The organism is Halohasta litorea, assembly GCF_024494645.1.
Taxonomy (GTDB): Archaea; Halobacteriota; Halobacteria; order Halobacteriales; family Haloferacaceae; genus Halohasta; species Halohasta litorea.
In genome coordinates, this window is sequence record NZ_JANHDJ010000011.1 from 1 (window position 1) to 52,546 (window position 52,546).

At 57.2% G+C, this 52,546-nt stretch carries 46 protein-coding genes and 4 pseudogenes; 18 read left to right on the forward strand and 32 right to left on the reverse strand.

What is annotated here, in order from left to right; genetic code table 11:
• Nucleotides 1-537: 537 nt before the first annotated feature.
• The 4 genes and pseudogenes from NO877_RS18065 to NO877_RS18080 form a co-directional block, all read right to left on the reverse strand.
• The gene (locus NO877_RS18065; protein WP_256397704.1) at nucleotides 538-1,704 is read right to left on the reverse strand and encodes an MFS transporter; all 1,167 of its coding nucleotides are present in this window, start codon (nucleotides 1,702-1,704) and stop codon (nucleotides 538-540) included.
• Between the two features lie 400 nt (nucleotides 1,705-2,104).
• Nucleotides 2,105-3,043: pseudogene (locus NO877_RS18070) on the reverse strand (dihydrodipicolinate synthase family protein).
• 372 nt (nucleotides 3,044-3,415) lie between these two features.
• Nucleotides 3,416-3,646 (reverse strand): hypothetical protein, encoded by a 231-nt coding sequence (locus NO877_RS18075; RefSeq protein WP_256397705.1) that lies wholly within the window; start codon nucleotides 3,644-3,646, stop codon nucleotides 3,416-3,418.
• 1,237 nt (nucleotides 3,647-4,883) lie between these two features.
• Nucleotides 4,884-6,011: an aspartate aminotransferase family protein gene (locus NO877_RS18080; protein ID WP_256397706.1), complete on the reverse strand. Its 1,128-nt coding sequence runs from the start codon at nucleotides 6,009-6,011 to the stop codon at nucleotides 4,884-4,886.
• Nucleotides 6,012-6,185: 174 nt separating this feature from the next.
• Here NO877_RS18080 and NO877_RS18085 point away from each other — a divergent pair, with 174 nt between their 5' ends.
• Entirely contained in the window at nucleotides 6,186-6,359 is a 174-nt protein-coding gene (locus NO877_RS18085; RefSeq protein WP_256397707.1) for a DUF5786 family protein, read from the forward strand.
• Between the two features lie 88 nt (nucleotides 6,360-6,447).
• Nucleotides 6,448-7,428, forward strand: coding sequence for an ornithine cyclodeaminase family protein (locus NO877_RS18090; protein ID WP_256397708.1), 981 nt, complete (start codon nucleotides 6,448-6,450; stop codon nucleotides 7,426-7,428).
• A 69-nt stretch (nucleotides 7,429-7,497) separates the two neighbouring features.
• On the opposite strand, the pseudogene NO877_RS19970 reads toward NO877_RS18090, so the two are convergent.
• The 3 genes and pseudogenes from NO877_RS19970 to NO877_RS18110 all read right to left on the reverse strand — a co-directional run.
• Nucleotides 7,498-8,138 (reverse strand): annotated as a pseudogene (locus tag NO877_RS19970) (RNA-guided endonuclease InsQ/TnpB family protein); the annotation flags it as partial.
• A 124-nt stretch (nucleotides 8,139-8,262) separates the two neighbouring features.
• A complete protein-coding gene (locus NO877_RS18105) occupies nucleotides 8,263-8,796 on the reverse strand; it encodes an Rrf2 family transcriptional regulator (protein ID WP_256397709.1) in 534 nt (177 codons plus the stop codon).
• A 361-nt stretch (nucleotides 8,797-9,157) separates the two neighbouring features.
• Nucleotides 9,158-9,439 (reverse strand): DUF8072 family protein, encoded by a 282-nt coding sequence (locus NO877_RS18110; protein ID WP_256397710.1) that lies wholly within the window; start codon nucleotides 9,437-9,439, stop codon nucleotides 9,158-9,160.
• A gap of 290 nt (nucleotides 9,440-9,729) precedes the next feature.
• On the opposite strand from NO877_RS18110, the gene NO877_RS18115 reads away from it, so the two are divergent.
• The 3 genes from NO877_RS18115 to sod all read left to right on the forward strand — a co-directional run bounded on the left by NO877_RS18115 (nucleotide 9,730) and on the right by sod (nucleotide 13,067).
• The gene (locus tag NO877_RS18115) at nucleotides 9,730-10,689 is read left to right on the forward strand and encodes a transcription initiation factor IIB (RefSeq protein ID WP_256397711.1); all 960 of its coding nucleotides are present in this window, start codon (nucleotides 9,730-9,732) and stop codon (nucleotides 10,687-10,689) included.
• Nucleotides 10,690-10,717: 28 nt separating this feature from the next.
• Nucleotides 10,718-12,163 (forward strand): amidase, encoded by a 1,446-nt coding sequence (locus NO877_RS18120; RefSeq protein WP_256397712.1) that lies wholly within the window; start codon nucleotides 10,718-10,720, stop codon nucleotides 12,161-12,163.
• Nucleotides 12,164-12,455: 292 nt separating this feature from the next.
• Nucleotides 12,456-13,067, forward strand: coding sequence for a superoxide dismutase (gene sod, locus NO877_RS18125; RefSeq protein WP_256397713.1), 612 nt, complete (start codon nucleotides 12,456-12,458; stop codon nucleotides 13,065-13,067).
• Nucleotides 13,068-13,185: 118 nt separating this feature from the next.
• Here sod and NO877_RS18130 read toward each other — a convergent pair whose 3' ends face one another.
• The 3 genes from NO877_RS18130 to NO877_RS19975 all read right to left on the reverse strand — a co-directional run bounded on the left by NO877_RS18130 (nucleotide 13,186) and on the right by NO877_RS19975 (nucleotide 14,975).
• Complete coding sequence (locus tag NO877_RS18130) at nucleotides 13,186-13,452, reverse strand: hypothetical protein (RefSeq protein WP_256397714.1); 267 nt, start codon at nucleotides 13,450-13,452, stop codon at nucleotides 13,186-13,188.
• Nucleotides 13,453-13,602: 150 nt separating this feature from the next.
• A complete protein-coding gene (gdhB, locus tag NO877_RS18135) occupies nucleotides 13,603-14,910 on the reverse strand; it encodes a glutamate dehydrogenase GdhB (protein ID WP_303647030.1) in 1,308 nt (435 codons plus the stop codon).
• Nucleotides 14,907-14,975 carry a rubrerythrin-like domain-containing protein gene (locus tag NO877_RS19975; protein WP_379827655.1) on the reverse strand — a complete coding sequence of 23 codons (69 nt, stop codon included), beginning with the start codon at nucleotides 14,973-14,975 and terminating at the stop codon, nucleotides 14,907-14,909. The genes gdhB and NO877_RS19975 overlap by 4 nt, the downstream gene beginning before the upstream one ends.
• A gap of 271 nt (nucleotides 14,976-15,246) precedes the next feature.
• On the opposite strand from NO877_RS19975, the gene NO877_RS18140 reads away from it, so the two are divergent.
• The 4 genes and pseudogenes from NO877_RS18140 to fni all read left to right on the forward strand — a co-directional run bounded on the left by NO877_RS18140 (nucleotide 15,247) and on the right by fni (nucleotide 20,016).
• A complete protein-coding gene (locus tag NO877_RS18140; protein WP_256397716.1) occupies nucleotides 15,247-16,164 on the forward strand; it encodes a DUF1152 domain-containing protein in 918 nt (305 codons plus the stop codon).
• Nucleotides 16,165-16,217: 53 nt separating this feature from the next.
• A pseudogene (locus NO877_RS18145) lies at nucleotides 16,218-16,943 on the forward strand (transposase); the annotation flags it as partial.
• Nucleotides 16,944-17,356: 413 nt separating this feature from the next.
• Nucleotides 17,357-18,802, forward strand: a complete 1,446-nt coding sequence (locus tag NO877_RS18150; protein WP_256397717.1) for an amidase — start codon at nucleotides 17,357-17,359, stop codon at nucleotides 18,800-18,802.
• Nucleotides 18,803-18,939: 137 nt separating this feature from the next.
• Nucleotides 18,940-20,016, forward strand: a complete 1,077-nt coding sequence (gene fni / locus NO877_RS18155; protein WP_256397718.1) for a type 2 isopentenyl-diphosphate Delta-isomerase — start codon at nucleotides 18,940-18,942, stop codon at nucleotides 20,014-20,016.
• A gap of 47 nt (nucleotides 20,017-20,063) precedes the next feature.
• Here fni and NO877_RS18160 read toward each other — a convergent pair whose 3' ends face one another.
• The 4 genes from NO877_RS18160 to NO877_RS19980 form a co-directional block, all read right to left on the reverse strand.
• Nucleotides 20,064-20,729, reverse strand: coding sequence for a cytochrome c biogenesis CcdA family protein (locus tag NO877_RS18160; protein ID WP_256397719.1), 666 nt, complete (start codon nucleotides 20,727-20,729; stop codon nucleotides 20,064-20,066).
• Entirely contained in the window at nucleotides 20,726-21,274 is a 549-nt protein-coding gene (locus NO877_RS18165; RefSeq protein ID WP_256397720.1) for a TlpA family protein disulfide reductase, read from the reverse strand. The genes NO877_RS18160 and NO877_RS18165 overlap by 4 nt, the downstream gene beginning before the upstream one ends.
• Complete coding sequence (locus NO877_RS18170; RefSeq protein WP_256397721.1) at nucleotides 21,271-21,957, reverse strand: SCO family protein; 687 nt, start codon at nucleotides 21,955-21,957, stop codon at nucleotides 21,271-21,273. The genes NO877_RS18165 and NO877_RS18170 overlap by 4 nt, the downstream gene beginning before the upstream one ends.
• A gap of 347 nt (nucleotides 21,958-22,304) precedes the next feature.
• Nucleotides 22,305-22,745 (reverse strand): hypothetical protein, encoded by a 441-nt coding sequence (locus tag NO877_RS19980; protein WP_349253452.1) that lies wholly within the window; start codon nucleotides 22,743-22,745, stop codon nucleotides 22,305-22,307.
• 167 nt (nucleotides 22,746-22,912) lie between these two features.
• Here NO877_RS19980 and NO877_RS18175 point away from each other — a divergent pair, with 167 nt between their 5' ends.
• The 4 genes from NO877_RS18175 (at nucleotide 22,913) to dpsA (ending at nucleotide 26,895) form a co-directional block, all read left to right on the forward strand.
• Nucleotides 22,913-23,272 (forward strand): ArsR/SmtB family transcription factor, encoded by a 360-nt coding sequence (locus NO877_RS18175; protein WP_256397722.1) that lies wholly within the window; start codon nucleotides 22,913-22,915, stop codon nucleotides 23,270-23,272.
• On the forward strand, nucleotides 23,269-23,556 hold the full coding sequence (locus NO877_RS18180; RefSeq protein WP_123619687.1) for a DUF7521 family protein: 288 nt from the start codon (nucleotides 23,269-23,271) through the stop codon (nucleotides 23,554-23,556). The genes NO877_RS18175 and NO877_RS18180 overlap by 4 nt, the downstream gene beginning before the upstream one ends.
• 94 nt (nucleotides 23,557-23,650) lie before the next feature.
• The gene (locus NO877_RS18185) at nucleotides 23,651-25,327 is read left to right on the forward strand and encodes a transposase (RefSeq protein ID WP_379827645.1); all 1,677 of its coding nucleotides are present in this window, start codon (nucleotides 23,651-23,653) and stop codon (nucleotides 25,325-25,327) included.
• A gap of 1,022 nt (nucleotides 25,328-26,349) precedes the next feature.
• Nucleotides 26,350-26,895, forward strand: coding sequence for a DNA starvation/stationary phase protection protein DpsA (gene dpsA, locus NO877_RS18190; RefSeq protein ID WP_256397723.1), 546 nt, complete (start codon nucleotides 26,350-26,352; stop codon nucleotides 26,893-26,895).
• A 41-nt stretch (nucleotides 26,896-26,936) separates the two neighbouring features.
• On the opposite strand, the pseudogene NO877_RS18195 reads toward dpsA, so the two are convergent.
• The 16 genes and pseudogenes from NO877_RS18195 to NO877_RS18270 form a co-directional block, all read right to left on the reverse strand.
• Nucleotides 26,937-27,227 (reverse strand): annotated as a pseudogene (locus NO877_RS18195) (amphi-Trp domain-containing protein).
• Between the two features lie 44 nt (nucleotides 27,228-27,271).
• A complete protein-coding gene (locus NO877_RS18200; RefSeq protein ID WP_256397724.1) occupies nucleotides 27,272-27,679 on the reverse strand; it encodes a metal-dependent transcriptional regulator in 408 nt (135 codons plus the stop codon).
• An 85-nt stretch (nucleotides 27,680-27,764) separates the two neighbouring features.
• Nucleotides 27,765-28,610: a DUF7260 family protein gene (locus NO877_RS18205; protein WP_256397725.1), complete on the reverse strand. Its 846-nt coding sequence runs from the start codon at nucleotides 28,608-28,610 to the stop codon at nucleotides 27,765-27,767.
• Nucleotides 28,607-29,488, reverse strand: a complete 882-nt coding sequence (locus NO877_RS18210) for a DUF7551 domain-containing protein (RefSeq protein ID WP_256397726.1) — start codon at nucleotides 29,486-29,488, stop codon at nucleotides 28,607-28,609. The genes NO877_RS18205 and NO877_RS18210 overlap by 4 nt, the downstream gene beginning before the upstream one ends.
• A gap of 34 nt (nucleotides 29,489-29,522) precedes the next feature.
• On the reverse strand, nucleotides 29,523-30,686 hold the full coding sequence (locus NO877_RS18215) for an ABC transporter substrate-binding protein (RefSeq protein ID WP_256397727.1): 1,164 nt from the start codon (nucleotides 30,684-30,686) through the stop codon (nucleotides 29,523-29,525).
• A complete protein-coding gene (locus NO877_RS18220) occupies nucleotides 30,687-31,886 on the reverse strand; it encodes an ABC transporter substrate-binding protein (protein ID WP_256397728.1) in 1,200 nt (399 codons plus the stop codon). It abuts the gene before it with no gap.
• Nucleotides 31,887-33,095 (reverse strand): ABC transporter substrate-binding protein, encoded by a 1,209-nt coding sequence (locus NO877_RS18225; protein WP_256397729.1) that lies wholly within the window; start codon nucleotides 33,093-33,095, stop codon nucleotides 31,887-31,889. It lies immediately after the preceding gene.
• Nucleotide 33,096: 1 nt separating this feature from the next.
• Nucleotides 33,097-34,308, reverse strand: a complete 1,212-nt coding sequence (locus NO877_RS18230) for an ABC transporter substrate-binding protein (RefSeq protein WP_256397730.1) — start codon at nucleotides 34,306-34,308, stop codon at nucleotides 33,097-33,099.
• A gap of 2 nt (nucleotides 34,309-34,310) precedes the next feature.
• On the reverse strand, nucleotides 34,311-35,513 hold the full coding sequence (locus tag NO877_RS18235) for an ABC transporter substrate-binding protein (RefSeq protein WP_256397731.1): 1,203 nt from the start codon (nucleotides 35,511-35,513) through the stop codon (nucleotides 34,311-34,313).
• Entirely contained in the window at nucleotides 35,514-36,692 is a 1,179-nt protein-coding gene (locus NO877_RS18240) for an ABC transporter substrate-binding protein (RefSeq protein ID WP_256397732.1), read from the reverse strand.
• A 63-nt stretch (nucleotides 36,693-36,755) separates the two neighbouring features.
• A complete protein-coding gene (locus NO877_RS18245) occupies nucleotides 36,756-38,675 on the reverse strand; it encodes an ABC transporter ATP-binding protein (protein ID WP_256397733.1) in 1,920 nt (639 codons plus the stop codon).
• Nucleotides 38,675-39,637: an ABC transporter ATP-binding protein gene (locus NO877_RS18250; protein ID WP_256397734.1), complete on the reverse strand. Its 963-nt coding sequence runs from the start codon at nucleotides 39,635-39,637 to the stop codon at nucleotides 38,675-38,677. Before NO877_RS18250 ends, NO877_RS18245 begins: the two co-directional genes overlap by 1 nt.
• Nucleotides 39,637-40,767 (reverse strand): FecCD family ABC transporter permease, encoded by a 1,131-nt coding sequence (locus NO877_RS18255; RefSeq protein WP_256397735.1) that lies wholly within the window; start codon nucleotides 40,765-40,767, stop codon nucleotides 39,637-39,639. The genes NO877_RS18250 and NO877_RS18255 overlap by 1 nt, the downstream gene beginning before the upstream one ends.
• On the reverse strand, nucleotides 40,764-41,747 hold the full coding sequence (locus NO877_RS18260; protein ID WP_256397736.1) for an NAD(P)/FAD-dependent oxidoreductase: 984 nt from the start codon (nucleotides 41,745-41,747) through the stop codon (nucleotides 40,764-40,766). Before NO877_RS18260 ends, NO877_RS18255 begins: the two co-directional genes overlap by 4 nt.
• Nucleotides 41,748-41,749: 2 nt before the next feature.
• A complete protein-coding gene (locus tag NO877_RS18265) occupies nucleotides 41,750-42,946 on the reverse strand; it encodes an ABC transporter substrate-binding protein (RefSeq protein ID WP_256397737.1) in 1,197 nt (398 codons plus the stop codon).
• A 2-nt stretch (nucleotides 42,947-42,948) separates the two neighbouring features.
• A complete protein-coding gene (locus NO877_RS18270) occupies nucleotides 42,949-44,103 on the reverse strand; it encodes an ABC transporter substrate-binding protein (protein ID WP_256397738.1) in 1,155 nt (384 codons plus the stop codon).
• Nucleotides 44,104-44,286: 183 nt separating this feature from the next.
• Between NO877_RS18270 and NO877_RS18275 the strand changes: the two genes are divergently transcribed.
• Entirely contained in the window at nucleotides 44,287-44,667 is a 381-nt protein-coding gene (locus NO877_RS18275; RefSeq protein WP_256397739.1) for a hypothetical protein, read from the forward strand.
• Between the two features lie 11 nt (nucleotides 44,668-44,678).
• Here NO877_RS18275 and NO877_RS18280 read toward each other — a convergent pair whose 3' ends face one another.
• Entirely contained in the window at nucleotides 44,679-45,671 is a 993-nt protein-coding gene (locus NO877_RS18280; RefSeq protein ID WP_256397740.1) for a HEAT repeat domain-containing protein, read from the reverse strand.
• A 142-nt stretch (nucleotides 45,672-45,813) separates the two neighbouring features.
• Here NO877_RS18280 and NO877_RS18285 point away from each other — a divergent pair, with 142 nt between their 5' ends.
• Nucleotides 45,814-47,424, forward strand: a complete 1,611-nt coding sequence (locus NO877_RS18285) for a transposase (protein WP_256397741.1) — start codon at nucleotides 45,814-45,816, stop codon at nucleotides 47,422-47,424.
• A gap of 386 nt (nucleotides 47,425-47,810) precedes the next feature.
• Nucleotides 47,811-49,055 carry a tyrosine-type recombinase/integrase gene (locus tag NO877_RS18290; RefSeq protein WP_256397742.1) on the forward strand — a complete coding sequence of 415 codons (1,245 nt, stop codon included), beginning with the start codon at nucleotides 47,811-47,813 and terminating at the stop codon, nucleotides 49,053-49,055.
• Between the two features lie 94 nt (nucleotides 49,056-49,149).
• Here NO877_RS18290 and NO877_RS18295 read toward each other — a convergent pair whose 3' ends face one another.
• Nucleotides 49,150-50,415, reverse strand: a complete 1,266-nt coding sequence (locus NO877_RS18295; RefSeq protein ID WP_256397743.1) for a recombinase family protein — start codon at nucleotides 50,413-50,415, stop codon at nucleotides 49,150-49,152.
• Nucleotides 50,416-51,257: 842 nt separating this feature from the next.
• Between NO877_RS18295 and NO877_RS18300 the strand changes: the two genes are divergently transcribed.
• Nucleotides 51,258-51,680, forward strand: coding sequence for a MarR family winged helix-turn-helix transcriptional regulator (locus NO877_RS18300; RefSeq protein ID WP_256397744.1), 423 nt, complete (start codon nucleotides 51,258-51,260; stop codon nucleotides 51,678-51,680).
• Between the two features lie 473 nt (nucleotides 51,681-52,153).
• Nucleotides 52,154-52,441, forward strand: a complete 288-nt coding sequence (locus NO877_RS18305; protein WP_256397745.1) for a hypothetical protein — start codon at nucleotides 52,154-52,156, stop codon at nucleotides 52,439-52,441.
• Nucleotides 52,442-52,546 lie beyond the last annotated feature (105 nt).

Sequence of the window (52,546 nt, forward strand, 5' to 3'; positions counted from 1 at the left end):
CCGCCGACAGCGACTGGTTAGCAGTAGAACTCACGGTCACCGTCTTGTTGAAGGCTAGCCAGCCACCGCAGACACAGATTCAGCACCTACTGGAGGAGGTCGTGAGGTTCTCGATGTGATCGACTGATCCTCGACCATATACGGCAACCCAGTGTTGTTTTTGCCACGGGGACGCCAGCAGGCATCAGCAGAGTCGGGGGTATCATAGCGCGTGCTTTGAGCAGTCGACACGTCGACACACCCTTCGAGAATGTGGCATTCACCGACTTCCCTTTCGGATACTGTCGTCCGAGAGACTCCGTCTCTCGTGATCACGGAAATCGGAGATTTCCGAACGACCTCGTTACGTGGGCGGACAGGCCGCCTCCGAAGGACGGTTCGGAATCCTCTCCGTTCCGACCGATTCCTACCTCAGTATAGGGTGGTTTGCCACTTGAACGTTAGTGGAGAATCCGGGCAGACGTTCGGCTGGTGGATTGTTTCCCACCATGTCGGCTTCATCACCCGCTAAAGGCAGGCGTATTCGCCTTGTAGTCTTTATAAACTCCTGACGGTGAACCAAGTCATTCCAATGATGAAAGCACCGGTGCCAGAAACCAACAGTGTTCGTCGATAGCCGAACATCGCTGCGGCTCCGACACTAAGCGGCGGGCCGATCGTCGTCCCAAGTCTGAGTACGCTCGTCCGAATACTCATAATACTCCCGCGAAACTCGTCCGGCGCTCGTTCGTTGAGTGCGGTATCTGTGATCGGTTCTGCGAGGCCTTGACCGAGACCGAAGAGAAAGAGTGCGCCGGCGACGACATAGATGGAGTCCGCAATGGCGACAACGACGAGACCGATTCCGTAGCTTACGAATCCGAGCGCGATCGATTGGAAGCTCGTGAGCGACCGAAGCACGCGATCACCCTGCATCGCAGTCACTCCCATTGTCACTGCGGGTAATCCCACGAGAAGGCCGATACCCGCTGAAGAGAGGTGATATTCGTTGGCGAGCAAGAACGGAACAGCGGTTAGCTGAGCGCCATAGAGGATGACGAATATGCCGAAGATTGCGAGATAGAGCACGACGAAGGGGATCATCGGTGTGGGCCCAGTGAGGAACTCACGGATACTTGAACTTGAGTTGTTCTCGTTCCGATGTGGCTCCTCGAGCAGGAGAACCCCAGGTACAGCGACGAGCAACGCAAGGAGAAAACACGCGAAGGGGGCTGACCATGCGAGTGTTGCGAGCGCACCGCCAAGTAATGGATATCCGGCAGCGCCAACCGCAAGAATCGCCGCGTTGGTACCGATCAACACCCGTCGCTGTTCACCGGTGAAGAGGTCCCCCAAGAGTGTGACCGTGAGCATCATGATCGCACTACTCGCTGCACCCTGGATCGCTCGCAGTGCGAGAATTATGGTGAAATCGGAAATGAATATGATGCCACCCCCACTGAGTCCGAAGACAATGAGGGCCGGGATCAAAGCCGGTTTCCGGCCGATTCGATCTGTCAGCAGCCCAATCGGGAGTGTGAGAAAGATCCCAGGCAGTGTAAACGCCGATAGCAAGAGACTGGCTTGTGACTCCGAAATGTTCCAGGCCTCCTGCACCGCTGGAAGTGCAGGACTGATGAGTGAGACGCCCATTACAGCGACGAGTGTACTCGCAAAGATCACCGCTGCTGCCGGAGATTCTCGGAGGAGTCGTGTCTTTCCCATTCGTTCTACCAGTATCTCCACAATTGGGGCCTGTAAATCATCCGCTATTGGGTAGTCTTTGCCCTGTGTCGGGACTGGGAGGACAGTTCAATTAGCGCCGACGAGCGAAGTCTTCCGACCGGAGAGTAGGGAGGTCGCGACCGCCGGGAGCGACCTCCGACCAGCCGAACGGTGACCGCGGGGAGCCGTGAGGACTACCTCGCACGTAGCGCAGTTTCATCTGCGTGTAGCGAATCAACTCCGATTCACGACGAATAGGTAACTAGTCGCGTTTCATCGCAATGAGCGAGTTCGGCCGCACTGACCTCCCGCCGTTCTGCACTGCCTTCGACCCGCCAGCGCCGCCATTTGCGCGGCAATCGCTCACCAAGTGGAGACAGACAACAAAATAGAGGACCGCTTACTCGACGAGGCGAGCGATGTCATCGTCGAGTTGGCTGTAGATCTCCTCGGCGCGTTTCTCGTCCTCGGGGGAAAGCTACCGGATGGGCTCGCGGACCTCGCCGGCGTGGAGGCCGGCCAGTTCAAGGCCCTTCTTGACGGCGGAGACGCTGATGGCGCCGGGCATGGTGTTCTCGACGCCGGTCTCGTCGCGGAAGTTCTGGTAGGGTATGCAGATGTTACGCAGTTCCCGAGCGCGCTTCCAGTTTTCGTTCTGGAGGGCCTCGAATAGCGCGAGGCCGACCTCGGGACGGAAGTTGCTGACGCCGGCGGAGAAACCATCGATGCCCTCGACCCAGTAGGAGACCGCGTACGGCTCGGCCAGGCCGTTTACCCAGACGACGTCGTCGGCGCCGGCGGTGACGGCCTCGCCCAGCTTGACGGGGTCTTTCAGCGTGTACTTGATGCCGACGACACCCTCGACGCGAGTGAGATCGGCGAGGAATTCAACGGAGGGGTCGAAGTCGCGGGCGTAAGGCACCAGCGGGGCCTCGGCGGCGGCGTCCAGTTCGTGGTAGTAGTCGATGGCCGCCTTCTCGTGGATGTAGGTGTGGTCCATCGGCATGATCATGTGGGCGTCCACGCCGACGTCGTCGTACGCACGGATCAGTTCCTGGGCGTCCTTGGTGGAGCCGCCGACGCCGGCAAGCACGCAGACGTCGTCAGGCAGGGCCTCGACGGCGGTCTGTGCGCCGTCGATGCGCTCCTGTTGGGACAGGGAATGGTACTCGCTGATGTTGGCCGTCGCGAGGAACGTCCGGATGCCCTCGTCGTACAAGTCTTGGGCATTCTCCGCGAGCTTCTCGTGATCGATTTCGAGATCCTGGTCGAATGGTGTGAGGAGACCGACGGCAACGCCGCGCAGACACTCCTGGACCTGGTCGGCTGACAATGGCATAATTCGTGAGTGCGCCGGTTGTAACATATACCCATCGCCTACGGGAGAAATGGGGCCGAACCAGGGCGACGGCGGGGGTCCCACCAGCGGCTCGCGGCCCGGACCGCCGTTGAGCCCCGCCAGTTCCAAGCCGCGCTTGATCACGAGAGCGTTGTTGCCCGCCGATAGAGTGCTCCCGGCGCCCGGCTCCTCGCGGAGGTACTCCAACGGCCGCAGGGCGCGCTGAAACTTCCGGGCCCGGTCCCAGTCCCCGGCGTCGAGCGCGTCGAACAGGGCCAGGGCTGCCTCCGGCAGGAAGTTCCCGATGCTGTCGTGTAGCCGGTCGCCCCCTCGACGGCGTACGAGCGGACGTACCACTCGGCGATCATTGACCTAGGTCAACTCGTCGAAGGCGTTCTCGACGGGTCGGGAGAACTCGACAACGTTGTCGACAGTGACCTTCACGGCGACCTCCTCCTTGCGCTCGCTGAGGTCGACGAGTACGGAGCGGGGAACCGTCAGATCGCGCTTGTAGATGACGATCAGAATATCGATCTCGTCGCAGATCCGGTGGTAGTAGTCGGCCAGCCCCCGCTCGTGGTTGTAGGTGTGGTCCAGGTGCATGGCTCTCAGCCTGTCCGGGACGACGACTTCGTAGGCCTTAGCCAGGTTCTGGATCTCGGGAACGTTCCCGGCGGCGCCAGCGACGACGGTAGCGTCATCGGCCGTCGTCTCGACGTGAGTCTCGAAAATAGCTTTCTACTCGGCGTCAGTCAGCGAGTAGTACTCGCCGGTGTGCCGCAGGGGATGAACAGGTCCGCCCCCGTCGCCTCCATCGCGGCGAGGTTCTCGTCCAGCACGTCGTGATCGACCGACTGCGCGTCGTCGGTGAAGGGGACGGCGGGGTGAACCCGATGGTTTAGAAGTAAATGAGCAAGTGACTGCTGCCCACAATTCGTAAAAGTCCACTTTTATTGGACTAATATAAAGGCCCTTATAAATTGAGGCTCTTTGAATTTCACTCGTGTGAGCGGCGTATGCTTGATACCAGGGCTGATTTATGACCTGGCATCAGCTGAGGCCGAATTATGCACAGAGGCTTTGAGATTCCACTAATAACGGCGATCCGTCAAAAGGAGCATGTGCCAGATTAGTTAATCAGACTGGCGGACACGCCCTCTTTCTATCTAATAATCTCATACCAGAGATTCGAGTTGCATCAACTCAGAGCTCTTCGGAGCACCCAGTTCAACCCCGATTTAGCAGTGCCACATATTCTGTGACGATCGGTATTGTTTGACTGAAATCATAATAGAACTGTTGGAATTACAAGCGTAGGTCTGTAATTCTGATTCTATTATTGAATCGGATCCGCCCTGAGCCGTAAATAACAACAGTACATTTGTTATAGTGTCTACGTAGCGTATACCAGATTGGGGCCCTAGTCCAAATATACGGGACTTTTATAAGTAGATAGCCTGCTGCATCTATCATCATTTCCTAAGCTAGAATCAGCACTCTGGCTCTGTTTCCACTCTCATTTATTAATGCTCAATTGAGTTTTTCTACCATCCACTCACGACCGATACAAGGAAAGAAACCGCTATACAAAATCGCACGACGGCAAGAGAATTACAACAAGACCAGTATTCCAGAGTTCAAACTGTGAATTCACCAGTTAAGCGCTCTCCCACTACACCGTGGAGACACGTACTTGAATCCGTGAGTTGGCCGGGAAAGTGCCTCGTACCTTATCTCTCGTAGGGCGCGAGTTAGGGTCTCATCGCCTGCTCTCCATCTCTAGATATCGGTCTGAAGCAGCGTCGTCAGCTATCTAAACGTCTGGACAACAGAGCATCATTCAGTCAATTATTTTCCCGAGTGCATCTACAACATGGTCAGCGTGGTTTTTATCGATGATTAGTGGAGGTAGAAGTCGTACGACAGTCCTGCCTGCAGGTAGTGCAAGGACACGATGATTCATCGCCAGCTCCTGTAGGATACGGTTTGCTCCGCGTTTAACCTCGATACCCACCATCAACCCCTCGCCGCGGATATCCCGGACTCGATCACCGAGTTCCGCCTCTAACTGCTTCTGCAGGTATGTTCCGATCTCGGCAGCATGGATAGGCAGGTCTTCATCGGTAATCGTCGATATTGTCGCTTCAGCTGCCGCTGAGATAAGAGGGTTCCCGCTGAATGTCGACGCATGGTCGCCATATTCTTCTGCAATCCAGTCGCGACACAGCGTCGCACCAATGGGTAATCCGTTTCCGAGTCCCTTTGCACTTGTGAGTATGTCTGGCACAACGTCTATACGCTCACAGGCCCAAAGTTTGCCTGTCCGACCCAACCCCGTTTGAACCTCATCCAGAATTAGCGCTGCTCCAGCTTCTGTGGTCGCCTCACGGATAGCCTTCATAAAATTGGGAGAGGCAGGGTTGATGCCTCCCTCGCCTTGGACGGGTTCGACTATGACAGCCGCTGTATTGCCATCGATTGCCGTCGTTATCGCGTCAACATCGCCATATTGGACGAACTCTACGTTCTCAAGAAGTGGCTCATAAGGATCTTTGTATTTGTCCTTCCACGTAGTGGAAAGCGCGCCCATTGTACGACCATGAAATCCCCGTACTGTGGCAATGATTTTCGTGTTACCGGTGGCTGCACGAGCAAACTTCAGTGCTGCCTCATTAGCCTCGGTTCCGGAATTACAGAGCCACACCTTCTCGATACCACCGGGCGCTACATTTCCCAGTGTCTCGTAGAGCTGACTCCGCACTGCAACGGGATACGACCCTTGCACATAGGTCAGATCCGAAAGCTGTGTTGTGATGGCATCCGTAACACTATCGTGGCCATGCCCCAACGGGACACATGCGTAGCTCGCGCCCATATCGAGGTATTCGTCCCCGTTGTCATCGTAAAGATACGGACCATCCCCTTCAACGATCTCGATAGGTTTCTCAGAATACACGAATCCACTCATGTTCAGGTATCACAGATACTACTCTGAAACGTGCTGGGAAATATCTGTCCCACTCCTCTACAGTAGCAGTTCCGACAGACCTCTATCGAACGGTCTAACCATACCCTGTGACCTGTTGTCACTTCTCCGCTACGTTTATTGGTAATCCGTTCCAACATTTAGATTCCTATGGGTATGGGTAACTTCGACGAACAAGAGCACGAACGCCGTGAGAAGAAACTCTCCGAAATTGAATCAGACTCCGAAGAGCAACCGACGGAATATCAGGGTCAAATAACGTTTGACACGGAGGACACTACGGAAGCGTTGCTAGATCGTCTAAAAGAGATGAAGTCCAAGGACGAATGACAAATAATCAAGAAATAAAGCAATTGTCCCAACTCGATTGGATTGATACTGGGCTAGGATTAAGTTCGATACAAGGTTAGTTGCCCATATGGAATCCCTCCTGCTTAATTCAGAAGTAACACAATCAGTTCCGATAGAGGCAATAAAAGATGCCGTAGAAGAAGCATTCCAAGCCTACGAGCGAGGGACTGTGGTTATGCCACCGAAGTCATATATTGATCTGCCCCAGTATAATGGTGATTTTCGGTCAATGCCTGCATATGTGGGGACTGATTCGTGGGAGGGTGCTGCAATTAAATGGGTTAACGTCCATCCGGATAATCCATCAAACAATAACCTGCCAACGGTAATGGGGATAATTATCTACTCTGATCCAGAGACGCTTAGTCCGTTAGCTATCATGGACGCCACCGTTCTTACTCGGAAGCGGACTGCGGCAGCTACGGCCGTCGCTACAGATCATCTCGCGGTTGACGATGCTCACAGTTTAGGCCTTATCGGTGCTGGAACGCAATCGTATACTCAATTTGAAGCCCTCACTCAAGTCAGGCCAATCAACAAGGTCATCGTGAATGATGTGGACGATGACGCGGTGGACACATTCATTGACACATATCCCGATTTCGAGATTCAGGCTGGTACCGTTCATGAAGCGGCCGCATGTGATATTGTCTCAACTGTGACCCCTGCTGAAGAACCAATTGTTCCACTTAGCGCGGTCAATCCTCAAACGCATATTAATGCGATCGGTGCCGATGCCGAAGGTAAACAGGAACTCAATACGAATATTCTCACAGAAGGGTGCGTTTTCGTCGATAGTTTTGACCAAGCAATTCACGCAGGTGAGATCAACGTACCGTGGAGTCGAGGAGATCTTGATGAAGATGATATCTATGGCGAACTTGGTGAGTTAGTAAGTGCAGGCGATGGATTGGCAATACCACAAAATGAACTGACGATATTCGACAGCACCGGTCTCGCGATTCAAGATGTCGCTGCCGCGCATGTCGCATACGAATATGCAACCGGACTAGAGGATATTCCATCTACAAGCTTGTTCTCTAAATGATATCCTTCGCGCCGTTCACGTCGCAGTTTCCCGTGTGTTGAGATATTATGGTTCATGGGTCATCCGTTCTTATGGGACTACTAGCCCCGTAGATTTGTCGAACAGGCGCACCACAGGCGGTGCCATCCAGCCGGTATCCCTATCCTCTCGTCACAGGTGAGATTCGGGAGCACCTCCTGTCAGATATTCTCGGCTCCATTCACGTCAGCATTGGCGACCAGTCCACAATCTTCGCAGACGTACAATCACGCTCGCCACGCTGGCTATCGTCCGTGGTCCCTTACGAGGCGCACGGTTTCGATGTGTCATGTTCGTCCACGCGCCCGACGCTGATGCCGTGTTCGGCGGCTTTGTATTCCAGCATCTCGCTGAATCGATCGAACGCCCACCCGTGCAAATCGAGCTTGCCGTGGTCGCCCCAATCAGCACTGTCACGGATACCACTCAGGTCGCCCACAGCAATCGTCCCAGCATTCCAGGCGGCACATTCGGTCACCACATCCTTCGAGGCAGCGTTGAAGAAGTGGTGGCGGCGCTCGCGGCGTTTCCGGTCCAGCCATCGCGCTTGCGGGAATCGCTGTCTTCGCACGTCGCTCGCTCCTTCTGGAAGTAATCATCGTCCTCCTTGAGTGAACTACCAGGATACAGCAGGAGTCGTCACCGACTGCAACCGCTGCGAAATTGCAGATACCGAGGCCGATACCCGCCACCCGGTGGATTGCCAGCATCTCGTCGACAATGCAAACTGTTCACTCGTGGACCGACATATGAACGGCAAAGCGGAAGATCGACTTGGTGACGACTGTGGTTTTCTCAGGTACCGACAGTGATCGATTAGTGCTCAGGTTGTTCGGCCGGCGCTTCCATACTCTTGATCCGGAGAATGAGGATGTTGTTGGTATCATCCTTCCCGTCGAGAACTCCGTTGATGACCAGTTTCGATAGCGGCGTCGGGCCGACGATGACTTCGTCGCCCTCAGAGAAGCTACGGATGGAGCCCTGGAGATGGATTTCCGCGCGACAGAGTTCAGGGTGGTGGACGCTTGAGAGGTCAATTTCCTCGACGTTGGCGTCCTCGACGGCCTCGCCGTCGTGGAAAAGTGGGACTGACGCCGGTTCTTCCATCTGTTCGACATCTAGCGCCTCGTAGGCATTCGCAGTGGGTTTGTATCCGCCCTTCGGCCCGGGGACGCCCTCGACCAATTGGAGCGCTTTGAGGCTCTGCATCTGGTTTCTAATTGTACCAGGGTTGCGGTCGACTTCAGCGGCAATATCCTCGCCCTTGACGGCGTCCTCCGTCTCAGGATAGAGATTAATCAACGCCGTGAGAATAGTTTTCTGACTCGACGTAAGCTCAATCGACGACATACGATAGACTTGGGTAGGCACCCGATTAAAGCTGTTTAAATAAAGAACCCTTCGGAGGCGTCCCTAACGTCGACGACTGAAACGACTAAGCGACGCTCACTCTTGGACTACATTATCGAAGACAACCGACGTCGACGTCTGCTTTCACCTCGGCGCTATTTCTCGAAAAGGCACGAGGAGAACCCCTGGCAAGACTGTTGGGTCACGCCAAGGGATGTTAACACCGTCGAAGAGAGCCGCCACGGAGGCTGTGAGACCGTGGTGTAAACTTCTACGTCCCTCGATTTACGGGAACCGGACTTGAAGATTCCCCATATCCAAAATTATTTTACAAATGAGTTGTTTCGATGTTGGGATATTATCATTTATCAACGCTATCAACTTCTTGAACACACCCAACCATCGTCCAAGTATCCTCATCTGGCCCCTTTCGCCCAACCAGAACGGATTCATTATCTTCACTCGATACAAATCGATATAGATTTTGTTCATTTTCACGGGTCCCCTCTGCCTGAAATTCTTGCTGAAAAAACTCCGCCTTGGATATCTGGGGTATTATTTGCGATCCATCGTCAAGTATTATTTTGACAGAACCGGGACTAAGGTTATGAATTTGTTTAGCAATGGGGTTGAGATCTGCCATAAGCCACCTACGAGAGGGTATAGGTAAATCGTGTCGATTTGCGATATCCGGTACCTTTGTCACTCGTCTACCCCCCAACAGAATGTCTGGATTGGGTTCGTCTGCTTCGAAGGTCCTCGCCAAACCTGTTGTAGTGAACCGAAGGATGGTGAGATAGTCCGGATTCACTGTGTTATTCCCGATGGGAAGGCACATTCTGAAATCAAGAGTCGATCATCTCAATCCTCCGATATAGGTGACAGATCTATTATTCAAACTTTATGCTGAAGCGGTTCCACTGTTAAAAACCAATGGTTTGGTCTGTCCGGCTCGATGACGAAGAGCACGAAACAGAGCAATCTGACGACGAAATTGAGGGGACTACCTGCTCAGGATGTGGTTCAGACAAAATTATCCAACAGTCTAGCCGAGGGGAGCGGATCTGTGAAGAGTGCGGGCTCGTCATAGCAGAGGACTTGGTAGATTCTGGCCCAGAGTGGCGGGCATTCAATCATCAAGAACGACAGGAAAAGTCCCGTGTCGGGGCCCCGACCACCAGCACAATGCATGATAAGGGTCTGACCACCCAGATCGACTGGAAAGACAAAGACGCGTATGGGCGAGCAATCTCGTCAAAGAAGCGGTCGCAAATGCACCGCCTTCGGAAATGGCAGGAGCGAATCCGGACGAAGGATGCTGGGGAACGGAACCTCCAATTTGCGCTCAGCGAGATTGACCGGATGGCGAGTGCACTCGGTGTCCCGCGAGACGTTCGTGAGGTAACGAGTGTCATCTACCGCCGGGCATTAGATGAGGATCTGATTCGCGGACGGTCGATCGAAGGCGTGGCGACGGCTGCGCTCTATGCGGGCTGTCGGCAGGAAGGTATCCCGCGGTCACTGGAGGAGATAGCGGAGGTTTCGCGTGTTGAACGCATTGAAATCAGTCGTACCTATCGATATATTTCAAATGAACTTGACCTCGAACTGTTGCCGATAGACCCAAAACAGTACGTCCCGCGATTCAGTTCGAAGCTTGATCTTCCCCAAGAGGTTGAAGCAAAGGCCAACGAAATTATCGAAGAGACTGCTGATCCGTTACTGTCGGGCCGCGGACCATCCGGATTCGCTGCGGCTGCGATTTATGCCGCCGCAATGCTCTGTAACGAGAAACGCACACAGCACGAGGTGGCGGATGTGGCGCAGGTAACCGAGGTGACTATTCGCAACCGATACCAAGAACAGATCGAGATGTTAGATATACATCAGTAGAACTGGCTACGAAATTCATCCAAGAGACATGACCAAACCCACAGCCGTCTCGGTACGCGACCTTGCGTGTGAGATTAGGACTGGAAGGCAGTCTTCTCTGAATCTCCTTGAGTCAGTTCTTGACCGTATTGAGGCGATCGATGAGTTGAACGCGTTTATTACGGTAACCGAAGAATCGGCACGGAACCGTGCTCGAATGGCTGACGATGCAGCCGCACGTGGTGACGATCTCGGCCCACTCCATGGCGTGCCGGTCGCAATCAAGGACCTCCGGACCCGAAAAGCGGGAATCCGGCATACGATGGGGCTCGCACCGTTGACTGATAATGTGGCCGACGACGATTCCATCACGGTTGAGCGGCTGGAAGCTGCAGGAGCAGTGATCGTCGGGACGACCAATACGCCAGCCCTTGGTCACACCATCAAGACGGAGAACAAGCTTGTCGGAGCGACTCCGACACCGTTCGACCATGACCGGTCAGCTGGTGGGTCTTCCGGTGGGTCTGCAGCGGCGCTTGCGGCCGGTGTGGTACCGCTCGCGACCGGATCAGACATCGGTGGCTCACTCCGAGTGCCCGCCTCCTGCTGTAACGTCGTCGGGCTGAAGCCGACGTTCGGACTCATCCCCGAGCGCGTCCCCCGTGATGGCTTTAATACGCACTCCCCGTTTTTTGTTGGTGGACCAATGGCACGGACCGTCGAAGATACGGCGGTTTTGCTTGATGTCCTTGCGGGCCAAGATGACCGGGATCCATTCAGCGTTCCTCAACCAGAGACAGACTACACGGGAGCGACTGATCGACCAACTAATGAGCTCTCAGTTGCGTATAGCCCGAATCTGGACTTGCAGCCGGTCTCACAAGTGGTGCGTGAGACGGTCAACGACGCTGTTACAGAGTTGGCGGCTGCTGGCGCTACTGTTGATACTGTCGACCTCTCACTGCCATCTTATGAGGACCTGTCGATGGCGTATGTCACACAGGTCGGCGTCTTTTTCAGTGCGTTCGCCCAACATCTCGGAGACCGATACGACATCGACTTTGCGGCCGCCGACGTCGAAGACACAGTACATTCGACGATCACATTAGGAACGGAAACAGACGCTGCCACCGACCGATTACAGAACGTACCTCGCACTGCTGCATACGAGGAAATTCAGGACACATTGGCTGGCTACGATGTCCTCGTGACACCAACTCTTACTGTTCCACCATATAGTAAGCGTCTCGCTGACGGCTATCCAACGGAGATTGACGGACACTCAGTGATGGGTGTCCCGACAGACGTTATGTTGACGTGGGTGTTTAACATGACCGGCCACCCTGTGGCATCAATTCCGGCCGGATTTACCGACGAAGGCCTCCCTGTTGGATTGCAGATTGTTGGCCGACGATTCGCCGAGGAAGACATTCTGAGCGTCGCTGCTGCGATAGAGCGAGTCCGGCCGTGGACCGATCAGTACCCTGGAGTGTGAATATCGTGGTCACCGTTGGGTAGCCCAGTGTACTGGCTCGCTCGAGAACCTCTCGAATGCCAAGATAGCACCCATATAGGCTTTCACACGAAATACACGGAGGGTCAGTCGAGCATCAAACAATTCCCCGATATTCTGGGAAGATAACATCGAGAAGATAACTGCACAGATCGCCCAGTTGATCGGGACTTCTAGCGGAGTCATGGTGAGATATTCACTAAGTATAACAATTGCACTAATATTTGATTTCAGCAAATGGTTATAATGAACGGGGTACAACGTCTCAAGTGCAATGTCCGAGCAATCCGATCCCGAACTGCCACCGCTCCCGTACGACTATGATGCACTCGAACCGCACATTTCCGAGCAAGTGTTGACGTGGCACCACGATACCCACCATCAGGGCTATGTGAATGGCCTAGATAGCGCCGAAAAAACGCTGGCGGAGAACCGCGAATCAGGCGACTTCGGTTCATCCGGAAGCGCGATGCGCAGCGTCACTCACAACGGCTGTGGCCATTATCTCCACACGTTGTTCTGGAACAATATGTCGCCCAACGGCGGCGGCGAACCGTCTGGCGATCTCCGCGAGCGTATCGAAGACGATTTCGGCACCTACGAGGGCTGGAAAGGGGAGTTCGAAGCCGCCGCGAGCTCCGCTGGTGGCTGGGCTCTCCTAGTGTACGATCCGGTCGCCAAGCAGCTGCGCAACGTTGTGGTCGACAAGCACGACCAGGGCGCGCTCTGGGGCGCTCATCCCGTCCTTGCGCTGGACGTCTGGGAGCATTCCTACTACTACGACTACGGCCCGGATCGGGGAAGCTTCATCGATGCCTTCTTCGAGGTCGTCGACTGGGAACACGCGACCGAGCAGTACGAGAAATCCGTCGATCACTTCGAATAAGATTATCCAGATCACCAGGCTGAGTAGGCGGCGTGCTTGGAGTCGTCCGAGATGGCAAAAAAGCCGTCTCGTGATGACGAGGGAGTAAATCTCTCGAACCACTTGCCCTCGAGCCGGTTCACACTATAGCGCTCCACACATCGATGAGCCACGCTTGCACAGGATTGGATGTAACTCGCATCGTGGCTGCACCAAAGCCAAAGGCGATCAAACTCATCAGTATAACAAATTCCGCGTTTGCATTCTTCGTATCAAGAAGGAGTGTGAGTAGCGTGAGTGTCCCGGACATCGCACACATGAAAACTCCCGCCAGGAAGCTCGACACAATAAAGAAGGGATCGGTAAAGCTCATCACGCCGAATTCAGGATCGTAGATGCCAATCACGCTGAGTGTAAACGCGATGCATAGATACCCGAATAACCAAACAACTACAGCAGTGGTACCGAGCGAAGACAGACGGAATATCCGAAATAGTCCTCGCTCAAGCGGAGTGGATGGCTGCCGAGTTCGCCTGAGTGGAGGTTGACCCATCTATTACGGCCACAACCCCCGGGCCTCGTGAGCCTCAGCAATTCGAGAAAGCGCGACGATGTAGGCTGCATCACGCCAGGTGACATCACGGCTTTCGAACTCTGCTTGGACGTCACGCCAGGCAGCCTGCATCTCTGTTTCGAGTTCATCATTCACTCGTTCGAGAGACCAGGCTCGACGATTAATGTCTTGGAGCCACTCGAAGTAGCTCACCGTAACACCACCGGCGTTGGCGAGAATGTCGGGGATCACTGCAACATCTCGATCGGCGAGCATCGAATCTGCTGTCGAGGTGGTCGGACCGTTTGCTCCTTCGACGACGAGATCCGCAGCAATCGCCTCTGCGTTCTCTTCCGTAATAACGTTCCCCAGAGCTGCGGGAATGAGCACGTCGACGTCGAGCGTGAGTAGCTCTTCGTTCGAGATCAGGGTATCCGCGTAGTCGGTGACGGCTTCCGGCTCCTCGTCGTGCGAGGGGACCGAAGCCGTATCGATCCCCTCTGGGTCGTACATCGCTCCGTTGACGTCGCTAATCCCGACGACCGTCGCTCCCCAATCGTCAAGCAGTCGGGCAGCATTTGCGCCGACACTTCCATATCCCTGTACTGCTACCGTCGTCTCCTCGAGTTGACGGTCGTAGTACTCGCAGACGAGTTGTGTGATAATCGCCACGCTCCGTCCGGGGGCTTCTTCACGGCCTTTACTGCCTCCGACGACCGGCGGCTTGCCGGTGACGACTCCCGGTGTCGTCTCGCCTTCTTGCATCGAGTACGCGTCCATCAGCCACGCCATCGTCTGTGGATCCGTCCCCATGTCTGGGGCGGGAATGTCCTTGTTGGGACCGATGACGTTGCGAATCTCTTGTGCAAACCGACGGGTGAGCCGCTCTTTTTCCGCCGAGCTCAGCTCTTTCGGATTGACGGCGACGCCACCTTTGGCACCGCCGAACGGGAGGTCCATGACCGCACACTTCCAGGTCATCCACATGCCGAGTCCGACGCATTCATCTCTGGTCACCTCGGGGTGGTACCGGAGCCCTCCCTTATACGGACCTCTGACGCTATCATGTTGGGCTCGGTATCCCGTGAAGACCTCGACTGTGCCGTCATCCCGTTCGACAGGGACGGTAACCTCATGGACTTTCTTCGGGTGTTTGAGCCGTTCGACGACATGCTGATCAATACTGAGATGGTCTGCGGCATGGTGGAGCTGCCGGCGTGCCGTTTCGAGGGCTGATTTCGGTTTCGTAGATTGTACTGTCGAATCCTCTGTCTTGTCGCGGTCTTTATCGGAATTGGGTGCCATGGTCATTCTAGCGACATTCGACGATTTCGCATCGGTCCGCCACAGTCAGGACAGCAGCTAGTGCTGTCCACAGCGATGACTTTTTTTTTACTCGAAGCTCACGTACGGGCCCTTATTCGTTAGGCCAGCTTCGACATTTCGTATGTTAGGTTCTTTCGTTTATAATCGCACCGAACTATCTGACCCGCTCTCAATGGGCGCTGCCGTTCAGTCCGGACAACCCGCCCGGTTCGGTTTAGTATCTCTTCTATCATCTGTTCGATAGATTCAGGTTACGGCCAGTTGGCACGTCACCGCCGCAGAGGACCAAATCTACATACATCTATGGTGATTGGACTCCATATGAATACGCTGGAAGACTCCTTCGACGTCGATCGTGCGCTCGTTTTCGGTATCGGCGGGAGTGGCGACGTAGTCGGTAGTATCCCGACCGCCCGTTTTCTCGAATCGATGGGCGTCGACGTCATCCTAGGCGGGACAACCTGGGAACCGGTGCCTCGCGACTCCCGGCCTGGTCCTCGCAGCCTCTCGGAAGTGGTCGACTACGAGCGGATCAGCGAGACAGTCGGTATGGCAAACGGCGACACGAGAACCGAGGATGGGCTGGTGTTCTGCGAATCCCTCGTCGCCGACCACTTCGAACGACGGGTCGCGCTCATCGACATTAGCCGAGGTGTTCGGGAAATGACCAGTGGACTTCGGGATGCTTGCGAGACGCTAGAAGTCGATCTCGTCGTCGGTGTTGACGCCGGCGGTGACATTCTCGCCCGAGGGGACGAACCGGGACTCCGTAGTCCGGTCACCGATGGGCTCGGCCTCGTTTCCTTGGAGAAACTCGACATCGACACGTGCATCGGGGTCATTGGATTTGGAAGCGACGGCGAATTGACCCTCGATGAACTCAATCGAGCCTTCGAGTCGCTCTCCGAGGACGCGCTCCTCGGCTCATGGGGGATCACGCGTCAAGTCCGGTCGGAACTTGAAGCAGTGCTCGACATCGTTGATACGGAGGCGAGTCGGCTTCCCGTCGAAGCCGCGCGAGGTGAACTCGGGGAGCGAACGATCCGCCGCGGAGAGCTGTCCCTTGAGGTTACCGTCCCTAGCTCGGTAACGTTCTACTTCGAGACGGGCCCCGTGGCTGATCGTTCGGACGTCGCTACTCTCGTTCGCGATACGACCACCCTTGACGAAGCGGTCTCCGCCCTCCGCACCGGTGGTTACAGCATCGAATTTGACAAGGAAAAGAATCGGATCGATTGAAAGTGATAATATGACACTGCGCCATCGCTCGCAAATGGTCCCCGCTGAATTTGAGTAGAGATGATGGGGGTCGCGCGTTCAAGTTCGCGACACTCTCGATTGTTGGATGGAATATCACGCTCGTCCTGGCTGTCGAGCCGGTGCGTGAGAGTTCAGCGTGGGACGAGAACCTGTCGAACCGGATTCACCGGGTCGTCCGTCGGCTTGTCCAGCGGGCGAAAGAACACGTCCCCATCGAGACGGTCCTGTGTGACCGGAAGTTCGACTCGATGCGGGTGTTTCAGACGCTCTCGAATCTCGACGTCAACTATCTCATTCCAAAGCGGATCACCAGCTCCGAACGCGAGGTGATAGAGCAGATGGACGAGGACGATCAGGAAGTCGCTGTTGAATCGGCGTCCGTCCACGTGGAGGCAGGGTCACACCCGATGCGGTTCCTGTACGTCCCGCCGACGAGCGGTGACGGGACGACGGTGTTCGCGACGAACCTCCGAGTAGGACCGGATGAAGCCGAGACATTCTGTCGCCGGTACAGTCGTCGCTGGCAGATCGAAAACGAGTACAAGTCGATTAAAGGCGATTTTCTGGCGAAGACGTCCTCGAAGGACTACCGCGTGCGGTTGTTCTACTTCGTGTTCGCGGTGTTGTTGTACAATATTTGGCGGCCCACGTACTTCCTGCTGAAAGCGGGTGTCGACGGCGAGATGAACTACGCACCTGTGTTGACCGCGGGTGAGTGTGTCGGGATCATCGTCTCGGCGCTGATCCCACCTGACTGAGCGACTGATTCCCCATCGGGATCACCGCTTGGGAGTGGCGACGCTCTGTAGGAGCACCAAAATCCGAGCAATTTCCCAAGCTCGCTCGATTATCTCGTTCAAGGTGGGCAGGAATCGAGCGCTTCGTTGGGGGATGGACGCCAAACCGGCGGAGATTCAACCCAAAACTGGCCTATCCTCCGAAACTGCGAACTTCCAAGCCCGACCAGTAGTTGAGACTGGCTGTCTTAATGCACACAGTTCCGATTGGCTCTTCCGGTATCTTATTTATCAGATATGGATTAAGATGGAACCGCTGTCAGATAGAGATGCGTATTGCTCGGACGAATTGTCCGAACCGCTGCGTACCCTACCAGCTAGGCTGGCGGGCACTGACCAAGCCTTTATTTCCCAATACGTGGTCTTGAGGAGGTGTGTCTGATTTCAGAGGACAGTTGACCCGCGAACTCGCAGAAGCGGTTCGTCACGAAACGGTGTCCTCTTTGGAACTCGTCGAGGCGGCGCTGGAACGCATCGAGGCGACCGCAGAGTTGAACGCATTCATTACGGTCGTCGCGGACTCGGCTCGTGAGTGCGCTCGTCAGGCCGATCAGGCAGCCAGTCGTGACGAGAATCTCGGTCCGCTTCACGGTGTCCCGGTTGCTATCAAGGATCTTCGGAGCCGGAAGGCTGGCGTTCGGAATACGATGGGACTTGCACCGCTCGCGGACAACGTTGCTGGTGAGGATTCTATTATAGTCGAACGGTTGGAGGCTGCTGGCGCAGTCATCGTTGGTACCACCAATACACCAGCACTCGGCCATACCATCAAGACGGAGAATCGCCTCGTCGGAGCAACACCCACCCCGTTCGACCACAACCGGTCTGCCGGGGGGTCCTCCGGTGGATCGGCAGCCGCACTTGCGGCAGGCACAGTACAATTAGCGACCGGGTCGGATATTGGCGGGTCGCTTCGAGTTCCGGCCTCCTGCTGCAACGTTATCGGCTTGAAGCCGACATTCGGACTCGTTCCAGAGCGAGTCCCGAATGACGGATTCAGCCCCCATTCTCCGTTTTTTGTCGACGGTCCGATGGCCCGAACTACGGAGGACATCGCCGTGTTCCTTGACGTTCTCGCGGGGCACGACAGCCGAGACCCGTATAGCGTCCCTGCCCCTAATGTGGACTACGTGGGCGCGATTGACCGGCCAACAGACGATCTATCGGTAGCATACAGTCTGAATCTGGGCCTCCAACCAATCGCACCAGCGGTGCGAGAGACAGTCACCGCCGCCGTTGATGATCTTGCGGCTGCTGGCGCAACCGTCGATACCACGGACGTGTCGCTTCCGCCCTACGGGGAACTTTCGAAGGCGTATATCCAGCAGGTTGGTGTCTTTTTCCGTACGTTCGCTCGGCAAATCGCCGCGGAGTATCAGATCGACTTCGAAGCGGCGGACGTCGAGGAGACAGTCCGGGCGACTATCGAACTAGGAGCAGAGATCGATGCGACTGCTGAGCGACTGCAAAACGGCCCCCGGACTGCCGCGTACGACGGCATCGAAGACGCCCTCGAAGGCTCTGATGTCCTTGTAACTCCAACTCTCACTGTCCCACCGTATAGCAAACACCTTGCTGACGGCTATCCGACAGAGATTGACGGCCAGTCAGTGCGGGGCGTCCCGACCGATATGATGCTGACGTGGATATTCAACCTTACTGGGCATCCTGCGGCGTCAGTACCTGCTGGACTCACCGATGACGGCCTCCCCGTTGGGCTACAGATTGTCGGGAAACGGTTTGCTGAGGCTGATATACTGAGTGTCGCCGCAGCGCTTGAACGAGCGCGACCTTGGATGGACCACTATCCTGACGGCTAATTTTGGCGGTACGTGTCGTGCTGTACTTAGTTTGTTCCTCAACAGCGGTGTCGTAGGATTGCGTATGATTCGACCTTCTAATGCCAGAAACGCCCGATAACAGTACCCTTTTGCCGCTCCTTTTGCGAGTTCAACTAATGACAGAGCAGGGCTCGTCGGAGACTGAAGACCGAAAAGACGACCATATCCAGATTGTTCAGGAGCGGGACGTTGAAACGACAGGAACGGGCTTTGAAGACGTACAGCTCGTTCACGAAGCACTTCCGGAACTCGATTATAATGCTATTGATCCGTCCATCGAGTTCTTGGGACACGAGTTATCTGCCCCAATCTTCATCGAGAGCATGACCGGTGGTCACCCCAACACCACGGAACTCAATCGAGCACTGGCCCGCGCTGCCGGCGAGACGGGCATCGCTATGGGGCTCGGAAGCCAGCGGGCCGGCCTTGAACTCGATGATGACAGCGTCCTCAAATCGTATACTGTCGTCCGTGATGCTGCGCCCGATGCGTTCATCTATGGAAATCTCGGTGCGGCGCAACTCCGGGAGTACGACATCGAAATGGTCGAGCAGGCAGTCGAGATGATCGACGCCGACGCGCTCGCGGTCCACCTGAACTTCCTCCAGGAAGCCACCCAACCAGAAGGCGACGTCGATGGCCGGAACTGTGTAGCTGCGATCGGACACGTATCTGAGGACCTCTCAGTACCGATCATCGTCAAAGAAACGGGTAACGGAATCTCCGGGGAGACTGCCCGAAAGCTAACTGCGGCAGGGGTTGACGCGATCGATGTCGCTGGAAAAGGCGGTACGACGTGGTCTGGGATCGAAGCCTACCGTGCAGCGGCCGCGAATGCACCACGACAGCAACGGATCGGCACCCTGTTTCGAGAGTGGGGGATCCCGACCGCTGCGAGCACGATCGAGTGTGTTGCCGAACACGAGTGCGTAATCGCGAGTGGTGGTGTCCGGACAGGATTAGACGTGGCAAAAGTGATTGCATTAGGTGCCCTCGCCGGCGGGCTGGCGAAACCGTTCTTGAAACCGGCTACAGAGGGGCCTGAAGCCGTTATCGAACGAGTCGAGGATCTGATCGCTGAACTGCAGACCGCTATGTTCATCACTGGTTCGAGGACGATCGAAGACCTCCAACAGACCGAATACGTGTTGCAGGGAAAAACACGCGAATACGTTGAACAACGTCCTCTCTGAAGGGAGAAGCCATATCCTTCGACGGTCGATCATCATTAGATGATTGTTCAGTATACAATGAGCGAGAGATAGAGTTGGCCGACCCCAGCAACGATCATCACAACGCCGGCGAGCCGTTTGAGCCATCTGGAATGGGCCATTACGCGATTTGCGTTACTGATGATACCGACTCCAGTTGCGACGGTTGTTGCAGCCATTAGTACAGCAACGATGCCAGCGTAGACTCCTAATACGAGCATCGCTGCTTCGGTCGGGAGGGTGATGGCCCGAGCTACGACTGCGAGGAAGACTGGGGCGACGCATCCGGCCCCCGCTAGTGCGTATCCCGCGCCAAAAAGACCGAAGCCGAGAATGCTTGATCGGCGCTTTGGAAGTGGTAATGACAGTGATGGAGCGCGGTCGAATGCGACAAGTAATCCGAAGACGATGAGCAATCCACCGACTAGCGTCTCGAAAATGGTGATATCTGACAGTGCCTCGTGACCGACCCACGCCGTTGCCCCGCCCAGAAACGCAAACGTCGCAAGTACGCCCAACGCGGCTGCCACTCCCCGAATCCCCGCGCCTGTGACGGAGGCACTTTCGGTGTCAGTAGAGTTCACGTAGAAGCCAACGTAGCCCGGTAGCAGAGGGTAGGCACACGGTGAAAAGAACGTTGCTACACCCGCTGTGAGCGCGAACGAGACATTTGTTAGAAGCGTCTCGCTGATCATGCGTTGAGAGCGGTTTCGATACCCGAGACGATCTCGTCAGCGGTATGAATACCCTTTTCAGACCACTGGATTCGCCCAGTCGCATCGAGCGCCACAGCAGTCGGGTAATATCCGACATTGAGCTTCGCTGCAAGTTCGGCGGTCACGTCAGCAGCGACCAACCAGTCGCCGTCGTTCTCGCGCCACCACTCGACGACTGTTTCCTCGCTTAGTGAACCACCGACGTCTTCGGTCGTTACCGAGAGGAATAGCACCTCATCACCAATCCGGTCCTCGGCCTCACCGAGTGCTGGCATCTGCTCAACACAGGGCGCACACCAAGTCCCGAAGAAGTCGACGAATGTGGCTTGATTATCCGGGGGGATCGTCACCTCACCACCGCGGCTTCCTGGTGCTTCGATCGTGTCGAGTGTCGTCGGTTCGACTGGCTCCGGTGTCTGACTCCCGGTGCTGAAGGTATCAGGAATTGTCCCGGTGGCGACGACCCCAGCGCCGCCGATTGCTCCAACACTAGCGAGTCCAGCAAGGAGGTTCCGACGCTTCATCCTGTAACCACCTGCTCGAAATCATTTTCGACGGTCTCGACATCGACCGACGCACCGTTCGGGTACGCCCGTTCGACGATGCCACGCTCGTTCACGAGAAGGATCAGCCCGTAGTGCGGGAACTGATACTCCAGATTCTCGAGATCCTCAGCAGGCTGCTTCTCGATGACAAGCCCGAACTGTTCTTCTAGCAGTTCCTGCCCTGCTTCGTAGCTCTCCGGCCGAAGGAAGTGCCAGTTGCCAGCGTCGAGATTGACCCCCTGCTGGCGGGCGTACTCGCGGAGGACATCAGCCGTGTCGCGCTCGGGGTCGAAGGTGTGTGCGAGAAAGGCGGCGGCGTCGCCGTACCCACCCTCGGCAGCGACTTCCTGTGCCCGCCGCAGTCGGAGAATGAGGGCGGGACAAACGCCGTCCGGACAATTCGTGTAGAACGATGTCCAGAGGATGGTTCGCTCCCCCTCAAAATCAGTCGTTGAAATATCTTCACCCGTAATCGGGTCGGGGACGGTGAACTCGGGCATCTCGTCGCCGTAGCTCGGATGAGCGGCTTCACTTAGATCCTGTTCAGGCGGGCCAAGGACTGTTCCCTCAGCGCCAGATTCAGTAAGTACGCCGAGGCAACCAGCGACGCTTGCAGTGGTCCCAGCTGCGGCGACCGACTGTAAATACCTTCGTCGATCCATATCCGTGGCTTACCATCATCCGAACAAGTATTGTCTGGCGTTTTGCACCGCCAGCAAAGAAGGTATGTCTGTGTTTATCGTTCGCAGGACGACGAAGAGGGCCACAGTTGGATGGCAATGCCGACAATCCCAACTGCTATGGCTGAGACAAGGATTCGAAGAAGGCCGCCCCCGAATGCCGCTGTGGCCCCTCCAGCAACGGTGGCCCCGGCTGCACCTGTCGCTGCTGGTGCCGCAAAGAGACAGCAGAGACTTACGGCACCGCCGAGCCCGATTAGAGGCCATCTGTTCTTTGAGTCCGTATCTTCAGCTTCGCCTGTTGTAGTGTCTGTCATTCTGTATACTTACTAGTGAGTTTGACTTCCTTGTTCATCCATACCACAGGCGTCACATGAACTCTGTGAACGGCTGTAGAGAAGTCCTGCAAAGAACACGACGCTTACGACACCTAAAAGGGGTCGTAACGGGTCGAAATACGTCATCAGTGCGGAGCTGCTAAACAAGGCGAGCAGAAACGCATTGCAGATTGGACAGCCGAATGCCAGAAAGCCCACCACTGTTCCTACAGTAGCTGTCTTCTCGTCATTGCGCTGGTTGTTAGTTCGTTGGAGGGTATATACTCCCAAGAAGGCCGCAGTAGTGGTGAGGAATAGATAATCCAGCGGCGTTCGTGGTACCTGCCGAATGTAGAGAGGATTCGGAATCAAGCCCGTGACAATTCCAAAGAGCACGAACGCACCGGCACTGATAGTTACTGCTTTCAGGTAACGTCTTGATGACGATCGCATTCCTATTCCCGTTTAGATCTCTGGTAAATAAAGCAGGCCGGCTCTTTGCTCGTTCGTAGAAAAGCGGATTCGATTTCGTGGGAGTTCCGTTTTGTTGTGCATAGCAACGATACGTTTGGTGTGGCCAAATCGTCGCTTCTTTGCGGATGAACTCGTAATATGGGCATATGACGACAGGGGAAAACAGCCAGTCTGCGGCCCTCTTGGAGCTTTTCGCGGACGACTATTCTCGAGAAATCTTGCTAGCTGCTGATGAATCCCCCAGAACGGCGAAAGAACTCAGCCAGCGATGTGATGCATCGTTGGCGACGATCTACCGTCGTATCTCCACCCTACAGGAACACGGTCTCATCAGAGTTCATTCGACGATCGGTTCCGGTGGCGAACACAAACAATTATTTGAAACGACAATTGAAACGCTTCAGCTCGTCATTTCCGACGGTGAGCTCGAACTGTCCATCGAGACTCGGGACGAGCTCGCCGACAACTTCACCACGCTCTGGAACAATTTTCGCGAGAATATATGATTAGCATCCCGACCATCGCCATAAAGCTGATCGCGCTCTCGCTGAGTCTCTCTGTTGCGTATCTTGCGTTCTATGCGTATCGCCGGAGTGAAAGCAGTCCGATGTTCTACGTTTCGATCGGATTCGTCTTTATTGGAATCGGCGCAGTTTGTGAAGGACTTATTCTCAATACGTTCAACACCTCGCTGTTTTCAGCTGCGCTCGTTCAAGCGGTACTCGTCTCTATTGGGATGTTGCTGATTTTACGATCTGTTATGCTTGATCCTGAACAACAGAACATCTAGCAGAACGCTCACAGTATGAGGCTATTATATGAGAACAGGAGGTGAATTTACCAACCAGACGAGTACTTGAGCGTGCCGTGATCAGCCTCTTGTTGTGCCCCTACCCCGTGAGTCTCGCCGCACTGTCTTCCGCCAGATCGCCCAACAATCCTACGTCGATTGGCCCACGTACGAGTCTAGCCCGCTGGCCGATCGCTCGTTCCTCCCAGCGTTGGAGTCGGATATCCACACCGTCGCAAAAGTATGGTTCAACCAGGATGAACACGAGACAGTCGAACCGTTCGTCCACGCAGTGCCGCTCGCATACGTTCAGTTCGATACCCACGACCGGTACACAGGTTCAACAAGCTACGAGATGGAGACGTTGTTTCGCCTGTTCCTGCTGAAAGAGTGCCATGGCTGGGACCACGAGACTGCCCTCGCCGAATACCTCACCAACCACCCCGCTCTCTGTAATCAACTCGGCCTGGAGTCGGTGCCGAGCCAATCCACGCTGTGGCGCAGTTGGCACCATCGGTTCACTGCTGAACTCCAAGCTACCGTCGAGACAGCAGCGCGAACGATTCTGATTAAAGCGCAGAATGCGGGCGTTACAATCCCGCGTGAACCAAACCGACAGAACCGCAGACATAATGACGAGAGTCCAGAATCGGACCCATCTGACCAAACCGTATTAGAGCAGGCTGAGATAGTCACTGAGCAGGTGAGTCGCGTTGCGTTACCAGCGTTCTCACTGGACCGTGGCGAGGGGTGTGAGATCCACGAGAATGCCTACTGGGACTTACAGACGTATCTGGGCCTCCGTGAGAATCTGGCCGTCAACGAAGGCGCTCGGAGCTTCATCCACGAGTCCAATCGAGAGCGGACACCGCTCGGCCACGCCCATCGCGAGCATGTACGGAACCTCTCTATCGAACAGATTCGGGAGATGTACCGCCAAGCCGTGGGTCGCCTCTTGGATCGAGTCGCAGAGACGGAGGAGTTCTTCCGAGCTGGTATCGTCGCCATCGATATTACCGAGGATGATCCTTTCACAGGCGATAGGACGGATCACGAAGACGAGATCATCGGGACGAAGGAGAACACCGACGAGTACGCCTACCAGTGGGCGACGGTTCAGCTGGTTGGGAACGCTGTTCCAATAGTCCTCGATGCGCGCCCAGTCCGGAAAGGAGATACGCGTAAGGAAATCGTCGAAGACCTCCTGGACTCGGCAGAGGCCCTCGTTCACGTCGACAATGTGCTGATGGACCGAGAGTTCGATAGCCAGCACATCCTGGAGATGCTCAGCCAGCGCGGACTCTCATATATCGTCCCGAAACGGATGCAAACCAGCGAGAAAGCACAGGCGAAACGACTTCTACAGCGCGATAAGGATCGGTATGAGACCGATCGGAAGTTACATCTCGGCGATAACGAGTGGCACTCGACGACGCTCATCTACCGACGCAAAGAGAACTCCGAACACACCGATCATCAGCAGTATTCGGTGTTCATGACGAATCGGAATAGCGGGCTCCTTACTGAGTACGGATACAGATGGGAGATTGAGAGCGGCTACAAATCGATCAAACGATTCATGGGCGCGACGACCTCGAAGCACTTTGGCCTCCGATTCTTCTACTTCGCCTTCGCCTGTCTCCTGTACTCGATCTGGCGAGCGGTTGATTTGCTCGTGCAGGTACAGTTGACCGGTGAGTACGAACACTCGCCGATCGTGACTGCCGACAACACGCTGACGCTGGTGAAGAAGGAAACGGGAATCGGATAGTAACGGAATTCTCCCCGCGATAGCGGGACGTCTGAGTGGCGACACTATCCAGAGTCTCGGAAATCCGTTAGAATAGTTGCCTGCGGAACAAGAGCAGCCGTTCAGAAAGCTATCTGACGCGGATTCCACTCTCCGATTCGGCCGATACCACGCATTACAGGCCCGCCATACCCGCTGTAGTCTCAACTTCCACAACTTCGGAGGATAGGTTTTGATGCGTGCCTTCTATTCTCTCCGATCATTGTCGTGTAGAAATAGTATTAAGAAACCTTCTTGACCTGTTGTTCATCGATTGGCAGCACAGACATCAGTCGATTGGCCCCACTCGGGTTAACCAGCTACCTGCCCAGAAATTACTGGGAAAATTATGTTTTCGATTCGATGTATCTCGTTGGGAGGTACTGGTCTGTCCCGCTCATTTTATCTCAGAGTCCTCTGACATCTCGTCTGCTGATTCATCGGCATTACCAGTCGATTTGGTCCTCGTATTGACATCCTCGTCATCGGACCCAAAGAGCGCAATATACACCCATATCCACGCATTCGCTCGCTGTCGACGAGGCCCGACGTTCATTTGTCAGGCCCTCCGAATCAAATGGCTTCGCACGATTCGTTGACACTCGTGACAAGTCGTATCGAATGCGCCGGGGGAGTTGGTTGTGTTTGTCGAATAGAGACTCATCGCTACTGAATTTAGGTTAGGCTAAAATATATTAGTTTTTGCCCGGCGCGGTTGCGTCGGTGCTGCCGGGGATTTCGATTTTGATTTCGAGTTCCGGCTCGTGCATTTCCTTAGAATTGACTTCTAACTAGATGGGTTCGCCGACCTCGACAGAACGCGTACGGATGTGGTAGAACTCTTCATTAGCCGAGACTGTTGCAAGCGGGCCAACGAGACTGTCGAAGACAAATGACAGGTACAAAGAGACATCGAATCCATCCATCCGATGGTTTAGGGTATACGAAAAATTATACTAAATTTGATAAGTTATAAGGAAGAGAAGATCTAAGAAGGATATGTAATGAACACTGAAAAGCGGACCAATCAGAAAGCGGGCACTGTCGAATCGAACGCACTCAGACTCGACGAAAAGAAGGCCGAGCAGATCATTGACGCGCTCAATACAGATTTGGCTGACGCCTATGTGCTCTACCACCAGCTCCACAAACACCACTGGAACGTCGAGGGCGCGGAGTTCCATGACATCCACGTTTTCTTGCAGGAGGTCTACGAGGACGTCGAGGCCGCCGCCGACGAGATCGCCGAACGCCTCCAGGCACTCGGTGGCGTCCCGCATGCGAGTATGACTACGCTTGCCGAGAACGCCACCGTCGAGGCCGAAGACGAGGACGTCTACGACATCCGAACCTCGCTATCGAACGATCTGGAGATGATGGGAAACATGATCGAGAGCATCCGCCAGCATATCGAACTCGTCGAGAATCTCGGCGACTACGCTACCGGGCACATGCTCCGCGAGCAGCTCGAAACGCTCGAAGAACACACTCACCACATCGAACACTACCTCGAAGACGACACGCTCGTTGTGAGCGAGTCGACGAATTAAAAACCGCAAGACGGCTGGTTGCGGTTGGCCCCTTGTTCGACTCACTCGACGTGCGGCGCGGTCGCGTCGGTGCTGCCGGGAATTTCGATCTCGATTTCAAGTTCCGGCTCGTCCATCCCCTCGTAGTCGACTTCTAACTCGATAGGTTCGCCGAAGGTGAATGGGAGTTCCCGCTGGTCGTCGTCGGTAAGCTCCTCGCCGTCCGGTAGCTGTTCGCCCAGTGAGATCAGAAAGTCGCCGAGCTCGCTGGCTTCGAGACGGTACTCCTGTTCGAAGTTGCGGCCCTAGCGGATCACCGTACGCTCGTTTTCAGGTGTGTCGGTATCTGACATGGGACACTAGTCTGTTGGGCCACGAGCAGCAAATTAGTCGCGGTTCACTCATTCAATCGGTTGCTCAGTGCTGTGGTCGACGCCCGCTCGGAGGGGTCGATGCCGAGAACGGTTGTCGCCAGCCGGTCAGCCACCAGCGGGCTCACTGACCCCGCTAGTTCGAACGCCTCGGCGTCGGGATCGGCGAGATCGAGTACGTCGTCGAAAAAGCGACGCAACACCAGATACGACTCTTGGAGTTCGACCGCGCGCTCGCGGCCCGCGTCGGTGAGCTGTGTGCCTTTATACGGCTCGTAGTCGACCAGCCCTTTGTCGGCCAGTCGCTGGAGCATCTCGGTGGCCGACGACGGCGAGCGGCCGAGTTCGTCGGCGACCCGTCCCGAGGCGACCGGCTCGCCGCTCGGTCCGGCGAGTTGGTGGACGACCAACAGGTACTGTGCGGCGTCGCTCATCAGTTCACCGTCCGCCAACGGGCGTTCGACGACTGGTGATGGGATGCAGCGGTCGACGACTGCTGGTAGTGGGGTGGAATGAAATTCATCCGCGTCGTGTAAGATGGCGGCGAACGGTTCGCTGGCAGGTCTCGCAGTAGTCGGTCAGGTGGGCGATCGCCGAGAGGACGGGGTAGCCGACTGTAAGCGGCTGATAGAGGTACTCGACGAGCGTACTGTGTGAGAGGCTCGCGGTGGCCGTGTGGTTCGTCGTCCCGTGAAGCGTCGACTGGCGGTCGGCGGCGAGGGTCTCACACTGCTGGCGAAAGCTGGCCAGTAGCTCGTGTCGACGACTGAGTACCTCGAATCCGAGTTCCGAACACGGCTGGCGATCGCCGTCGATACAGTCGGTGATTTCCCCGCAGAGGTCGTCGGCTGCCCGCAGCTCGTCGGCCTCGGTGTCGAGTCCCTGTCGCATGGCCCGGAGTTCGGCCTGCGACTGGTCGACCGCCGAGCAGATCGCTGCCCGGAGGTCGGGGGTGAACGCCCGGTCGGTCGAGGAAGCCACCGCGAGGGCGATTTCAGGGCTGAGTTCCTCGCGGATCGTCACCAGCAGGGGTTCGGGCTCGTCGACGTCCTCGATGCTGTGGGGGCGGACCGTCTCGGCGAACAGCGACCGAACCCGGCGGGTGGTGTCATCGTTGGAGGACTGGCCGCCGACGGCCGCCGAGATCGATCCCGGAGGGCCGGTACTAGGTGGCATCGACCGCGTCGGCGAGGATGGCGAAGTCGTCGGCTGCCCCGAGGATTGTGAGTCCGTGGGGAGCCGACAGAGCCCGTCGGCAAACCGGTCGAACGCCGCCAGCTTCTCGTCGACGTGATCCCGCTCGTCGCTGACCAGCCGACGAGCAGCGTCGAGCGAGAGTTCGGTCACCGGCTCCGGGTCGGTCATGATGCCCCCGCATCGACGACACTCAGCGGACCGCCCGATCCGTCAGCCGTCGCCGTGAGCGTGAGCCGCCACGATGGCGGGGTGGTGGCCGTGCGTTCGACACCGTAGATCCGGAGGTCGACCGCCGAGAGCCGCCGGAAGCATTCGACGACCAGCGGCAGGGTGACGACGTGGTCATCGCTTCCGAGTGGGTAATCCTTGAGGGTGAGCTCCCAGCGGGTCGACGCACAGCGAACCGACTGGCAGTCGACGGTGTAGGCCCCGAGCATCGACGCCGACTGGAGGCTCTCGAGGGCGGCGTCGAGCGGGTCGGCACGAGCAGTTGGCGTGGTCGACGGAGGGGTCGGCACCGAAAGCCGATCGGCTGCCGCCCGGAGGACATCGGCCTGCTCGGCGGGCGTCAGCCGGGCGTCAAGTTCGGTGGCGATGGCTTCGATGAGCCGGAGACAGAGCTCGTCGGGGTGGGCGATCGTCTCGGCGAGCGCAAGATAGCGATCCATGATCGCACCTTGGGGGTTCGCGTGTGAGGAGTCGGCGATCGTCTCGAAGACGACGCCAGCGACGGTGTGACAGAAGTCGACGGTCGACCCCTCGGCGGAAAGTCGACACTCCGGGTCCTCGGGCGACCGGACGGCCGCCGACCGCTGGCAGACGATGACGTCGTGACAGGGAAGCTGTGGATCGTAGCGGCGGAGCGCCGTGCGGTACTGCTCGGTCGCCGTGGCAGCCGCCCGCGCAGTCGGTCGACAGTCGAAGGCAAGCCCGTCTGCGGGGACCGGTTGGTCGCCGGTGCGGCCACAGACGAGGTAGTAGCTCCCTTGTGGGCTGGCGAGCGATTCGATGTGGCGGCGGATGTCGGAGAGTGTCGTGCCGATCATAGTGGAAGCGGGGACGGGGGTTGTCTCGTGGGGATCAGGTGTCTCCGGTGACGATGTCGGCGACGTGCTGGCGGTCGAACAGCTCTCGGTCGCCGGTCACGTCGCCGAACTCATCGGGGTAGAGCTGTTTGGCTGCCCGTTCGGTCAGAAACAGGTTGTGGATCGGCCCCTGATTGAGATAGCCGCCGCGGTAGACTCGGCCATTCCGGACGGCCCGAAGCTGGCTCCCGACGGGGTGGTCTTCCATGTAGGCCAACACCGTGTCGCGGAACTCGGCGGCGGATTTGCGTTCGTGACCCCGAACGAGGATGATCTCGGGGTCGACCTCTAGGAGGTTTTCGTAGTCGAGTTCGCCGCGCTCGGTCGTACTGAGTTGGTTGATGTCGGTGTCGGCCAGCGCGTCAGTGACGCCGAGATCGCGCCACTGCTTCTTGCTGGTCCCCTTGTCGTCGAGACGGTACGGCGAGAACGTCTCGGGCTCGGTAGTTCCCTCGAAGGTGAGAAACACCTCGGGGCGCTCAGATTCCCGCGGGAGCCGCGCCTGCACCGACTCGATAAACTCGTCGTGAAGCGTCTCGAAGGCCTCGTAGCGGGCCTCCTGCTGGAAGACCCGCGCAACTTTCTTGAAGGCCTCGTACAGCGTATAGTACTCGTAGTCGTGCCATTCGTCGGAGCGCCGGAAGATCAGGTTCCCGACAACGGGGGCGATGTTGTCGGCGATCTCCTCGACATCATCTTGGCTCCAGCCGAACCAGTTGATCAGCATCTGGGGGTCATAAAGGTGGACGTCGTTGTCGAGTTCGTAGAACTCCTCTTTCGTTCGGACCTCGGGGTTGGCCTCGATGGTCTCGCGGTCGACGCTCACGCCCGGCAGTTCGTCGTAGACGTAGGTGTAGTAGCGATCCGCACCGCCGATACCGGTAATGCCATCGGCTTGGCCGAGTGCGACCGCCATGTCCGCGTAGGCCCCATCGTAGGCGGCCCACTGTTCGGGGACCGCCTCGAACGTGACCTCGCCGACTGGGGCCATCGAGACGGTGTAGCTGTTGTCGGTCAACTCGGTCGGGGTATCCGCTTCGGTGGTCGGCTCGGAACCCTCGCCGGTACAGCCAGCGAGCAGGCCACCGCTAACGACTGTGCCGCCGTATTTGATCGTGTCTCTGCGTGTTGGTCCGGTCGGTGTCGTGTTGTTCGTCATTTAAACCTCTCCGTCGATGATGTCTGCAACCTCTTGGCGGTCGAATAGCTGTTCGTCGACAGGGATCTCGGGGTATCTGTCGCCGTCCTCGTACTGTGGCCACTCGCCGAAGATCTCGGGATACAGTTGTTTGGCACCCATCTCAATCTGGAAGAGATTCATGATCGGCCCCTGATATCGCATCCCCTGTGCGTAGATCCGGTCGTTTTGGACCGCCGCCAAGTCGCTCCCGACCGGATGTTGTTCGAGCGTCGACCGCATCTCGGCCATGCTCCGTGATGGGGTGATACCCCACAGATGGAGGATCACGTCGGGGTCGGCCTCGGCCATCGCCTCGAAGTCGACCTCACCCCAGAGATTGTTCCAGTCCTCGTTGGCGAAGGCGTCGCGTGCGCCCAGCGGTCGGGTGTCGGCCAGCCAGTAGCCCGGCTTGTTGAGATGGTAGGTGTAGAACGACTCGCCATCGCCCCCAATCGAAACGCGGACGGCAGTCGGTCGTTCGTCTTCCGGCGGGAGGTCCTGCTGGATGGTGTCGACGAGATCAGTGTGGACCGCCGCGAGGAGGTCGTACCGCTCCTGTTCGTCGAACACTCGGGCGACACCTTCGAACAGTTCCCACAGGTCGTAGTACTCGTACTCGTCGTACCCCTCGGGCGGTGAGGCCTGTGTCCCGCTGTAGAAGTTGCCGAACCACGGCGCGATTTGGGAGCCGACTTCGTCGACGTCGCCCTGATCCCAGTTCTGCTGGGTGGAGGCCCACGCCGGGTCGGCGAGGTGGACATCGCTGTCGAGTTCGAACAGTTGCTCCTTCGAGAGCCCGTCGTTTAGTGGGTCGTGGAGATCCTCCCAGTCGAACGAGACGCCATCGATATGCTCGTAGTAATGGTTCATCGTTGTCCCCGACATCTCGGGGACGTACACCGAGTTGACCGCCTCGCCATGGCCGAGGGCGACCGCCATATCGGCATACTGCGAAAAGACGGTGAAGATGGTCTCGGGGACGGCATCGAACTCGACGGTTCCCATCGGCGACATCGTCACCGAATGGTCGGAATCGTCGGTCGACGCGCCCCCATTGTCGGCGTCGTCGGTATCGGTAGTCCCGGTACAGCCCGCCAACAGCCCGCCGCTAGCGATTGCCGCGCCGTATCTGAGCGCCTCCCTCCGCGTCGGTCCATCGTCGATCGTGTGGGTGTACATTCAAAATTCTCCGTTAATGATATCCGCGACGCGCTGGCGGTCGAACAGCCGTTCGTCGTCGGGGATTTCGGGGTACGGCCCCTCGTCGTAGCTCGGCCACGCGCCGAAGGCATCGGGATACAGCTGTTTGGCGGTCATCTCCAGCTGGAAGAGGTTAAGGATCGGCCCCTGATACCGAGCGCCCTGCGGATACAGCCGGCCGTTTTGGACCGCCGTGATCTCCGAGCCCACCGGGTCGTTTCTGAACGCTTCCCGTCGCTCGGGGAGGCTCGTCTCCGGCTCGAAGCCGCCGAGCAGGAGGACGACATCGGGATCGGCCTCCAACAGCATCTCGAAGTCGACCACCGAGTTGGACTCGACCGCGCCCTCGAAGGCGTCTTTCGCACCGAGCGGTCGGGTGTGAGCAGTCAGAAACCCGGGGGTATCCAGCGTGTAGGCGTAGATCTGTTCGATGTCGGCCGACGCCAGCATGACTGCCGAGGGGCGCTCGGATTCGGCCGGGAGGTTCGCCTCAATGGTCGACAGGAGGTCGTCGTGAATCGCGGCGAGCGCCTCGTAGCGCTCCTGTTCCTGAAACGCCTCGGCGACGCGTTCGAACTGCTCCCAGAGGGTGTAGTACTCGTAGCCCGCGGCGTAGTCGGCGGGCGGTTCGGCGTGGCGGTCCGAAAGCGAGTTGCCGAACCACGGTGAGACGGCAGTGCCGATCTCGTCGATGTCCGCCCTGTCCCAGTTGTCCTGTTTGGTAATCCATGCGGGGTCCGCCAGATGGATGTCGCTGTCGAGTTCGTAGAGTTTCTCCTTGCTCGGCTCCCACGAGGAGTAGAGCCCGGTCCAGTCCAGCGAGACCCCCGGCAGGCGGTCGACGAACTGGTTCCACAGTCCGTCGTAGTAGTCCGGGGCGTGCATCGCCGTGATGGATCCCCCCCGGCCGAGGGCGAAGGCCATCCCGGCGTGGTGGGTGAGTCGGGTGAAGACGGTCTCCGGCGGCGCGTCGAACGAGACCTCGCCCATCGGCGAAATCGACGCCGTGTAGGAGCCGTCCTCCGTGGCCTCCGAACCGTCGGCTGGCTCCGAGTCGGTCGACGGGGTGGTCGACTCCCTGTTGGCGTCACCGGTGCAGCCTGCCAGCAGTCCACCGCCAACGACTGCGCCGCCGTACTTGACGTAATCACGTCGGGTCGGTGCAGTGTGAGTCGTCCTGTCGTGCATTTCAATTTCCTCCGGTAATAGTGGTCGACAGTCGCTCACGATCGAACAGTCGTTCCGATGGGCTGTGTTGGCCGACTCCTTTCCACTCGCCGAACTGTTCGGGGAACAGCTGCTTGGCGGTCATCTCGATCTGGAAGATGTTCATCACCGGCCCCTGAGTGGGTGTACCGCCGATGTAGACGCGATCGTTCTGGACGGCGGTGAGCTCCTGCGCGACGGCGTTGTCGGCGAAGAACTCCCGCATCGCGCGGGTCCGGTCCGAGGGCTCGATGTCCCAGTTGTGGATGATCACGTCGGGGTCGACATCGAGAAGCCCCTCGATGTCGTAGCTCCCCTCGTAGTTCTCCGCGTAGGTCTTGTCGCTGTCGGCGAAGGCGTCCTCGACGGCGAACGGCCGGTACTGGGCCTTGCCGTAGCCCGGGGCGTTGATCCGGTACGGTGAGAACGCCTCTTCGTCGGGCGAAAACACGAGCAGCCCGACCGATGGGCGGTCGGACTCGGACGGAAGAGAGCCCGTGATTTCGTCGACCAAGTCGTCACGAATCGTCTTCAATTCGGCTGCCCGCTCAGTTTCGCGGTAGACCTGCCCGAGCTTCTCGGTGAGCTCCCACAGCGAGTAGTACTCGTACTCTCCGCCGTATTCAGACGACGGCTCGGCGTGTGCGCGACTCAACCGATTCGCAAAGAACGGTCCAATGTTGTCCTCGATCTCTTCGATGTCCGTCATCGACCACCCCGACCAGCCGCTGTACCCGATGTTGACGGGGTCGAGGTGGTGGACATCCCCGCTGAGTTCGTAGAACTGCTCCTTGTCGAGCCCGTCATTGTAGAGCGGCGCAAGTTCGCTCGGCTCGAAGTCGACGCCGTCGAGCTGGTCGTAGTAGCCCGCGTAGTAGGAGTCCGGGTGTCCGAGCGAGAGGACGGCATCACCGTGACCGAGACCCACGAGCATGTCGGCCCACGTCGCGTCGTACACCGTCGCCGTTTCGGGTGGCTGGTCGAACGCGACGGTTCCGACCGGTGACATCGTCACCGAGTAGCTGTCGTCGGCTGCCGTGGTCGACGAGGACTCTGTCTCTGTCGCTTCGGCGGTTGCTCCACCGTCTGAATCTCCTGTACAGCCTGCCAGCAAGCCGCCGCCAACGACCGCTCCGCCATATTTGATCGTGTCTCTGCGCGTCGGTACCTTGTGTGTCGTGTCGTCATTGCTCATCTCTAGAGATCTCCGTTGATGATGTCGGCCACTCGCTGACGGTCGAACAGCTGGTTTTCTTCAGGTATCTCTGGGAACGCTTCGGGATCGAACGCACCAAATTCGTCGGGATACAGCAGTCGTGCAGTGAGTTCGGTCTGGAAAAGACTCGCAATCGGTCCCTGCTGGAAGTACGAACCCGGATACACCGCGTCGTTCTCGACAGCGGTGAGCTGACTCCCGATTGGGTGTGCTTCCAGCGTAGCAACAAACTGGTCGTCGAAGGCCTGCGCAGAGAAGCCACCATCGTCGTCGACCAGACGAACACCGCCGTGGACGATGATGATATCCGGATCGATTTCGGCCATCGACTCGTAGTCGAGCATCCCATTGGTCTCTTCTTCGTTGAAAACGCTCTGGATCTCGAGATCACGGTACTGTTTCATCTCAGTTCCTTCCGAGTCCGTCGTCATCGCGGCGAACGCTCCACCCTCGATATCGGAACCAAAGTTGATCAGCCCAACTTCGGGGCGATCACTGCCGTTCGGTAGCCTCGAATCGATCTCGGCGTGGAGTTCGTCGTGAACGTCGACGAATGCCTCGTATCGTTCGTGCTCATCAAACACGTCGGCAAGCCTCTCGAACGCCTCGTACAGTGAATACAGTTCGTAATCATGGAACTCACGCCGCCGGACGATATTGTTTCCGAAGAAGGGGGCGACGGTATCGGCGATTTCCTGCGTATCGCGTTCGTCCCACGAGCTATCGAATCCAGTCCCGTGAAAGTAGTTCGGATCAGAGAGGACAACGTCCGGATCCAGTTCGTAGAACAGTTCTTTGTCCCAACCCCCACCGACCAGCGGGTTTGGAACGTCGGTCGGAAATGAGACACCGACCTGTTCGTAAAAGTACGCCGGAGGATAAAATCCCGCCGGGAGGAACCCGTCTCGCTGTCCGAGTGCGATCGCCATATCTGCCCACGGGCCTGTGATCGCCATCCACGTCTCCGGAACTGTTTCGAACGTCTGACAGCCGACCGGTTCGATACACGCCTCGTAGGAAGTGTCGCCCCCGGTCGACGTATCGGCTTCAGTGGTCGACTCCTGGCTTGTCTCACCCGTACAGCCAACGAGTAGGCTACCGCCGACGACCGCACCGCCGTACTTCACGTAGTCGCGCCGAGTCGGTTTCTCTTGTCGACTCGTCCTGCTTGTGTCGTCATTCATTTAAAATTCTCCGTTGATAATGTCCGCAACGCGCTTTCGGGAGAACAGCTGGTCCGATTCCGAGATGTCGTAGGTTCCATCGTCATTGTACGACGGGAACTCTCCAAACTGCTCAGGATAGATCTGCTTCGCAGCCATCTCTATCTGGAACAGATTATAAATTGGGCCCTGCATCGAATCTCCGCCACCGTACAGCCGATCGTTCTGCACCGCGCTCAACTCCGAACCAACCGGATCGTCTTCGAGTTCGAGCATCGACTGATACCGGTCGTCGAATCCGCCCGTGCCGAAGTTGTGAATGAGAACGTCCGGATCGAGTTCGAGCATCGCTTCGAGGTCGTAGGTTCCTCCATCCGATTCGTACGTGCGGTCGCTCTCGGCGAAAACATCCCGTACGTCAAGCGGCCGATAATGGGACACACCGAAGCCCTCGTTGTCGATTTTGTATGGTGAGAACTCCGCCCAATCGTTCATTGCGACGAGTCCGACTGTCGGACGTTCCGCTTCGGGTGGTAGATTGGATTCGACGTGTGCGACGAGTTCGTCACGAACACGTTTCAATGCCTGAATTCTCTCTGTCTCACCGAACACCTGTGCGACTTTCGCGTACAGCTCCCATGCAGTGTAGTACTCGTAATCCTCGATCCCCGTGTCGGTGTGTGCTCGTGAAAACCGGTTCCCGAAGTAGGGGGCGACGTTTTGGGTGATTTCCTCGATGTCGTCCTCATCAAAGTCGAAATATTCCGAGTAAACCCGGTACCACGTCGGATCTAGGAGGATGAGGTCGGGGTCGACCTGGTAGATTGTTTCCTTATCGTCGTGGGTGACTGTTACTCGTGTCGACGGGTCGAACTCGACTCCGGGGAGCTGTTCGTAGTATCCGATATAGAACTGATCTCCCATGGCTTCGATCGCCTCACCGTGTCCGCAAGCGACCGCCATATCCACGTAGTGCTTATTATACGTCAGTATCCGATTTGGTACCTCCTCGAACTCAATGGTTCCGACTGGTGAGATCGTCACCGAGTACGACTCATCAGTTGCTGTGTCTTCCTCGGTTGTCGGTTCGGAGCTCTCGCCGGTACAGCCGGCGAGCAGGCCGCCGCCGACCACTGCGCCGCCGTATTTGATCGTGTCTCTGCGCGTTGGTGCCTCGTGCACCGTCTCATCAGTAGACATACTTTTAGGCTAGCCTAAAATATTAAAACGGTTCCGATTTTTAGGCCAGCCGAAAACAGTGGTTCAGTCGTCGACCGACGGAGCCGAGGCCCGCCCCAGCAACTCGTCGGGAAGGTCGTCGATCTCGCCAGCCTGAACGCCCCAGAGGTTCGCATACAGCCCGTCAGCCGCCAGGAGTTCCTCGTGGGTCCCGCGCTCGGCGACCCGGCCCTCATCGAGCACAACGATCCCGTCGGCGTCTTTGACCGTCGACAGCCGGTGGGCGATCACCAGCGTCGTCCGGTCGGCCGCCAGCCGGTCGAGCGACTGCTGGATGAGGTACTCGGTCTGGGTGTCGACCGCCGAGGTCGCCTCGTCCAGAAGGAGTATCTCGGGGTCCTGCAGGACGACCCGAGCGAGCGCGATTCGCTGGCGCTGGCCGCCGGAGAGTTTGACCCCGCGTTCGCCGACACGCGTGTCGTAGCCATCCGACAGCCCCTCGATGAACGCGTGGGCCTCGGCGGCCTCTGCGGCCGCGATCACCTCCTCGCGGGGTGCGTCGAACTCCCCATAGCGGATGTTTTCGGCGACCGTGCCATCGAAGAGGAACGTATCCTGACTCACGTAGCCGATCGCCGAGCGGAGCGTCGACAGGTCGAGGGCTCGCACGTCGTGGCCGTCGACCCGCACTGCGCCATAGGTGGTGTCGTACAACCGCAGCAGGAGCTTGGCAATCGTCGATTTGCCTGCGCCGGTCGGGCCGACGATGGCGACCGTCTCGCCGGGCGCAACCGAGATGTCGACGCCATCGAGAACAGGTTTGTCCGCTTCGTATGCAAACGTCACATCATCGTACTCGACTCGACCGTCGACCGAATCGAGCGCGACCGGATCGTCGGCAGTCTCGATGTGGACGGGGACGTCCATCAGCCCACAGATCCGCTTGCCCGACGCGCGGGCGTTCTCGTACCAGTCGACGATGTTCGACAGCTGGGCCATCGGCCCGGTCAGCCGTTGGGTCAGCAGCATGAACACGACGAAGTTACCGATAGTCAGCGTTCCCGAAAAGAACAGCGGCGGCCCCGAAAACACCCACAGCCCACCGATGACGAACGTGGCAAGCAACGAAATCCCGGTAAGCAGCTCCATTCCCGGCCGGTAGAAGTAGCTCAGCTTCAGCACGTCCATCTGCGCATCAAAAACGTCCCGCGAGACGCCGCGAACGCGGTCGGTCTCATAGCTCTCGGTGCTCGTTGTCTTGATCAGCTCGATCCCGCTCAGCCCGTTTTCGAGTCGGGTATTTAAATCACCGACCGTCGACCGGTAGCTGGTGTAGCGTGGCTCGATGACTCGTATAAACCACCACGTAAAGCCGACCAGCAGCGGCACGACCCCCAGCGTGACGGCCGCGAGCTGCCAGTTGGTGTAGAGGAGTGCGACGGTGACACCGCCGACGATAACGCCGATTCGGACGCTGTCGCCCAACGCGTTGTCGAAAAATACCTCCAGGTTCGAGGTGTCGTTGTTGAGGATCGACATGATCTCGCCGGTCTCCTTGTTGTCGAAGAAGGTCATATCGAGGGCCTGCATCTTCTCGTAGGCGTCGGTCCGGATCGCGTACATCACGCCGTGGGCGAAGAAGTTGATCGAGACACCGCGGATCCACTGGAGGACCGCGCCGCCGCCGAGGGCGAGGCCGATGATGATCGTCGACAGCCAGAACTGCGCGATCGGCTCGGTCGGGAGCCACGCCGACGGCACCAGCGGGAGTCGATAGGCACTCTCGCCGGTGAAGACGGCGTCGATGGTCGTCCCGAGGACGAGCGGCGTAACGAGGAGGGTGCCGTAGGTGAGCACGCTGGTCACGAGGCCGACGGCGAGCCACCGCCACTCGGCGAGTCCATAGCGCCGAAACAGCCGGAGCAGTGGCTTCGAGACCTGATCTCGGTAGGCATCGAGTTCCGTCTCGACCTCGTCATCCGAGTTGGTTTCGGCGTCGACCACTACTCGGCCTCCACCTGACTGTCGGAATCGCCATCGCCGTCGACCGACTCGGCTGCATCCGACTCGTCGGTCTCGTCGTGTCGAGCGCGGATCGGCGTCACGCGGGGGCCGCGGTCGGTGCTGTCGACCTCGGCCTCGATCTCGAACACGTCCGCCAGAAGCCGCTCGGTAATCACCTCCTCCGGCGGACCGCGGGCTTTGATCTCACCGTCCCGCAGGGCGACGATGCTGTCGGCGTGACGCGCCGCCTGTTCGATGTCGTGGAGGACGACGACAACCGTGATCTCGCGTTCGTCGCGGAGGGTTTCGATGATCTCCATCACCTCAAGCTGGTGATGGAGGTCCAGAAACGTCGTCGGCTCGTCGAGCAACAACACGTCGGTATCCTGCGCGAGTACCATGGCGATCCACGCCAGTTGTTTCTGGCCGCCGCTGAGACTGCCGACCTCCCGATGGCGGAGGTGGCCGCAGCCTGCGAGGTCGATAGCGTTGTCGACCGCACACTCGTCCTCGTAGGTGACATGCTCGAAGAACCCACGATGGGGGTACCGTCCGTGATAGACCAGATCCTCGACAGTAATCGAGTCCGGAACGGTACTCTCCTGAGAGAGCAGGCCGAGCTTCCGGGCGAGGGCCTTGGTATCGAGCGAATGGACATCTTGGCCGTCGATCAGCACCGAGCCGCTGTCGGGAGCCAGCTGGTTGGCGAGTCCTTTTAAAAGGGTGCTTTTGCCGGAGCCGTTGGGGCCGACGAGGGCGGTCACCGCCCCCCGCTCGGCGGTGATCGTTTCGCCGTCGACGATCGGTCCATCGCTGGTGGGGTAGCCAAGGACCAGTTCCTCGCCGGTGAGCGTTGCGGCCGCACCGTCGCTTGCGTCGTCGGTCGAACCCTTTTCTGCCGCGTCCGATTCGTCTTCGTCTCGGTTCCGTCCCTGTGTGATTGAGGCAATGGTGTCGAACATCACATCTCACCCATGTGCTGCTGTTTCCGCATCAGGTAGAGGAAGTACGGCCCGCCGACGAGTCCGGTGACGATCCCGACCGGGATCTGGACCGGACTGAGCGCGAGCCGTGCGCCCACGTCCGCGCCGACCATCAGCGCCGGGCCGACGAACAGACAGCCGACGATCAGCTTCCGGTAGTCGCTGCCGACCAGGTTCCGGACCATATGCGGGACAATCAAGCCCACAAACCCAACGATCCCCGCGACAGCGATGCTCGCGGCCGCGGCCAGCACCGCCACGCCCGACAGTGCGAAGCGGACCTTCTCGATGGACATGCCCAGCGATTTGGCGGTCTGTTCGCCCAACAGCAGGACGTTGCACTGCCGGGAGCCCGCAACGCCCAACAGCACGGCGACGACGGTCCACGGCAGGGCGAGTCGGACCTGTTCCCAGTCGGTCCCAGTGAGCGAGCCAGTGGTCCACGCGATCGCCGACTGGACGACGCCGATGTCGTCGGCGAAGAAGAACAGCGCGGTCTGGAGGCTCCCGAAGACGGTGCCGACGATGACCCCCGCCAGCACGAGTCGGACGGGCGAGGTGCCGTTCTTCCACGCGATGGCGTAGACGATCAGGAAGGCGACTGCCCCGCCGACCGCCGCGATCAGCGGGAGGAACGCCGAGAGGCTCCCGAAGACGACCAGGGTGAGGAGAATCATCAGCCCCGCTCCCGAGGAGACCCCGAGGATGAACGGGCTGGCGAGCTCGTTTCGGGTGACCGCCTGAAAGATGGCTCCCGAGATAGCGAGATTCATCCCAACCAGCATCGCGACGAACACACGAGGGAGCCGGATGTTCCAGACGATCAGGCTTTCACGGCTCATCTCGGGGAGTTCGCCGCCGAACAGGAAAGCGTTCCACGCCCGGAGGTTGAACACTACATCGGGGTTGAAAACGGCCTGCCACGCTTGGGTGATCGTCATCGAGTAGGCTCCGAGACTCACCTGCACGAGTCCACTGATCACCACTACTGCGAGGCTTCCGATGGCGACCGACAGCAGTTTCGGATCGACCAACCAGTCGAATCGGCTCTCGCTTGGCGTCGACCGCCTCGACTGGTCGGCCCCGACCGTCGACTCGCGGTTGCTCATTGGGCCTCCAGCGGCGAGCCGTGATCGCTGTCGAGATAGGCTCGGATCTCGTCGTCATCCATCGCCTCCAGCAGCGTCTCGCTGTCGAGTGCGTCGACGATCGCCTCGGGATCGAGCTTCTCGGCGAGTCGCTCGTGGCCCGCCGTGGTGCGGTCGTCGATCTCCGTGTCCGTAATGTAGGACGACAGCGAGTCGTCGATCGAGGCCGCCCGGACCTTTTTAAATCGCTCCGAGTCAGGATCGACCGGCGCGTCCTCACTGTAGTAGTCGTCGAACCACTCGACCCAGGTGTCCCGATCCTGCCACTCGTCGTCGAGTTCGGCCTGCTGGCGAACCCAGTCGACGCCTTCGGCGGCGTCTTCCCACCAGCCGTCGTCGATCCGAGCGTCGACGATGGCGCGTTTGCCGACGTGTGCGCCGCGACCCGCCGCGAGGATCGCCTGCTTGTCGGGTTTTCCAGCGGGGGTGGCGACGTACAGGCCGTCGACCGGGGTCGAGCCATCCTCGTCGGGATACTCTCGGTCGAACCGCTCCTCGGCCTCGCCGTCGTGTTCGACGGTCTCGATCATCGCTTCGTCGCTATCGAGGCCACGCAGATACGAGCCGTCGTAGCGCGTCGCGGCGATCACCCGCTGGGCGGTGACAGCCTCGCCCTCCTGCGGTGTGATGGTGAACCCCTCGCCGTCGTCGCCATCGAGTCGGTCGACCGACTCCACGAGGTCCGGGATGACGGTGCAGCCAGCGGTTTCGGCGTGATCGTGAATGAGTTTATAAAAGGTCCCGATGTCGACGCCAGCGGGGAAGCCGAGGTAGTTTTCGAGGTAGCCACATCGCTGGATCGAGGATCGGCCGCGGTCGAAGATCGCGGTGTCGAGGCCCTCGCGGGCGCAGAAGACGCCCGCCGAGCAGCCTGCTGGCCCGCCGCCGACGATGACGATATCGTGGTCGTAGTCGGTCCGTGCAGTGGGTGCCGTGCTCATGGTTAGACGTCTCCGTTGACGATGTCGGCGACTCGCTGGCGGTCGAACAGCTGTTCGTCCTCGGGAACGTCAAGCGGGGCTTCCGGATCGAACTCTCCGAACTCCTCGGGGTAGAGCTGTCGGGCGGTGAATTCCGTCTGGAACAGGTTGACAATCGGTCCCTGTTCGCCCCACGCACCGGGCAGGATGTTTTCCTCCTGAACGGCGGTCAGCTGCTGGCCGACCGGATGGTCGGCCATGGGTTCGAGCCACGTCGACTGGAAGCTCTCGTAGTCGAAGGCCTCGCCACCCTCGGGTGCGTGACCGATTCCCCAGTGAACGACCAGAACTTCGGGGTCGTCGTCGAGGAGATACTCGTAGTCGACCTCGCTACCGCCACCATCAGTATCCTCGAACGCGCTGACGGCTCCGAGATCACGGTAGGTTTTGAGTTCGTAGCCGTCGGCGGTGACATCCATCGGATAAAACAGGCTCTCGGTGGGTTCCGAGCCGCTGTTTATAAGCCCGATTTCGGTGCGCTCGCTCTCGGCTGGAAGCCGCGACTGAACCTCCCCGATGACATCGTCGTGAATCGCCGCGAGTGCCTCGTAGCGGTCCTCGATCTGAAACACCTGTGCGACCTTCTCGAAGGCCTCATACAGCGAGAACAGCGGGTAGTCGAGTTCGTTTCGGAAATCGCGCCGTCGCCGACAGTTGTTGCCGCAGATCGGTCCTACGGCCTCCGAAATTTCGGCGATATCGTCGTCGTCCCAGCTGTCGTCCCAGTACTGAATCGCGTTCGGATCGAAGAAGTGAACATCGGCATCGGTCTCGTAGAACACCTCCTTGTCGTAGCCACCATCCTTCCAGAAGCTCACGCTCGCATCGCGGTCGATCGACGCGTCGACTTCGTCGTAAAACAGCTGTGGGGCCGGATACGAACCCGTCGAGAGGAGGCCGTCCTCGACACCGAGGGCGACACCCATGTCGACCCACGCGCCGCCTTCGGCGACCCACGTTTCGGGAACCGCGTCGAATTCGACCGTCCCGGCTGGCGCGATGTCGACGGTGTAGCTCTCGTCTCGGCTTCCCCCAGAATCCGAACTCGCGTTCGAATCGTCATCACCGGTACAGCCAGCGAGTAGCCCGCCACTGGCGACTGCACCACCGTATTTGATTGTCGCTCGGCGTGTCGGACCGCGCTGCGGTTGGTCGTCCATCGTTAGTTCCCCCCGGTGACGATCCCGGCGAGCTCGTTGCGGTCGAACAGCTCACCCGAGTAGGTCTCGGGGAAGTACGCCGTCGCGTACCGCTCGAGGAGGAACAGGTGGTGGAGCGGCCCCGAATAGATCGGCCCGCCACGGAACACCATATCGTTTCGGACGGCGGTGAGCTCCGAGGCCGTCTCGTGGTCCTGCATAAAGGCGAGCACCGTCTCCTCGAACTCCTCGCGGCTCTTTGACTCGTGGCCGCGGACGAGGATCGAGTCGGGGTCGACGTCCAGGATCGTCTCGTAGTCGATCTGTCCGCGATCGGTCGTCGAGAGCCCCTCGATGCCCGTCTCGGCGAGCGCGTCGGCGATGCCGAGGTCGTGGAACTGCTTTTTGTTCGTCCCTTGATCGCTCACGCGGTAGGGGTAGAACGCTTCGGGTTCGTTGCCAGCCGCGAACGTCAGTAACGCGTTCGGGCGGCTGTCGGCCGCGGGAAGGTCAGCCTCGATGTCGGCGATGAATTCGTCGTGGAACGTTTTGAGCTGGTCGAATTTCGCCTCCTCACGGTGAATCTGTGCCACCTTCTCGAAGGCTTCGTACAGCGAGTAGTACTCGTAGTCGTGCCACTCGTCGGATCGACGGAAGATGGTATTGCCGACGAACGGTGCGACGTTCTCGGTGAGTTCGTCGACATCCGACGCTTCGAGTCCGAAGGCGGTGTTATTGATCAACCACTGGGGGTCGATCAGGTGGAGGTCGCCGTCGAGTTCGTAGAAAATCTCCTTGTCGATCCCGCCGTTGTCGCCGTTCAGTTTCGTGATCGACTCGGTGTCGACGCTCACACCGTCGAGCTCGTCGTAGTGACTCGTGTGGAACCGCGACGGAAGCCCCATTGAGAGAATCGAGTCCTCGTGGCCCAGCGCGACGGCCATATCCGCGTAGTCAGGGAAGTAGTGGGTGACCTGTTCCGGCGGCGACTCAAAACTGAGTTCGCCAACCGGAGCCATCTCAACAGTGTAAGAGTCGCCCGAATCGGCCGCGTTCTCCGAGTTGGGGTCGGTCGACTGGCCAGTACACCCTGCAACGAATCCGGTGCTGACTGCTCCCGCACCGGCTGTGAGGTATCTTCGACGTGTGAAATCGCAACTATCCGGCGTTGAATCCATACTTTTAGGCTTGCCTTAACCAATAAAACGGTTTCGAATTTTAGGAGTACCTAAAACAGTCATAGATCGAAAAATTCACTCTCCGTTTCTAACAAAATTGATAATATCGGCGAATGTTAGAGGAGGATGACGCTGACCATTGGAACGACCGTTGTTTATAAACCTGTTTTCGCTTGAGAGCGTATGGATCGGATTCGGTATCCCGTACTGATCTCTCAGGGGGTCGCTGTCTGTCTCCTCTGTGGGGCGATCGTGGCGATCTTGATGGTGGAACTCCCCATGTCACCCGAACTCCGAATTGGAATCCGCTCCGCACCGGGGGTCCTCACACTGTCCGTCTGGGCGCGAGTTATCGGACGCCACCGCGAGCCGACCGATATCGTGCTTGCACTGTTCTCGGTGCCGTGCGTCATCGTCTCCGTCTGGGCGATATCCGAGGCACTCACCGCGAGCAGCGGCGTCATATTCGGCGGGCTGTTGTCAGTGGCCAGTGGTGTACTGCTTTCGGTCGCGGTCCTCGCAGATGCGGCTGTCGAACAGGTCGTCGACTACCACACGGAGTAACGAGGAGACAATCAGAAGGGTCGACCACACCGAGGACACATCGGCATTCCATCCGAGGGGAGCGCGAGCCCACAGCGCGGACAGTCGTCGCCGTCAGGGGTCGTCATCGCCTCGACGATATCGTCGGTTCGGTTGCGGATGGATTCGGTCTCGCCGATCCCGTCGACCAGTGGTCCGGACTCAGCCGCAAACCGAACCCGTGGTTCGAGGAACGCAGCCGCGGCCTCGCTTTCGACGGCGTCGACGTCCCAGTCGTCGGGGAGTTGAACGTCAAAACCGGACCGGTTGGCTAGTCCCAGTGCCTCGGCACTGCGGCCGCGAACGTAGGGGTTCGAGTCGTCAATACGCTCGGAGAGGGCGTCTACGGCCGGTTCGAGCGCGTCAGCGTGCTCACAGGCGACTGCGACCAATGCGGTGGCGAGGTAGTAGCGTACGAGTTCGTCCTCACTGTTGAGATGTTCAGCAAGATCAGTGACGTGGTAGCGGAGCCGACCTGGATCACCCAAGCCGACGTACGCCAGCGCCTTTGCGAGTTTCTCTTTGACCTCCGGTTCGTCGAACCTGAGCCCGATACGGAGATCGGCCAGCGTCTCTGGATCAGTGACGTTCTCAGGTGAGTCGACCGCAACGTACCCGAGTGCCTCGGCGCACCGCGCCCGGACGTAATAGAACTCCCCGTCGTCGGCCAATCGCTCGGCGAGCGCGTCGACCACGGGTAGGGTGACCGTGGGCTCTGACTGGGCCAGCGTAACGAACAGCTTCGCGGTCGTCAGCCTGACTGCGCGGTCATCGTCGGTCAGGAACGTCGCAAGCGGGGCAGCGAGTTCCTTGAAGACACGTGGTCGCTCTTTGGCTACATCACGACTCGCCCGTAGCACACGCTTCCGAGCCTCAGCATCAGCTGCGCCGAGCTGATTCAGACAGGCCACCGTCTCCTCGTGGTCTCCATCCGTGAGGAGATCAGTCAGCCGGTCAGGTGTCGACGGCTGGTCGGGTTCACTCATTCGGTTGGTGTGACTTGTTTTCACAACCAGTCGCTTCAATCCGATGGTTCTACGCCAGCTCGTAAATGCTTCTAGTGACGACCGATGAGTGATACAGACGAGATCATAGTCACTTCGGTCCCGATAGGCCAATCGACACTCGATGTCGGACTTGCAGGACCCGCTTTCAGATCGGGCCCGCCGAATGACTGACGGCTACAGTACGGGGATCGAAGTCACTGAGCAGTTGAGAGCAGGCAACTCCCTCCCGTCGAGCATCGCAGAAAGTTCGATTCGAACTGAATTACTTGATGATGGGTATCCTGAGTGGCATCCTGCTCCGCATTCGTTTCTCGGGATGGTACAACTCCTCATCTACCGAGAGATCACGGGTAATAGTTATCGGGAGTTGGCCCGATATCAGGAACTCGCTCAGCCGTTCGGTCTCGATCATATCCCTGACGAGTCAGTCCTCTCGCGAACCTGGCGCAAGCGCTTCGACGACGGCGTCCGCGAGTTCGTTCAAATCGCTGCTCACTTCGTTGTCAAAGAAATCCACGACCGCGATTTCTCGGCTCCCGCTATTCGGCCGAAATCTGAGGTTGTCGACGAAGAATATCGTTCCACCAGGGACGACGAGGCGGCTGGTCGAGAGTTCACCGATAAGCAAATCTACCGTACGACCCGTCTCGCAAGGGACCACGGTTTCGACGGGTTCAATTCTGGTCGCGCCGCGAACGCCACCTACGATGATACGCAGTTCTTTGAGTTGCAGACGTTCATGGGGATGGTCGGCTGTGGGACGCCACAGGGTGCAACCCGATTCCAGTATCGACATGGGCCGGATAGTGGTCCACACGGCGATACACATCTCAGGGCCGTCAAGCAGTTCGATCCTGACTCTCTAATCGATGGATTCGAGGTGGCAACGGATCGGCTGCTCTCGGTGATCGAGTCTGAGGCCTCGTTCCGTCGACCAGTCACGGCTGCAATCGACATAACGACTGTACCATACTATGGCGATGTCGACGGGATGGAGATGGTCAGCGGGCTCAATCAAGAAGACCGAGCATTCAAATTCGCTACGCTGTCGATTGTCGGACTAAATATCCCGCTCGTCCTGGCTATCGATCCCGTCCGAGAGAGTTCAGCGTGGGATGAGAACCCTCCTAACCAGATCCATCGTGTCGTCCGTCGGTTGATTCGACGAGCCAAACAGCACGTCCCTATCGAGACTGTGCTGTGCGACCGCGAATTTGATTCAAAGAGAGTGTTCCAGACGTTGTCAAATCTCGGAGTGAATTACCTCATCCCGAAGCGAATCAACAGCACCGAGCAGGAAGTGATCGAGACGATGGAGGCTGACGGACAGGCTGTCGCGGTGGAATCTGCGTCTGTTCATGTTGAGGCAGGAAACCATTCGATGCAGTTCCTGTACGTGCCGTCAACCAAAGGTGATGGGACAACCGTCTTCGCAACGAACCTTCGAGTTGGGCCCGACGAAGCCGAGACGTTCTGTCGGCGCTACAGCCGCCGCTGGCAGATCGAAAACGAGTACAAGAGTATCAAGGACGACTTCCTAGCAAAGACCTCCTCGAAGGACTACCGTGTACGGCTGTTCTACTTCGTTTTCGCCGTGCTGTTGTACAATATCTGGCGGCTCACCGATTTCCTGCTGAAAGCCGGTGTCGACGGTGAGATGGATTATTCACCCGTTCTGACGGCTGGAGAGTGCGTAGAGTTGGTCTGTGGAGAACTGATACCGCCTGATTAAACGGGTATCCCACCTAGGGTTTGCGTATCGTAAGTGGCAACACTCCCATTTGAGACCAAATATCGATTGATTTCTGGAACATATCACATAGGGACCCGCAAAATTTTGTCTGTCGGTTACTCGGTTAGCTTTGATAGCTGAAAAATAACGGGAACAGGCCCAGTTCTACACTATCCTCCGAAACTGTGGGCACCGACACTTCCCTCATTCAATATATCAGCATATGATTTATACAATTTCCCCAGATATCAGCCCATCCAGTTACTTAGCGTGTTGTCTCAATCAGACAAGTAGCTAACCAGAACTATTAGATAATAGTAAGATAAACGCTACCTCACGAAAATGGTCGATATCAAATCACCCCGAAACACAGCGAGGGCCTTCCCGTGAGCGAATCTCAGTATCAGTGGACACGCAAGTCACTCAGTGAGTTGGTCGACTTCTACTACACCGAGATCCGACCGACGATGCAAGAAGACGATTATGACCCACAACACGGTCGACCGAGCTACGAGTGGCTGGCTGCCAACGGCTTCTCCGGACTGTCTTACACGCTTCGAGAGCACCATGATCTCACAATCAAGGAGTTCTTCGTCGACGAGGTCGGTCTCGACAACAATACTCCCCAAGGAGACGACGAGGAACCCGGCTACGAGTGGGCGATCCGTAGTGACGAGACCATCGAAGCAATCCAGACGTATCTCTCAACACAACGCAACCGTGGCGAGCTCGCACCGTCGACAGTCGAGAGTCGACGCTCCCGGCTAGCAGAGTATGCTCGGATCTACGAGCGGCTGCATGGCCCACACAGTCTCACCCGGAATCTCACCGACATCGACGAGCGGGCAGCCGAGAACGACCGCTGTATGGAAGTCTTCGACGTCCTCAAAGACCGCCTGTCGACCGATCAGTCGCGGCTCAAGTACCTCGGCGATGTCCAGCAGTTCTACGACCACCAGGTGCGGTTCGAGGGCGCGAAGTACAACCCGCTCGACGGGGCCAACGATCAGTTCCGCTGGGAGATCGACACCCCTGACAACAAGACTGTCGACGCCGAAGGAATGCGGGCGATCTACGAGACTGCCGACACCATTGAATCTCAACACCTCGTGTTGGCTCTCGGTGCCTGGGGGCTCCGACCCAACGAGGTTGCCTCGCTCTCTCTTGACCAATTCGTGCTCACCGATGACGAGGACAACCGAATCGTCTTCGAGCAGCGCAAGAACGGTCCTGGAGAGGTCGCACTGTTGTTCGGCGTCGACGTGCTGAATCAACGGATCGTCGATCTCGATGGCCCGAATTGGGATGGCTATCTCTTTCCATCGAGTCGTTCGTCTTCCGGACATATCGCACCGCAAACGGTCAACCAACGGTTCAAACGGCTTGGAGAAGCTGCAGGAGTCACTGTCGAGGCGAAGACGCCGACCGCCAAGATGGGTCGACGATTCTGGTACACCACCTATAACGAGGCAGTCAAGCAGATGATGGAGGGCCTGGAAGGCATTGCCGCCGATCAAGGCTCGGCGAGTACAGAGATCGTCTCGCAAAACTACCTCTCGGAGGCCGAAAAGCGACGCTACCGACGGGAATCCATGCGTGATGAACTGAGTGCAGTATTCGGTCAAATCTGATCCATTCGCTGAGTGAAGACACACCAGATTACAAGTGAAAGAACTGCGGACAGAGTGGTGTCTTAGTTACGAGCTAATCTCTCAGAGATTTTAATTAGCTGAAATCACCAATACTGCGTTGGTCATCATCTGATTCGAATTCACCGTCATTTTGGTCCTCTGAATTACCCGTAATAGAGAACTTGAGAGCAGGATGGTTTAGCATCCGGCGGAGCTGGTCCGGCTGCATATCGCTACCAAACGAATATTCACACAGATTACACGTATACTTGTAGTCGAATTTTGTTCCCGCTTGCCGAAGCTCAGTTGCTTCAAATTCTTCGGTAGCTGTACAGTATGGGCAACGCAGTGGAAACGTTTGATGAAGCTTTTTGAGTTCAGACTCGTTCACGAGTCCTCCTTCGTATCCGCAATCCTCACACTCATATCTCGGCATTCGAATCCCCCATACATCAGTTGAGCTACGCCTTTCCATATCGCCATCGCAGGAGCGACAACGGAACGGCTGGAAGGTGTCAATCAACTGCATCACGTAGTCTGCACCAAATCGCTCAACGCCAGCCCGAAGGAAGTCCGGCTTGCTCGGTGATTCCGATCGAGCCGACTGATTAGACAGTAGCGTCTGGACCTCCTGAAATAGTGATTTGTCGACAACCTCGAGGCTAGAATCGGTTGCCATGACCTCACCTGCATACTCACGTCGACCGAGTACTAATTGGCTTGTGAGGATGGTTTTGACCTGTGGATAGCTGATCGTCTCCAGACCCGCCTGCTCAAGTTTACTATTTATTTGTCGTTTGGTCTCGCTTCTGTTTCCGGTCTCAAGATATATATGAAAGATGTCCTGAATGAAACCAGCATACTCTTCGTCTAATTTCAGCTTGTTTTCAGTATCAGTGTAGTAGCCGACCGGCGGTTCACCACCGAACGGCCATTCGCCATTTTCTAAGGCTCGTCTTACACCGTCGACCCGCCCTTTTTTGAGCCGATTTAGCCACCGGTTGGCGAAGACAGCCTCACGGGCGAGAATCTCGAAGTCGTAGTGCTCATCCCAATCGATAAATCCGTAGGAGTCACAGTAGAGTGTGATTCCAGATTGTTGTAGATCGTGCAGATATCGAAGGGTATCCCAAGGATCTGCCCGACTCAAGCGGTCGACCTCGTAGACAGCAAGGATGTCGTACTCATCATTCCTGGCCATCTCTAAGGCAGTATTGAGTTGACTGCGCTCTATTTCAGCTGCAGATTCTTCGGCTTCCAAGATCTCAATGACAGTACCGTCAATCTTCTCAACAACTTTCTTCAGTGCCTCCAACTGTGTACTCTTGCTGGAGTTGTCTGATTGAGATTTTGAGCTCACACGAACCAGTATCAGTACGCGATTACCGTCTACCTCTTCTGCAGACAGTAGCCCGACAGGAATCATCCCAATGCCACTGGTAAAAAGGATGTAAATTAGGGAGCTACAGTCAATACCAGTGTACGCGCACGTGATATATACACCACTAAAAAGGGTGATCAGTAATCCAGCTATATTATAAATATCAGGTACGCAGCGGCGGGAAGAGTTTTCATCCAATTACGGGAACAGTCGGCAGTGGCCACAGGCGGAAGACATACCAATCGGGGCCTATTCTTGTCGTGTATAAATCTGATTTTGTCTAGACCAATCTACATCGATTTCGTGGGCGGAATAGTGTTGTCAGATGCTATCAGCGGCAGCCTCTTCGCCGCTGAGAAGACCGCAAGGCCGACAGTCGATTTGGCTGGCAATGAGGGAGGCTGGCAATTCCTTTACAGTGTACCTGAGATTATCAGAGCCCTCGGAGTCTGAGAGTCGGTCCGTATCGATTTCGGCGTTGGTTGGGAGCCGCTGCAGTTGTTATATCCATTAGAATTGACTTTCACGGTCCAACATATCGACTGCGGGCGAGTAGCGCTGATACCAGCCACTAACCTCTAAAATAAAGAAATATGATATTTTAGAACCACCACTTTAGAAGTAATCGGCCGGCTGCTACAGGTCAGTCTGGCCACCTGATACTCACACACCAAGACAGGGGTGACTGTCACACCCCCAGTTTGGGGGCTTCGTAGGGGGGTTATCCAACACATAATAGTCGATCAGGGGGTGCGTACAGAATTTACGTACTATTTCTACGCACCCCTAGATTCAATTTTACGTAGCGTTTTACACAATACATGACTGGAGATATTGACCTATCAAAGTATCCTGATGATACCGATAAGGTAATCGTTGCGATAGATAAGAAAACTGTTCAAAGTTATGAATACGGTTTCACGACATTGAAAAAAATAGCCGAAATAACTGGCCTGACTAAAATGCAGGCGAGATACAGAGTCGAACAACTAGATGAAAACGGCCATGTGAGACGCGAGAAAGCGTTTGATCGAGAGCGGGCATTAGTCCGGATTTGGTTGACTCCTGAAGCGGAAAAGTACGCACGAAAGCTATTGGATTATGAAGAGATCGTTGGTCGTTTTCCCGACGACCCGACCCAAGACGATTTTATCGAGGTCCTCGATCATGTCCGAGAACTTGAATCTAGAATCGATGAAATGGAGAGTGAGATCGAGGAAATCAAAGAAATAATGCGGTTTTGACGGGCTCTGCGCGACCGATATCGGACTCCCTTCTCCGCGCCGTGGTCGTGCTCGCGTACTGCGCCTCGATGTTGATGAGTCAACAGATGTCGACTTCGCTGCTATTGCCACTCGCCTCCCGTACTCGTTGAGTTGATTGACCACTCTCGCATTGACCCCCGCTGACTACTTCTGACGTCCATCTAAAATCTGGGAGGTGACGACAAATACGCTCTCACTGGCGGCGCTCTCTCCCGCGCGTTGCTCTCTACAGCGTCATTTTCTTGTCGACAAGTCCAGACAATGTGGCACACAAGTTACGTATTTTGACATTCTCGGATCGTCAAAGCTGCAATATTCGGCAGTTTCAATCAATCACGTTTCTCGTATTAACGGTTTGTTGCACAAATCGTCAGTGAGTGAGCTGGCTACCTCACTGTCGATAGAGGTATCCTCAATTTATTTGATGAAAGAACTCAATTTGTTCAACAACAATGGATACAGATGTTCTCATCGAGATTCTAACCCGCCGAAAGATACCGAGAGGACAGATCACCCTTCTCAAAGAACTCTACGAGCGCGATGACGAGTTTGTTTCCAGTAGCGAACTCATAAGTCGAATACGCTGGGGTGATGAGGAACGCTTCCCAGGAGTATTGAGGGCCTTTGGAAGACGCATTAATGCTACAGAGAGAATTACTGGGAAACCGGGTATAGAAGCGTTCTTAGAACGGAAAAGAATAGACGGTGATCTCCACTATCAGTCGATCACATCGGGTTAGAGGAAGTGTCTGCTTGGACGTAGTGTGAAACCAAACCAAGCAGACAATCAGATCGAAGAAGAGCACCTGCTTAATTTTGTCGTCAACACTCTCAACGAGGAGCTT

What these genes read in the sequence shown, in the direction of transcription:
- NO877_RS18065 (WP_256397704.1), bottom strand. Translation starts at nt 1,704, where the DNA reads ATGGGAAAGACACGACTCCTCCGAGAATCTCCGGCAGCAGCGGTGATC.
- NO877_RS18075 (WP_256397705.1), bottom strand. Translation starts at nt 3,646, where the DNA reads ATGCACCTGGACCACACCTACAACCACGAGCGGGGGCTGGCCGACTAC.
- NO877_RS18080 (WP_256397706.1), bottom strand. Translation starts at nt 6,011, where the DNA reads ATGAGTGGATTCGTGTATTCTGAGAAACCTATCGAGATCGTTGAAGGG.
- NO877_RS18085 (WP_256397707.1), top strand. Translation starts at nt 6,186, where the DNA reads ATGGGTAACTTCGACGAACAAGAGCACGAACGCCGTGAGAAGAAACTC.
- NO877_RS18090 (WP_256397708.1), top strand. Translation starts at nt 6,448, where the DNA reads ATGGAATCCCTCCTGCTTAATTCAGAAGTAACACAATCAGTTCCGATA.
- NO877_RS18105 (WP_256397709.1), bottom strand. Translation starts at nt 8,796, where the DNA reads ATGTCGTCGATTGAGCTTACGTCGAGTCAGAAAACTATTCTCACGGCG.
- NO877_RS18110 (WP_256397710.1), bottom strand. Translation starts at nt 9,439, where the DNA reads ATGGCAGATCTCAACCCCATTGCTAAACAAATTCATAACCTTAGTCCC.
- NO877_RS18115 (WP_256397711.1), top strand. Translation starts at nt 9,730, where the DNA reads ATGGTTTGGTCTGTCCGGCTCGATGACGAAGAGCACGAAACAGAGCAA.
- NO877_RS18120 (WP_256397712.1), top strand. Translation starts at nt 10,718, where the DNA reads ATGACCAAACCCACAGCCGTCTCGGTACGCGACCTTGCGTGTGAGATT.
- sod (WP_256397713.1), top strand. Translation starts at nt 12,456, where the DNA reads ATGTCCGAGCAATCCGATCCCGAACTGCCACCGCTCCCGTACGACTAT.
- gdhB (WP_303647030.1), bottom strand. Translation starts at nt 14,910, where the DNA reads ATGACCATGGCACCCAATTCCGATAAAGACCGCGACAAGACAGAGGAT.
- NO877_RS18140 (WP_256397716.1), top strand. Translation starts at nt 15,247, where the DNA reads ATGAATACGCTGGAAGACTCCTTCGACGTCGATCGTGCGCTCGTTTTC.
- fni (WP_256397718.1), top strand. Translation starts at nt 18,940, where the DNA reads ATGACAGAGCAGGGCTCGTCGGAGACTGAAGACCGAAAAGACGACCAT.
- NO877_RS18160 (WP_256397719.1), bottom strand. Translation starts at nt 20,729, where the DNA reads ATGATCAGCGAGACGCTTCTAACAAATGTCTCGTTCGCGCTCACAGCG.
- NO877_RS18165 (WP_256397720.1), bottom strand. Translation starts at nt 21,274, where the DNA reads ATGAAGCGTCGGAACCTCCTTGCTGGACTCGCTAGTGTTGGAGCAATC.
- NO877_RS18170 (WP_256397721.1), bottom strand. Translation starts at nt 21,957, where the DNA reads ATGGATCGACGAAGGTATTTACAGTCGGTCGCCGCAGCTGGGACCACT.
- NO877_RS19980 (WP_349253452.1), bottom strand. Translation starts at nt 22,745, where the DNA reads ATGCGATCGTCATCAAGACGTTACCTGAAAGCAGTAACTATCAGTGCC.
- NO877_RS18175 (WP_256397722.1), top strand. Translation starts at nt 22,913, where the DNA reads ATGACGACAGGGGAAAACAGCCAGTCTGCGGCCCTCTTGGAGCTTTTC.
- NO877_RS18180 (WP_123619687.1), top strand. Translation starts at nt 23,269, where the DNA reads ATGATTAGCATCCCGACCATCGCCATAAAGCTGATCGCGCTCTCGCTG.
- dpsA (WP_256397723.1), top strand. Translation starts at nt 26,350, where the DNA reads ATGAACACTGAAAAGCGGACCAATCAGAAAGCGGGCACTGTCGAATCG.
- NO877_RS18200 (WP_256397724.1), bottom strand. Translation starts at nt 27,679, where the DNA reads ATGAGCGACGCCGCACAGTACCTGTTGGTCGTCCACCAACTCGCCGGA.
- NO877_RS18205 (WP_256397725.1), bottom strand. Translation starts at nt 28,610, where the DNA reads ATGACCGACCCGGAGCCGGTGACCGAACTCTCGCTCGACGCTGCTCGT.
- NO877_RS18210 (WP_256397726.1), bottom strand. Translation starts at nt 29,488, where the DNA reads ATGATCGGCACGACACTCTCCGACATCCGCCGCCACATCGAATCGCTC.
- NO877_RS18215 (WP_256397727.1), bottom strand. Translation starts at nt 30,686, where the DNA reads ATGACGAACAACACGACACCGACCGGACCAACACGCAGAGACACGATC.
- NO877_RS18220 (WP_256397728.1), bottom strand. Translation starts at nt 31,886, where the DNA reads ATGTACACCCACACGATCGACGATGGACCGACGCGGAGGGAGGCGCTC.
- NO877_RS18225 (WP_256397729.1), bottom strand. Translation starts at nt 33,095, where the DNA reads ATGCACGACAGGACGACTCACACTGCACCGACCCGACGTGATTACGTC.
- NO877_RS18230 (WP_256397730.1), bottom strand. Translation starts at nt 34,308, where the DNA reads ATGAGCAATGACGACACGACACACAAGGTACCGACGCGCAGAGACACG.
- NO877_RS18235 (WP_256397731.1), bottom strand. Translation starts at nt 35,513, where the DNA reads ATGAATGACGACACAAGCAGGACGAGTCGACAAGAGAAACCGACTCGG.
- NO877_RS18240 (WP_256397732.1), bottom strand. Translation starts at nt 36,692, where the DNA reads ATGTCTACTGATGAGACGGTGCACGAGGCACCAACGCGCAGAGACACG.
- NO877_RS18250 (WP_256397734.1), bottom strand. Translation starts at nt 39,637, where the DNA reads ATGTTCGACACCATTGCCTCAATCACACAGGGACGGAACCGAGACGAA.
- NO877_RS18255 (WP_256397735.1), bottom strand. Translation starts at nt 40,767, where the DNA reads ATGAGCAACCGCGAGTCGACGGTCGGGGCCGACCAGTCGAGGCGGTCG.
- NO877_RS18260 (WP_256397736.1), bottom strand. Translation starts at nt 41,747, where the DNA reads ATGAGCACGGCACCCACTGCACGGACCGACTACGACCACGATATCGTC.
- NO877_RS18265 (WP_256397737.1), bottom strand. Translation starts at nt 42,946, where the DNA reads ATGGACGACCAACCGCAGCGCGGTCCGACACGCCGAGCGACAATCAAA.
- NO877_RS18270 (WP_256397738.1), bottom strand. Translation starts at nt 44,103, where the DNA reads ATGGATTCAACGCCGGATAGTTGCGATTTCACACGTCGAAGATACCTC.
- NO877_RS18275 (WP_256397739.1), top strand. Translation starts at nt 44,287, where the DNA reads ATGGATCGGATTCGGTATCCCGTACTGATCTCTCAGGGGGTCGCTGTC.
- NO877_RS18280 (WP_256397740.1), bottom strand. Translation starts at nt 45,671, where the DNA reads ATGAGTGAACCCGACCAGCCGTCGACACCTGACCGGCTGACTGATCTC.
- NO877_RS18285 (WP_256397741.1), top strand. Translation starts at nt 45,814, where the DNA reads ATGTCGGACTTGCAGGACCCGCTTTCAGATCGGGCCCGCCGAATGACT.
- NO877_RS18300 (WP_256397744.1), top strand. Translation starts at nt 51,258, where the DNA reads ATGACTGGAGATATTGACCTATCAAAGTATCCTGATGATACCGATAAG.
- NO877_RS18305 (WP_256397745.1), top strand. Translation starts at nt 52,154, where the DNA reads ATGGATACAGATGTTCTCATCGAGATTCTAACCCGCCGAAAGATACCG.